57 protein-coding genes (2 of these 57 only partly in view) are annotated in these 56,695 nt (G+C 61.1%); 23 read left to right on the forward strand and 34 right to left on the reverse strand.

The annotated features are described in order from the left end of the window. Positions 1-712 carry the 3' portion of a PucR family transcriptional regulator gene (locus tag AC1DWA_RS12580; protein WP_080908928.1) on the forward strand. 512 nt of this gene lie to the left of the window's left edge, so the window shows 712 of its 1,224 coding nt (coding positions 513-1,224); its start codon lies beyond the left edge, outside the window; it ends in the stop codon at positions 710-712. A 313-nt stretch (positions 713-1,025) separates the two neighbouring features. Here the strand turns inward: AC1DWA_RS12580 and AC1DWA_RS12585 are convergent, their stop codons facing one another. Continuing rightward, the gene (locus tag AC1DWA_RS12585) at positions 1,026-1,382 is read right to left on the reverse strand and encodes a hypothetical protein (RefSeq protein ID WP_024487755.1); all 357 of its coding nucleotides are present in this window, start codon (positions 1,380-1,382) and stop codon (positions 1,026-1,028) included. Between the two features lie 125 nt (positions 1,383-1,507). On the opposite strand from AC1DWA_RS12585, the gene AC1DWA_RS12590 reads away from it, so the two are divergent. After that, entirely contained in the window at positions 1,508-1,942 is a 435-nt protein-coding gene (locus AC1DWA_RS12590; RefSeq protein WP_113682127.1) for a cupin domain-containing protein, read from the forward strand. Here AC1DWA_RS12590 and AC1DWA_RS12595 read toward each other — a convergent pair. Further along, positions 1,931-3,136 carry a cytochrome P450 gene (locus AC1DWA_RS12595; RefSeq protein ID WP_477916682.1) on the reverse strand — a complete coding sequence of 402 codons (1,206 nt, stop codon included), beginning with the start codon at positions 3,134-3,136 and terminating at the stop codon, positions 1,931-1,933. The genes AC1DWA_RS12590 and AC1DWA_RS12595 overlap by 12 nt on opposite strands. Positions 3,137-3,275: 139 nt before the next feature. On the opposite strand from AC1DWA_RS12595, the gene AC1DWA_RS12600 reads away from it, so the two are divergent. The 3 genes from AC1DWA_RS12600 to AC1DWA_RS12610 all read left to right on the forward strand — a co-directional run bounded on the left by AC1DWA_RS12600 (position 3,276) and on the right by AC1DWA_RS12610 (position 7,011). Continuing rightward, entirely contained in the window at positions 3,276-4,136 is an 861-nt protein-coding gene (locus AC1DWA_RS12600; RefSeq protein WP_019746912.1) for an SDR family oxidoreductase, read from the forward strand. After that, positions 4,133-4,861 (forward strand): acetoacetate decarboxylase family protein, encoded by a 729-nt coding sequence (locus AC1DWA_RS12605; RefSeq protein ID WP_029254467.1) that lies wholly within the window; start codon positions 4,133-4,135, stop codon positions 4,859-4,861. Before AC1DWA_RS12600 ends, AC1DWA_RS12605 begins: the two co-directional genes overlap by 4 nt. 95 nt (positions 4,862-4,956) lie before the next feature. Beyond that, positions 4,957-7,011, forward strand: coding sequence for a neutral/alkaline ceramidase (locus AC1DWA_RS12610; protein WP_070796374.1), 2,055 nt, complete (start codon positions 4,957-4,959; stop codon positions 7,009-7,011). 48 nt (positions 7,012-7,059) lie between these two features. On the opposite strand, the gene AC1DWA_RS12615 is transcribed toward AC1DWA_RS12610, so the two are convergent. Continuing rightward, positions 7,060-8,205, reverse strand: a complete 1,146-nt coding sequence (locus tag AC1DWA_RS12615; RefSeq protein ID WP_477916684.1) for an MFS transporter — start codon at positions 8,203-8,205, stop codon at positions 7,060-7,062. 143 nt (positions 8,206-8,348) lie between these two features. On the opposite strand from AC1DWA_RS12615, the gene AC1DWA_RS12620 reads away from it, so the two are divergent. Then, complete coding sequence (locus AC1DWA_RS12620) at positions 8,349-8,795, forward strand: MarR family winged helix-turn-helix transcriptional regulator (protein ID WP_003945852.1); 447 nt, start codon at positions 8,349-8,351, stop codon at positions 8,793-8,795. On the opposite strand, the gene thrS is transcribed toward AC1DWA_RS12620, so the two are convergent. Further along, positions 8,792-10,012 carry a threonine--tRNA ligase gene (gene thrS, locus AC1DWA_RS12625; RefSeq protein ID WP_477846375.1) on the reverse strand — a complete coding sequence of 407 codons (1,221 nt, stop codon included), beginning with the start codon at positions 10,010-10,012 and terminating at the stop codon, positions 8,792-8,794. The two genes, AC1DWA_RS12620 and thrS, sit on opposite strands and share 4 nt — an antisense overlap. 330 nt (positions 10,013-10,342) lie before the next feature. Between thrS and AC1DWA_RS12630 the strand changes: the two genes are divergently transcribed. Together AC1DWA_RS12630 and AC1DWA_RS12635 are read left to right on the forward strand one after the other, a co-directional pair. Beyond that, entirely contained in the window at positions 10,343-11,617 is a 1,275-nt protein-coding gene (locus tag AC1DWA_RS12630) for a DUF445 domain-containing protein (protein WP_019746908.1), read from the forward strand. Positions 11,618-11,631: 14 nt separating this feature from the next. Then, the gene (locus AC1DWA_RS12635; RefSeq protein ID WP_069146975.1) at positions 11,632-12,456 is read left to right on the forward strand and encodes an Abi-alpha family protein; all 825 of its coding nucleotides are present in this window, start codon (positions 11,632-11,634) and stop codon (positions 12,454-12,456) included. Here AC1DWA_RS12635 and hsaB read toward each other — a convergent pair. Genes hsaB through hsaA form a run of 4 tightly spaced genes read right to left on the reverse strand, consistent with a single transcriptional unit; the run spans position 12,362 to position 15,924 of the window. Beyond that, positions 12,362-12,961 (reverse strand): 3-hydroxy-9,10-secoandrosta-1,3,5(10)-triene-9,17-dione monooxygenase reductase subunit, encoded by a 600-nt coding sequence (hsaB, locus tag AC1DWA_RS12640; protein ID WP_477916686.1) that lies wholly within the window; start codon positions 12,959-12,961, stop codon positions 12,362-12,364. The two genes, AC1DWA_RS12635 and hsaB, sit on opposite strands and share 95 nt — an antisense overlap. Next, a complete protein-coding gene (gene hsaC, locus AC1DWA_RS12645) occupies positions 12,958-13,860 on the reverse strand; it encodes an iron-dependent extradiol dioxygenase HsaC (protein WP_477846424.1) in 903 nt (300 codons plus the stop codon). The genes hsaB and hsaC overlap by 4 nt, the downstream gene beginning before the upstream one ends. Then, positions 13,860-14,738 (reverse strand): 4,5:9,10-diseco-3-hydroxy-5,9,17-trioxoandrosta-1(10),2-diene-4-oate hydrolase, encoded by an 879-nt coding sequence (gene hsaD / locus AC1DWA_RS12650; RefSeq protein ID WP_019746906.1) that lies wholly within the window; start codon positions 14,736-14,738, stop codon positions 13,860-13,862. Before hsaD ends, hsaC begins: the two co-directional genes overlap by 1 nt. A 10-nt stretch (positions 14,739-14,748) precedes the next feature. Beyond that, positions 14,749-15,924, reverse strand: coding sequence for a 3-hydroxy-9,10-secoandrosta-1,3,5(10)-triene-9,17-dione monooxygenase oxygenase subunit (hsaA, locus tag AC1DWA_RS12655; RefSeq protein WP_029537542.1), 1,176 nt, complete (start codon positions 15,922-15,924; stop codon positions 14,749-14,751). Between the two features lie 195 nt (positions 15,925-16,119). Here hsaA and AC1DWA_RS12660 point away from each other — a divergent pair, with 195 nt between their 5' ends. Together AC1DWA_RS12660 and AC1DWA_RS12665 are read left to right on the forward strand one after the other, a co-directional pair. Continuing rightward, positions 16,120-17,280 carry a 3-ketosteroid-9-alpha-monooxygenase, oxygenase component gene (locus AC1DWA_RS12660; protein ID WP_003945847.1) on the forward strand — a complete coding sequence of 387 codons (1,161 nt, stop codon included), beginning with the start codon at positions 16,120-16,122 and terminating at the stop codon, positions 17,278-17,280. A 2-nt stretch (positions 17,281-17,282) separates the two neighbouring features. Further along, the gene (locus tag AC1DWA_RS12665) at positions 17,283-17,654 is read left to right on the forward strand and encodes a hypothetical protein (protein WP_477846376.1); all 372 of its coding nucleotides are present in this window, start codon (positions 17,283-17,285) and stop codon (positions 17,652-17,654) included. 70 nt (positions 17,655-17,724) lie between these two features. On the opposite strand, the gene AC1DWA_RS12670 is transcribed toward AC1DWA_RS12665, so the two are convergent. The 6 genes from AC1DWA_RS12670 to AC1DWA_RS12695 all read right to left on the reverse strand — a co-directional run bounded on the left by AC1DWA_RS12670 (position 17,725) and on the right by AC1DWA_RS12695 (position 22,277). Next, the gene (locus AC1DWA_RS12670; protein ID WP_054188050.1) at positions 17,725-18,558 is read right to left on the reverse strand and encodes a hypothetical protein; all 834 of its coding nucleotides are present in this window, start codon (positions 18,556-18,558) and stop codon (positions 17,725-17,727) included. A 197-nt stretch (positions 18,559-18,755) separates the two neighbouring features. Beyond that, positions 18,756-19,382, reverse strand: a complete 627-nt coding sequence (locus AC1DWA_RS12675; RefSeq protein WP_007734097.1) for a TetR/AcrR family transcriptional regulator — start codon at positions 19,380-19,382, stop codon at positions 18,756-18,758. Between the two features lie 74 nt (positions 19,383-19,456). Further along, complete coding sequence (locus AC1DWA_RS12680; RefSeq protein WP_477846377.1) at positions 19,457-20,713, reverse strand: NAD(P)/FAD-dependent oxidoreductase; 1,257 nt, start codon at positions 20,711-20,713, stop codon at positions 19,457-19,459. Then, positions 20,713-20,904: a rubredoxin gene (locus tag AC1DWA_RS12685; RefSeq protein WP_007734094.1), complete on the reverse strand. Its 192-nt coding sequence runs from the start codon at positions 20,902-20,904 to the stop codon at positions 20,713-20,715. Before AC1DWA_RS12685 ends, AC1DWA_RS12680 begins: the two co-directional genes overlap by 1 nt. A 30-nt stretch (positions 20,905-20,934) precedes the next feature. Beyond that, entirely contained in the window at positions 20,935-21,105 is a 171-nt protein-coding gene (locus AC1DWA_RS12690) for a rubredoxin (RefSeq protein ID WP_003945722.1), read from the reverse strand. After that, positions 21,102-22,277, reverse strand: coding sequence for an alkane 1-monooxygenase (locus AC1DWA_RS12695; protein ID WP_003945652.1), 1,176 nt, complete (start codon positions 22,275-22,277; stop codon positions 21,102-21,104). The genes AC1DWA_RS12690 and AC1DWA_RS12695 overlap by 4 nt, the downstream gene beginning before the upstream one ends. Before the next feature lie 359 nt (positions 22,278-22,636). Here AC1DWA_RS12695 and AC1DWA_RS12700 point away from each other — a divergent pair, with 359 nt between their 5' ends. Together AC1DWA_RS12700 and AC1DWA_RS12705 are read left to right on the forward strand one after the other, a co-directional pair. Continuing rightward, the gene (locus tag AC1DWA_RS12700) at positions 22,637-22,951 is read left to right on the forward strand and encodes an HIT family protein (protein ID WP_428689820.1); all 315 of its coding nucleotides are present in this window, start codon (positions 22,637-22,639) and stop codon (positions 22,949-22,951) included. A gap of 139 nt (positions 22,952-23,090) precedes the next feature. Next, positions 23,091-24,698 (forward strand): FAD-dependent monooxygenase, encoded by a 1,608-nt coding sequence (locus AC1DWA_RS12705; RefSeq protein ID WP_477846425.1) that lies wholly within the window; start codon positions 23,091-23,093, stop codon positions 24,696-24,698. Here the strand turns inward: AC1DWA_RS12705 and AC1DWA_RS12710 are convergent. Genes AC1DWA_RS12710 through AC1DWA_RS12735 form a run of 6 tightly spaced genes read right to left on the reverse strand, consistent with a single transcriptional unit; the run spans position 24,685 to position 30,264 of the window. Continuing rightward, on the reverse strand, positions 24,685-25,173 hold the full coding sequence (locus AC1DWA_RS12710; protein WP_020968426.1) for a VOC family protein: 489 nt from the start codon (positions 25,171-25,173) through the stop codon (positions 24,685-24,687). The two genes, AC1DWA_RS12705 and AC1DWA_RS12710, sit on opposite strands and share 14 nt — an antisense overlap. Further along, positions 25,170-25,922 (reverse strand): SDR family NAD(P)-dependent oxidoreductase, encoded by a 753-nt coding sequence (locus AC1DWA_RS12715; RefSeq protein ID WP_020968425.1) that lies wholly within the window; start codon positions 25,920-25,922, stop codon positions 25,170-25,172. Before AC1DWA_RS12715 ends, AC1DWA_RS12710 begins: the two co-directional genes overlap by 4 nt. A 3-nt stretch (positions 25,923-25,925) precedes the next feature. Continuing rightward, a complete protein-coding gene (gene dmpG, locus AC1DWA_RS12720) occupies positions 25,926-26,969 on the reverse strand; it encodes a 4-hydroxy-2-oxovalerate aldolase (RefSeq protein ID WP_020906144.1) in 1,044 nt (347 codons plus the stop codon). After that, positions 26,966-27,868: an acetaldehyde dehydrogenase (acetylating) gene (locus AC1DWA_RS12725; protein ID WP_019746894.1), complete on the reverse strand. Its 903-nt coding sequence runs from the start codon at positions 27,866-27,868 to the stop codon at positions 26,966-26,968. Before AC1DWA_RS12725 ends, dmpG begins: the two co-directional genes overlap by 4 nt. A gap of 8 nt (positions 27,869-27,876) precedes the next feature. Beyond that, positions 27,877-28,662: a 2-keto-4-pentenoate hydratase gene (locus AC1DWA_RS12730; RefSeq protein WP_003945480.1), complete on the reverse strand. Its 786-nt coding sequence runs from the start codon at positions 28,660-28,662 to the stop codon at positions 27,877-27,879. 3 nt (positions 28,663-28,665) lie between these two features. After that, positions 28,666-30,264: an FAD-binding protein gene (locus AC1DWA_RS12735; RefSeq protein WP_477846378.1), complete on the reverse strand. Its 1,599-nt coding sequence runs from the start codon at positions 30,262-30,264 to the stop codon at positions 28,666-28,668. Positions 30,265-30,379: 115 nt separating this feature from the next. Between AC1DWA_RS12735 and kstD the strand changes: the two genes are divergently transcribed. The 3 genes from kstD (at position 30,380) to AC1DWA_RS12750 (ending at position 34,784) form a co-directional block, all read left to right on the forward strand. Then, positions 30,380-32,104 (forward strand): 3-oxosteroid 1-dehydrogenase, encoded by a 1,725-nt coding sequence (gene kstD, locus AC1DWA_RS12740; protein WP_172932259.1) that lies wholly within the window; start codon positions 30,380-30,382, stop codon positions 32,102-32,104. Continuing rightward, positions 32,094-32,951, forward strand: coding sequence for a MaoC/PaaZ C-terminal domain-containing protein (locus AC1DWA_RS12745; protein WP_003945880.1), 858 nt, complete (start codon positions 32,094-32,096; stop codon positions 32,949-32,951). The genes kstD and AC1DWA_RS12745 overlap by 11 nt, the downstream gene beginning before the upstream one ends. Before the next feature lie 69 nt (positions 32,952-33,020). Continuing rightward, on the forward strand, positions 33,021-34,784 hold the full coding sequence (locus AC1DWA_RS12750; RefSeq protein ID WP_205907393.1) for a cholesterol oxidase substrate-binding domain-containing protein: 1,764 nt from the start codon (positions 33,021-33,023) through the stop codon (positions 34,782-34,784). Positions 34,785-34,918: 134 nt separating this feature from the next. Here the strand turns inward: AC1DWA_RS12750 and AC1DWA_RS12755 are convergent, their stop codons facing one another. After that, a complete protein-coding gene (locus AC1DWA_RS12755; RefSeq protein ID WP_127159965.1) occupies positions 34,919-35,155 on the reverse strand; it encodes a hypothetical protein in 237 nt (78 codons plus the stop codon). A gap of 355 nt (positions 35,156-35,510) precedes the next feature. Here AC1DWA_RS12755 and AC1DWA_RS12760 point away from each other — a divergent pair, with 355 nt between their 5' ends. The 3 genes from AC1DWA_RS12760 to AC1DWA_RS12770 all read left to right on the forward strand — a co-directional run bounded on the left by AC1DWA_RS12760 (position 35,511) and on the right by AC1DWA_RS12770 (position 38,092). Then, on the forward strand, positions 35,511-35,762 hold the full coding sequence (locus AC1DWA_RS12760; protein ID WP_477916700.1) for a MerR family transcriptional regulator: 252 nt from the start codon (positions 35,511-35,513) through the stop codon (positions 35,760-35,762). A gap of 144 nt (positions 35,763-35,906) precedes the next feature. After that, positions 35,907-37,094: a serine hydrolase domain-containing protein gene (locus tag AC1DWA_RS12765; protein ID WP_279163063.1), complete on the forward strand. Its 1,188-nt coding sequence runs from the start codon at positions 35,907-35,909 to the stop codon at positions 37,092-37,094. A gap of 188 nt (positions 37,095-37,282) precedes the next feature. Next, on the forward strand, positions 37,283-38,092 hold the full coding sequence (locus AC1DWA_RS12770; RefSeq protein ID WP_020968420.1) for a PE-PPE domain-containing protein: 810 nt from the start codon (positions 37,283-37,285) through the stop codon (positions 38,090-38,092). A 147-nt stretch (positions 38,093-38,239) separates the two neighbouring features. On the opposite strand, the gene AC1DWA_RS12775 is transcribed toward AC1DWA_RS12770, so the two are convergent. Further along, complete coding sequence (locus AC1DWA_RS12775; RefSeq protein ID WP_477846379.1) at positions 38,240-39,193, reverse strand: alpha/beta hydrolase; 954 nt, start codon at positions 39,191-39,193, stop codon at positions 38,240-38,242. 512 nt (positions 39,194-39,705) lie between these two features. Here AC1DWA_RS12775 and AC1DWA_RS12780 point away from each other — a divergent pair. Next, entirely contained in the window at positions 39,706-40,479 is a 774-nt protein-coding gene (locus AC1DWA_RS12780; RefSeq protein WP_477846380.1) for an SDR family oxidoreductase, read from the forward strand. A gap of 378 nt (positions 40,480-40,857) precedes the next feature. Here AC1DWA_RS12780 and AC1DWA_RS12785 read toward each other — a convergent pair whose 3' ends face one another. From AC1DWA_RS12785 to AC1DWA_RS12795, 3 genes are all read right to left on the reverse strand, one after another. Then, a complete protein-coding gene (locus AC1DWA_RS12785) occupies positions 40,858-41,313 on the reverse strand; it encodes a 6,7-dimethyl-8-ribityllumazine synthase (protein WP_477846381.1) in 456 nt (151 codons plus the stop codon). A gap of 124 nt (positions 41,314-41,437) precedes the next feature. Next, positions 41,438-41,863, reverse strand: coding sequence for a riboflavin kinase (locus AC1DWA_RS12790; RefSeq protein ID WP_477916689.1), 426 nt, complete (start codon positions 41,861-41,863; stop codon positions 41,438-41,440). 398 nt (positions 41,864-42,261) lie between these two features. Beyond that, entirely contained in the window at positions 42,262-43,737 is a 1,476-nt protein-coding gene (locus AC1DWA_RS12795; RefSeq protein ID WP_477846383.1) for an MFS transporter, read from the reverse strand. A gap of 67 nt (positions 43,738-43,804) precedes the next feature. Here AC1DWA_RS12795 and AC1DWA_RS12800 point away from each other — a divergent pair, with 67 nt between their 5' ends. Then, complete coding sequence (locus AC1DWA_RS12800) at positions 43,805-43,930, forward strand: hypothetical protein (RefSeq protein WP_477916691.1); 126 nt, start codon at positions 43,805-43,807, stop codon at positions 43,928-43,930. Between the two features lie 84 nt (positions 43,931-44,014). Here AC1DWA_RS12800 and AC1DWA_RS12805 read toward each other — a convergent pair whose 3' ends face one another. The 3 genes from AC1DWA_RS12805 to AC1DWA_RS12815 form a co-directional block, all read right to left on the reverse strand. Then, a complete protein-coding gene (locus tag AC1DWA_RS12805) occupies positions 44,015-44,401 on the reverse strand; it encodes a nuclear transport factor 2 family protein (RefSeq protein WP_477846384.1) in 387 nt (128 codons plus the stop codon). A gap of 198 nt (positions 44,402-44,599) precedes the next feature. After that, entirely contained in the window at positions 44,600-45,862 is a 1,263-nt protein-coding gene (locus AC1DWA_RS12810; RefSeq protein WP_477846385.1) for an acyl-CoA dehydrogenase family protein, read from the reverse strand. A 17-nt stretch (positions 45,863-45,879) separates the two neighbouring features. Beyond that, positions 45,880-47,007: an acyl-CoA dehydrogenase family protein gene (locus AC1DWA_RS12815; protein ID WP_477846386.1), complete on the reverse strand. Its 1,128-nt coding sequence runs from the start codon at positions 47,005-47,007 to the stop codon at positions 45,880-45,882. A gap of 357 nt (positions 47,008-47,364) precedes the next feature. Here AC1DWA_RS12815 and AC1DWA_RS12820 point away from each other — a divergent pair, with 357 nt between their 5' ends. Further along, positions 47,365-48,264, forward strand: coding sequence for an AAA family ATPase (locus AC1DWA_RS12820; protein WP_477846387.1), 900 nt, complete (start codon positions 47,365-47,367; stop codon positions 48,262-48,264). Positions 48,265-48,278: 14 nt separating this feature from the next. Here AC1DWA_RS12820 and AC1DWA_RS12825 read toward each other — a convergent pair whose 3' ends face one another. Further along, on the reverse strand, positions 48,279-48,950 hold the full coding sequence (locus AC1DWA_RS12825) for an alpha/beta fold hydrolase (RefSeq protein ID WP_477846388.1): 672 nt from the start codon (positions 48,948-48,950) through the stop codon (positions 48,279-48,281). A gap of 41 nt (positions 48,951-48,991) precedes the next feature. On the opposite strand from AC1DWA_RS12825, the gene AC1DWA_RS12830 reads away from it, so the two are divergent. Then, positions 48,992-50,353 carry a VWA domain-containing protein gene (locus AC1DWA_RS12830; protein WP_477846389.1) on the forward strand — a complete coding sequence of 454 codons (1,362 nt, stop codon included), beginning with the start codon at positions 48,992-48,994 and terminating at the stop codon, positions 50,351-50,353. Positions 50,354-50,435: 82 nt separating this feature from the next. Next, positions 50,436-50,735 (forward strand): hypothetical protein, encoded by a 300-nt coding sequence (locus AC1DWA_RS12835; RefSeq protein WP_477916693.1) that lies wholly within the window; start codon positions 50,436-50,438, stop codon positions 50,733-50,735. Between the two features lie 86 nt (positions 50,736-50,821). Here AC1DWA_RS12835 and AC1DWA_RS12840 read toward each other — a convergent pair whose 3' ends face one another. From AC1DWA_RS12840 to AC1DWA_RS12860, 5 genes are all read right to left on the reverse strand, one after another. Further along, positions 50,822-51,232 carry a Zn-ribbon domain-containing OB-fold protein gene (locus tag AC1DWA_RS12840; RefSeq protein WP_477846390.1) on the reverse strand — a complete coding sequence of 137 codons (411 nt, stop codon included), beginning with the start codon at positions 51,230-51,232 and terminating at the stop codon, positions 50,822-50,824. A 5-nt stretch (positions 51,233-51,237) separates the two neighbouring features. Further along, positions 51,238-52,365, reverse strand: coding sequence for a thiolase C-terminal domain-containing protein (locus tag AC1DWA_RS12845; protein ID WP_477846391.1), 1,128 nt, complete (start codon positions 52,363-52,365; stop codon positions 51,238-51,240). Between the two features lie 200 nt (positions 52,366-52,565). After that, positions 52,566-54,686, reverse strand: coding sequence for an acetate--CoA ligase family protein (locus AC1DWA_RS12850; RefSeq protein ID WP_477846392.1), 2,121 nt, complete (start codon positions 54,684-54,686; stop codon positions 52,566-52,568). Between the two features lie 72 nt (positions 54,687-54,758). After that, a complete protein-coding gene (locus tag AC1DWA_RS12855; RefSeq protein ID WP_245005845.1) occupies positions 54,759-56,255 on the reverse strand; it encodes an NAD-dependent succinate-semialdehyde dehydrogenase in 1,497 nt (498 codons plus the stop codon). A 414-nt stretch (positions 56,256-56,669) separates the two neighbouring features. After that, on the reverse strand, positions 56,670-56,695 hold the 3' portion of the coding sequence (locus AC1DWA_RS12860; RefSeq protein ID WP_095887217.1) for a carboxyl transferase domain-containing protein. It continues 1,498 nt past the right edge of the window; only the last 26 of its 1,524 coding nucleotides appear in the window; the start codon falls outside the window, past its right edge; it ends in the stop codon at positions 56,670-56,672.

Consider the following 56,695-nt stretch of genomic DNA (forward strand, 5'->3'; position numbering starts at 1 on the left):
CAGCGGATGGACGGGCGCACCCGAGATCCCCATCGCGGAATCGTTCATCGTTGCCGCGGTACGACTCGGTCAACCGGCGCCCGGCACCCTCACCGCCCTCCGCGACCGGCTCGGGCTGCTCCCGGGCACCTTCCTCTACCGCGACAACGGCGGTTGGATCGCGCTCGTCCCCCTGCGCCCGGGCGACGAACGCGATCCGGCGTCGGCGTTAGCCAGCCGAATCGTACTGTCCAACAGTGCCATTCAGTCTGAATTCTGGATTGGGGTCGCGACCGCACTTACGCGGGCGGACATCCCCGGGGCCTATGCCGAAGCACGGACCGTCGCCGAGACCGCCCGCGCCCTCGGCCGGGCTGAAACGGTCTGCACCCGAAATCGCATGATATTCGAGTATTCCGTGGCTGCGGGCGGACCCACGCTGACGGCTCTGGCAGCGTTACTCGATCCCCTTGCCGATCATCCTGCGCTGCTGGAGACGCTCGATGCGTTCATCGACAGCGAGTTCAACCACAACGTCTCCGCCCAGGCACTGTTCATCCATCGCAACACAGTTACCTACCGGCTCTCCCGCATCGCCGAACTCACCGGCTATGACCCGCTACTGCCCAGCGGCGTCTCCACTCTCATGGCCGCACGGGTCGGCCAGCGCATCGTTACTTACTCTGCTCACACCGCGAATCCTCACCGGCGCCGCTCCGATCCTGCGGTCTGAGTTTTCAGAAGCTATTGGAGCCGAAGCAACTACTTTGGCGGGCTTCGGAGACTCGCCCGAAGCCCACCAAAGTGGCGGCGCACGTCCCGCCAATCTTCGCTGCATCTCGACAGGCCATCGGTGCTGAAGTTCTTTGCCCCGGATACCGCCGAAAGAAATGCCGATTCGAGCGGCCACTTGCTGATAGGCGCAAGACGAGCACCGACGCTGTGAAGCCGCTGGACACCTTTTCGGTGCCGGCGGCTTTGTCCATGCCGTATCGCAATTGCAGGTAGGCGGGACGGGCGCCCACAGAGTTCCCGCTTTTGGCGAACTATTGGCCGAAGTTGAACCTGAGATTCGCATTTATCAAGGTGTTGAGCCGCTTTCGCATCCGCACGACCTCCGCCTCGGACGGTATCGGATCTTCGAGGAAAAGCGTCCAACGCAGCATCGTGCCGTTTCCGACCGCCTCGATGTCGAATCGGATGACGGCGTCGGGGCGGTCCGGCCAGATCGACGACCAGATCACCAGCCCCGGTTCTTCAGCCCTGACGATCTCCGGTGCGATCTCGCTCTCGAGAAGTTCCAGCCAGTGCCGGGCGGGCTGGCGGTACGGATCGATCAATGCCTCGAACATGAAGCGCGCAGGCGGCGGCTGGCTCCGGCGCCTCGTCGCGACTTGCTGCATGACACGAGCGTAACCGCCTCTCAAGGGCATACCTCTGCCTTCACCCTGCAAGATCCACGAAAACCGGGATAAATCGGACACTGTCGGAGGACACTCAGGAGCACATCCGTCTGGGAGGGCCGCTCATGCGTAAACGCCATCAGGTTCTGCTTGCAGTGTCCGCAGCGATCGGGCTGTCTCTGACGCCGATCAATGCGTCGGCAACACCGAGCACGGGAGTACACGGTGAAATCCTCGGGCAGGTGACTTTCGACGGCAAGGACTACATCCTGCGTCAGATCACCATCGACCCCGGCGGTTCCACCGGTTGGCACTTCCACGACGGGACGCTCTACGCACTGATCGCGCAGGGCACGTTGAGCCACTACCGATCCGATTGCTCCGTCGACGGGATCTACAGCGCCGGAAATACTTTGATCGAACCGAGCGGTTCAGATCATGTGCACATCGGAAACAACTCGCAGACAACACCATTGGTACTCGAGGTCGTCTACGTCAATCCGGCGGGCAGCGCCCTCTCCGAAGATGCTGCGCCTCCCAACTGCCAACTACCCGGCTGACGGCGCCGAAGCGGTAAACCGCACCGGCATCGATTCGAGACCGGACACGAAGTTGGCGGCACGCCGCTGCAACGGCGCGTCGGTGGCAAGTGCCATTCCCGGCAGCCTGGCGAAGAGTTGCTCGAACATGATCCGTCCCTCGAGCCTGGCCAGCTGATTACCCAGACAGAAATGCGTTCCGAAGCCGAAGGCCACGTGTGGATTCGGTGTGCGGCCGATATCGAACCGTTCGGCGTTCAGGAACACGGACTYGTCGAAATTTGCCGATTCGAAGAGCAGCAGCATCTTCTCACCCGCTTTCAGTTGCGCACCGAAGAAATCGGTATCACGGGTCAGAGTTCGAGCCATGTTCTTGATCGGCGAGGACCACCGCAACATCTCCTCCATTGCCAAGGGAATGGCATCGGGATCGTCGGCCAGCGCTCGATGCTGGTCCGGATGGCGCAGCAGCTGCTCCATGCCGCCGCTCAGGACGTGCCGTGTGGTCTCGTCACCGCCGATGAGTATCAGTAGGGACTCGTTGACGATTTCCTGATCGGAGAGGGCCTCGCCGTCGACCGCACTGTGAATCAATGTGCTCACCAAATCGTCGGCCGGCTCGCTCCTCCGCTCGGCAATGGTTCGCATCATGTACGCGGTGAAGTCGACATACGCAGCCATCATGGCCTGCAGTTGCTCCTGGGAAGCGTTGCTTCCCAATGCCTTCACCAGATCATCCGACCACCGCAGAAACAACGCGCGTTCCTCGGGACGGACACCCAACATGTCGCCGATGACGGCCATGGGAAGTGGTGCGGCCAGGTCTGCGACGAAGTCGGCTTCTCCTTTCTCACAGACGGCGTCGATCAGTTGATCGCAGATCTCCCGGATACGGCCGGCCTTGGCTTCGACCTTCTTACGTGTGAAACCCGCGTTGACCAAGCGTCGACGCGTGAGGTGCTGCGGGTCGTCCATGTCGATCATCTGCGGCAACGGACCCGTTTCGGGGCGGATGCCGCCGGCGTTGGAGAACAGTTCGGGATCCCGCTCGGCTGCGACGACGGCGTCGTAGCTCGCGGCCGCGGTGATTCCGTTGGCGTCGTCTCGGTACACGGGCTCGTGATCACGCATCCAGGCGTATGCGTCGCGCACATTCCCGAGGTCTCCGCTGTAGAAGCGTCCGTCGATCAAATCGAAGGTCGGTCTGGTAGCCATCACTCCACCTCTCGCACAACCCTTGCCACAATAAGTAGAACCTGTTCCTATATAGCGTGGGGCGTTTTCACCGAAGCCGAACCGGAAAACCTCCAGAATCAGCACGCGAGCCCGCCGGAGCAACGACCAGGAGACACACATGGACGACGACACCGCCTCAGCGGGCATACCCACTTTCACCGGCACATCGATACTGGTGACCGGCGGCGGTAGTGGCATCGGTCTGGGCATCGCTCGTTCGCTGGTTGCGTCTGGCGCTCACGTCACGATCTGCGGACGCAACAAGGAGAAACTCGAAGCTGCCGCCGAATCGATCCGGCAGTCGAGTCCGGAAGGATCGGTCAGCGTCTCCCCTACCGACGTCACGATCGAGGCAGACGTCGTCGCCGCTGTTGCCGCGGCGGTCTCCGTCACCGGAAAGCTCGACGGAGTCGTGGCCTGCGCCGGCGGGAACGAAACCATCGCACCGGTCACGCAACTCGACGTCGACGCGTGGCGCCGCACCGTCGACCTCAACGTCACGGGGACCATGCTGACGATCAAGCACGGCGCCCGGGCGCTGGTGGCAGGAGGCGGTGGATCCATCGTCGCGATCTCGTCGATCGCCAGCAGCAACACACATCGCTGGTTCGGCGCGTACGGCGTCTCGAAGTCCGGCGTCGACCACCTGGTGCAATTGGCGGCAGACGAACTGGGCGCCAGCAACATTCGTGTCAATGCGATCCGGCCGGGTCTGACCCGAACGGATCTGGTCGCGCTCATCACCGACGGTGGCCCGATCCTGGACGACTACCTGGCCAACACTCCGCTCGAACGCGTCGGCGAGGTCGAGGACGTCGCCGGACTCGCTTCCTTCCTACTCGGACCGCAATCCACCTGGATCACCGGGCAGATCATCAACGTCGACGGAGGCCAAATGCTGCGCCGCGGACCGGATTTCCGCTCGATGCTCGAACCCGTCTACGGATCCGACGGACTCCGCGGGGTGGTCGCGCCATGAGCTACACGATTCTGGGCAAGAAGGTCGAGATGCCCGTCGAAGTTCGCACCGCGTCGGCCTTCATGGCGTTGTACTCGGTACCCAGCGCAACGGCGCAGTCGATCATCGATTACACCGGCTTGACCGCGCTCCAGTACCGTCCCGGCCGGGCGCTGTGCGGCCTGGTTTTTGTCGACTACATCGATGGGGATCTGGGGCCGTACAACGAATTCGGGGTGACGTACATGGTGCGTAGCCACACTGCGCCTCCCGAAACCTCGGTGCTGGGAGATCTACGTTCGCTCGCTGCCGGAACTGCAGGGGCACTCATTCACGAGTTGCCGGTGGACGGAGAGTTCACCAAGGCCGCCGGCCGGGAAATCTGGGGATTCCCGAAGGTGCTCGCCGAGTTCGACACCGAGCACGTCGGCTCGGTCAAGCGCGGATCCGTCTCGCGCGACGGCAAACTCATCACACAGTTGAGTGTGAAGTCCGGCGTCAGCGTGCCTGGCGGCGGAGCCAACATGTCGTTGGCCGCGTACTCGCATCTCGACGGCGCAACCAGGTGCACGTCGTGGGACATGGCGCCGACCGGCGTCAAATCGCGCCCTGGTGGAGCAGAGGTTCAGCTGGGTAGTCACCCGATGGCGGCGGAGCTTCGGAAACTGGGACTCCCCCGCCGGGCCCTGATGACCACGACCATCAAAAACCTGGCGATGACGTTCGGGGAGGCGACAACGATCTGAGTGTCAGCCGACGGCACCCCTTTCGGTCACGTGTGACTCGGGCTACACTCCTGGACGGTTGACCAACTCGCGTCAGACCGCCCGAAAGGACACTCGTGCAGATCACCCGACGCACCGTACTGGCAGGCGCTGCCGCCGCACCTGCGCTCGCCGCTCTGTCGACGAACCAGGCCGTCGCAGCTTCGCCGGCACGCACCGTTTCACCCGCACGTACCGACAAGTCGTCGTCGTTGCAGGTGGGCGTCGGGATCTCCGATGTGACCGGACCGGTCGCCGAGGTCGGCATGATGGGCTACTCGAGCTTCGACCAACGCGCCGAAGGCCTGCACCAGCGAATGCGCGCACGCGCCTTCATCTTCGAGTCCGGCGGGTCACGGGTCGCCTACGTGTGCGTCGACAACTGCATGATCTTCCAGTCCGTTCACGACGAGGTCCTACGCCGGCTGGCTGGGAAATTCGGCGACATCTACACCGAACGCAACGTCATGTTGACGGCCATCCATTCACACGCGGCATGTGGTGGGGCCTCGCACAACTACGCGTACAACCTCGCAGTTCTCGGCTTCGAACTGCCGGTGTTCGAAGCCGAGGTCAACGGCATGGTCGAGGCGATCAGCGCTGCCCACGAGAACCTGGCGCCGGGCTCCGTCCGTTTCGGGCGGTCCGACCTCACCGATGCCAGCGTCAACCGATCGCGAGTGGCGTTCGACCTCAATCCCGAAGAGGACAAGGCCTACTACCCCGGTGGCAACGATCACCACATGCGTGTCATGCGGATCAGTCGGGGCAGCAAGGACATCGGGGCGATCAACTGGTTCGCTACCCACTGCGCCTCGCTCACGAACGAGAACCATCTCATCTCCGGGGACAACAAGGGCGCCGCGGCGTACTTCTGGGAGCACGACGACCGGGGTGTGCGTTACCTCGACGGCGACACCAGCTTCATTGCCGCTTTTCCGCAGACCAACAGCGGCGACATGTCACCGAACCTCTTCCTCGAGCCCGGACGCGGACCGACCGAGGACGAATTCGAGAATGCACGCATCATCGGGCTGCGCCAGGTTGCGGCGGCTCAAACTGCCTTCGGCTCGGCCTCCGAAACCGTCACTGGTGGTGTCGACAGTCGGATCATGTACCTGGACATGGCAAATCAGGTGGTGAGCGGAAGATTCACCCCGGACGGGCGCGAGCACCGCACTGCACCGGCAGCGATCGGTGCGGCAATGAGCGCCGGAAGCGTCGAGGACGGGCCTGCAATTCCGATCTTCCCCGAGGGCACCCGAAACCCCATGATCGACGCCTTGGGCGGCATGGATGCTCCTGTGCCTCAATGGCTTCAGGATGCACAGGCCCCCAAGCTCGTAGTCGTTCCGGTCGGCCTGTTGCCACCGGGCGGATGGGTGCCGAACGTACTGAAGATCCAGATCCTGCGGATCGGCCAGTTCTACATCGTCGGTGGCCCTGCGGAATTCACCATCGTCTCCGGATTACGAGTGCGTCGAACCGTCGCCGAGGAGCTTGGAGTTCCCCTCGAGAACGTCATCTTCCAGGGCTACGCGAACTCGTACTCGAGCTACTGCACCACGCCACAGGAATACGATTCGCAGCAGTACGAGGGCGGCTCGACGATGTTCGGCCGTTACACACTGCCGGCCTATCAACAGGGGTACGCCGCTCTCGCAGCCGCGATGCGCGACGGCACCGAACCTCCTCGCGGCCCCGCGCCGGCCGACCTGTCCGGGTTCCAACCCAGCTTCGGACCTGGCGTCGACTTCGACGAGCCCTTGCCGGGAACACAATTCGGCGATGCGACCGTCCAGCCCGGCGACGGCTCACCGGGTGCGCAGGTTGCCGTCGAGTTCGTCACCGGCCACCCCAAGAACGACACTCACCGAAACGGGACCTTCTACGAGATCCAGCGAAATACCGGCGGATCCTGGACACGGGTCGCCGACGACAACGACTGGTCCACCAAACTGCACTGGCGCCGGGTCGGGAGCAACGGTTCCGTCGTTCGCATCACGTGGGATGTTCCGGCCGATACTCCGGCGGGTACGTATCGAGTCCAACACTTCGGTGCGTCGAAGGCTCGGGGTAGCGGCGCGATTTCGCCGTTCTCCGGGGTGACCGCCGAATTCCGCCTCACCTGACCCGCGTGAACGTATCGCTCCCCTTGTTGGACAAGGGGAGCGATACGTTCACGGGCGGTCGATCTTCGCCGCGACGATCAGGACCAGCAGACCGGCGACGGTGACCGCCGCCCCCATCCAGATCGGGGAGGTGAAGCCGAGTCCCGCGGCGATGGTGATTCCGCCCAGCCATGCACCGAGCGCGTTGCCGACGTTGAAGGCGGCAATATTTGCCCCCGACGCCATGGTCGGTGCGGCCGACGCGTAGTTCATGATCCGCATCTGCAGACCTGGAACCGTCGCAAAACCGAAGGCGCCCATGAAGAACAGCGAGATCACGGTCATGACCTTGCTCTCGGCGGTGGCGGCGAACACGATCAGAACGACGGTCAGGATCGCGAGAATCCAGACCAGCGCCTTCGTCAGCGAGCGGTCGGCCGCCTTGGCGCCCAGGAAGTTACCGACGAACAGGCCCGAGCCGAAGAGGATGAGCAGCCACGGAACGCTGGACGTCGCGAAGCCGGTGACCTCGGTGAGGGTGAAGGCGATGTAGGTGAAGGCTCCGAACATTCCGCCGTAGCCGAGGATGGTGATGGCGATCGAGAGCCATACCTGCTTGTTGCGGAATGCCCCCAACTCTCCGCGCAATCCGCCACCGGTCGTGCTGGCGGGCGTCGTCGGGACGAGTGCTGCAATTCCGATCAGGGCGATGACGCCGATGACGGTGATGGCCCAGAAGGTCGAGCGCCATCCGAGTTGCTGGCCCAGCAGAGTGCCGAACGGAACGCCGAGAACGTTGGCGATGGTCAGGCCCGCGAACATCATCGCGATGGCGCCGGCGCGCTTGTTGGGCGCCACCATGTCGGCGGCAACCACCGAACCGATCCCGAAGAACGCACCGTGGCACAGTGCCGCGACGATGCGTCCGCCCATCATGACCTCGTAGGAGGGCGCGAGCGCGGACATCAGGTTGCCGATGATGAACAGCACCATGAGCGAGAGAAGGACCTTCTTGCGCTCGAAGCGGGTGACGGCAGCGGTCAGGAGGATCGCGCCGATCGCCACCGACAGTGCGTAGCCCGAGATCAGGTAGCCCGCGACGGACTCGGTGACCTCGAAATCAGCCGAGACCTCGGGCAGGAGGCCCATGATGACAAATTCGGTGAGGCCGATCCCGAACCCGCCCATAGCGAGGGCAATGAGACCCAATGGCATCTCGATGTTCCTTTCACAGATTTACGCGTAAGCCGTTAGCGGGCGTGTGCAGTAGTTGCAGGCGCGCTATAAATAGTTGCACGCGCGCGCTACATGCGCAAGCTGGTAACCTGGAGTCGCAGGAAACGGACAAGGAGAATCACATGGGGATCGCCGACGACGCCGTCGAAATCCGTTCGCAAGGGTGGCGCACGCTCGCAGCACTGCACGGCGCCCTCGACACCGAACTGGAACGCGCGCTCCAGCGTGAGCACAAACTGTCCGTCGTCGAATACACCGTGCTCGACGCACTGAGCCGCCAGGACGGCTGGCACATGCGGATGGCCCAGCTGGCTCGCGCTGCCGCACTGAGCAGCAGCGCCACGACGCGCTTGGTCAATCGACTCGAAGATCGAGGACTACTGACGCGCATCCTGTGCGCCGACGACCGCCGAGGCATCTACACCGAACTGACGCCGGCCGGCCGCGAGCTTCTCGAAAGCGCACGGCCGACGCACGACGCCACCCTCGAGGCCGCACTCGACGAGGCATGCAAAACACCCGAACTCGCGCCACTGGTGCGCGCGCTCCACGAACTACCCGTCGGCTAGAAGTCTGCCGGAAGCAGGGCACGCTCCTCGATTCCCGAGACCACCTGAGCGACAAACACACTCGCATCGACGACCGCCCGCCCACCACGCGCGGGGACCAGAACGTCGACGGTGCCGCCGTGCACCTCGTTGTCCCCGATCACCGCGATGTACGGGTCACGGTGAGTGCGTGCCTCGCGGATGCGACGTCCCAACGATCCGTCAGGCGCGATCGCCACTCGAACATCGCGAGCCTCGAGATCGGCCCGCAAACGCTCGGCCTCAACCTGGTGCCGGTCGCCGACGGGCAGAATCGAGACTTGGTTGGGTGCCAGCCACGGCGGCATCCGCCCTTCGAACCTTTCGATCAAAAGCGCAGTCATGCGTTCCATCGACCCGAGCAAGCCCCGATGGATCATGACGGGGCGAGCCTTGGATCCGTCCTCAGCGGTGTACTCGAGGTCGAACCGCTCCGGTTGATTGAAGTCGAGTTGCACGGTCGAGAGTGTTTCCTCGCGGCCGTGCGCGTCTCGCACCTGGACGTCGATCTTGGGACCGTAGAACGCTGCCTCCCCCTTCGCTTCCACGTACTCGATCGAGCGTGCATTCAGCGCCTCGCGAAGGTGATCCTCGGCGTCCGCCCACTGCTCGTCGGTGCCGAGGTACTGCTGCTCTCCCCCTCTGATCGAGAGGCGGTACTCCCGTTCGGCAATCCCCAGAGTCGAGTAGCAGCGCTCGATCGCGACGAGCGCGACGATCACTTCCGCTTGCACTTGTTCACGACTACAGAAGACATGTGCGTCGTCGAGATTGATCTGTCGGACTCGACTCAATCCGCTGAGAACTCCGGAGAGTTCGCTACGGAACATCGAGCCGAGTTCACGAACGCGGAAAGGTAGCTCGCGATAACTACGACCGCGAGCGGCGAATACCTGAGCGTGATGAGGACAGTTAGCCGGACGAAGGAGAAATGACTCTCCGCCTATCTTCATTTCGGGGAACATGTCTTCCGAGAACTTGGACCAATGACCAGATCTCTCGTACAACTCTTTCTTCGCCATAACCGGGGTATAGACACCCTGACAACCGGAGCGCGCTGCTTGTTCGGCGGCGAACTTTTCGAGTTCGTTCCTGATGACGGCGCCGTCCGGTAACCAGAGCGGAAGGCCGGCTCCGACTATGGGGGTGGTGGCGAAAAACTCCAGGTCGCGCCCGAGTTCGCGGTGGTCAACGCTCATGAGAGCTCTCCAAATCGTTCAAGGGGAGACGCACGCGGAGCGACGAAACAGGAAAGCCCCGGGGCGATAACTCCCGGGGCTGAAAGGGTTCGGTCAGCAGTTGCTAAACGATGCGCCGGAAGAGAACCGGCGTCGTCGTGTTGTGCGCAATACTGACCATGTACGTGAGGTTACATCAACTTCCTACCCACCTACAGCCCGAATTGTCGGGCCTCTATGCTGACGCAACTGGGAAGGCGCAGCAGTAGCCAACGAAACACCCACGAAGAGCGAAGTTTCGGCAATCATGTCCGAACGTGAGGTTCTCGGATATGAGGAGGATGTGCGACGGTGCCGGACCACTTGCTCGAACAGTTGATCACCATTCCTTTGTTCACCGGAATCATCGGGTACATCACCAATTGGTCGGGCGTCCTGATGCTGTTTGCGCCGATCAACTTCCACGGGATCAAAGTGCCCGGCCTCAAACTGCTCTTCCCGTTCCTCCCCCGGCGCGTCCAGGTGATCCCCGCGATCACCAGCGACGGCAGATTCGGTTGGCAAGGCATCGTCCCCTCGCGGGCGGAGAAGATGGCGTCGATCGCCGTCGACAAATCCCTCGCGAAAGTCGGAAGCATCGCCGATTTCTATCGCGTCCTGGACCCGGACAGCATCGCCGAGCACTTGGTGAACATCTCCCGCAGTGAAGTGCGCGGCGTGGTCACCAGAATCATGACGGCCGAGAATCCTCAGCTGTGGCACAACCTTCCGACGTCGGTGAAGGAAGCCGTCTTCCGCAAGGTGGAGGACGATCTGCCGGCCAGCGTGCGCATGATCACCGACCGCATCGAAGAGGACATCGACGAGTTCATCGACGCGAAGCTGATGGTGATCCGCTACCTCTCCTCGCATCCCAAACTGCTCAACGACATCTTCCGCACGATGGGCAACAAAGAGCTCAGGTTCATGCAGAACTTCGGCTTCTACTTCGGGTTCCCGATGGGCTTCGTGCTCGTCGGAATCCTCCATCTGGTTCCGCAGTGGTGGGTGCTTCCCATCGGTGGCGTGATCATCGGGTACATCGTGAACTACCTGGGAATCACGATGATCTTCGAACCGATCACCCCCAGCCGTTGGGTGCCGTGGCGGCAGGGACTTTTCCTCAAACGCCGCACCGAGATCATCGCCGGGTACGCAAAAACCCTGGCCGATCACGTCGTGACGCTCGAGAACATCGGCACCGAACTCCTCGAAGGTCCCCGCTCGGACCGAACGCGGCGGATGCTCGATCAGGTACTGCGCGAATCCGTCGACGACGCCGCCGGCTGGGCAAAGTCGGTGGTCAAGATGACCGTCGGTTCGCAGAGCTACAAGCGTCTGCCCGGCCTGGCCACCACCGAAGTGCTCGATCTGTACCCAAGGGTCTTCGAGGACGCGGAGTTCGCCGAGAGCCAGTCGGAGAAGATTCGTGTCTTCGTCACCGAACGCATGAGCATCCTTTCACCGGAAGATTTCAGTGAACTACTACGCTCAGCCGTCAAACAGGACGAGTGGCTGTTGTTCGTACACGGGGCCGTGCTGGGCTCGTTTGCCGGTTTCCTGCACCTCGCAATATTCGGAGTATGAGTCGGAGTATGAGTATGAGTGAGCACGACCATCGCCTGATCGTCGAAGCGGAATCGTACGACTGGGCTGCGGACATCGCGCCGGTCGAATCCGTGGAAAAGCGTCTGATCCGCAGCCTTGTCGGGCTGACTGCCACGACGACGCTCACGTCGATCAAGCTGACGGGTTGGGCTTTCGGGACGGCGAAGGAAGCGACGCGGCAGATCGTTCAGGCTGCCGCCGAAGCCGCGGCAGAGGCCGCTGAATCGGCCAATGTTCAATCCGAACGTCGGGCCGAGAACTCCAACGGAGACGGCTCGCGGACCGACAACCTACGGGCAGCAATGGCAACTCGAACCAATCGCAAACAGAGTGTCGAAGCCACTCTCGCGGCGCTGCGGGCACGCGGCGACAGGTTGCTGGACCGTTCCGCGGACGTGACCGATCGCGACGATCTGCACCCGGCCTACGACCGGATCCTTGACGAGATCGCGCCGGACGAAGCTCGAATTCTTCGGTTGCTGGCCACTTCAGGTGCGCAACCGAGCGTGGACGTACGTACGGCGCGGCCGTTCGGCGTCGGCTCGGAGATGATCGACGAGGGGCTGTCGATGATCGGAGAACTGGCGGGATGTCGCCATCTGGACCGCATCAGCGCGTACCTGAACAACCTGCATCGGCTCGGTTTGGTGGCGTTCTCACGAGAGCCCGTCGAGGCCGACCGGTACCAGGTGGTCGAGGTCCAGCCGTCGGTGATCGAGGCGGTCAAGCGAGCCGGACGATCCAACAAGATAGTGCGTCGTAGCATCCTGCTGACGCCGTTCGGTGACGACTTCTGTCATACCTGTTTTTCTCTTTAGGGCCTCCGGCCCCGTGAGTGGTTAAGGAGCCCCTGGACTCCTTAACCATCTTGATCTCACTCATCGACGACACACGTCCGAAGACGACGTAGTGATCACCGCCGTCGTGGACGGTTTCCACCGTGCAGTCGATGTGGGCGAGCGACTTGTCGATGATCGGTGACCCCAACGGTGATGGCGTCCAATCGATACCCGCGAACTTGTCCGGCTCACGCGACCCGAAACGAGCACACACCGCCTGCTGTTCCTCCGCCAACACGTTGACGGCGAACTTCCCGGTCCGCTCGATTGCCGCCCACGACCGAGAACCCTTGGTGGGGCAGAACAACACCAAAGGTGGGTCGAGTGACAGGGCAGCGAAAGACTGACACGCGAACCCGACCGGCTCACCGTCGTCGACTGTCGTGATGATGGTGATACCCGTGCAGAATTGCCCGAGAACCGTGCGGAACTGGCGTGGATCGATGGCCTGTTCCGCACTCACCGACGCGTCGGGCGAACTCACGGCTTCATTCCCACCGTGAAGTCGTGACCCCACAGGCTCACGGCCGTGCTTTCCCTCGCGATCCAGTTTTCGTCCTCGACCTCTAGCCCCTCACAACCGAATTCGATGTCGAACCCGCCCGGAGTCTTCATGTAGAACGAGAGCATCTCGTCGTTGACGTGGCGACCGAGAGTCGCCGACATCTTGACCTTCTTGCGCAGTGCCCGGTCGAGGCACAGTCCGACGTCGTCGGAGTTCTTCACCTCGAGCATCAGGTGCACGATGCCCGTCGGGTTGGGCAACGGCAGGAACGCCAAGCTGTGGTGACGCGGGTTGCAGCCGAGGAACCTCAGCCACGCCGGGTCGCCGTCCGCGGGCCGGCCGACCATCTGCGGAGGCAAACGCATCGAGTCGCGAAGCTTGAATCCGAGTACGTCGCGGTAGAACCGCAGCGAAGCATCGTCGTCGTCGGTGGTGAGCACGACGTGGCCGAGGCCCTGCTCGCCCGTCACGAACCTGTGCCCGTACGGGCTCACGATCCGGCGGTGTTCGAGAGCAGCTCCGTGGAACACCTCGAGGGAGTTGCCCGAGGTGTCCTCGAACGCGATCATCTCGACGACGCGACGGTCCTTGAGCTGCTCCGCCGTGCCTTCCTTGAACGGAACACCGGCTGCCGACAACCTGTCACGGATATCCTGCAGCTCAGCCGCATTCGCGGTTTCCCAGCCCGAGACGAGCAGACGGTCCGTGTCGTTCGGAACGATGACAAGACGCGCCGGGAAGTCGTCCATACGCAGATACAGTGAATCCGCGTCGACGCCCTTGCCCTCGATCATTCCGAGGATCTTGAGTCCGTATTCGCGCCACGCAGCCATGTCGGTGGCCCCGATGCGCATGTACGCCAGAGATCGAATACCCATCATTTACCTCCGTCGAGCAGGAAGTCGGTTGCGAGCCGGTTGAATTCGTCGAACTTCTCGAGCTGCGCCCAGTGACCGCAACCGCCGAAGACGTGGAGTTGCGCGCGCGGGATCATCTTGAGCGCAACCAGTGCGCCGTCGAGGGGGTTGACCCGATCCTCACGGCCCCAGATCAGCAACACACGCTGACGGAGCTTGTACGCCTCGCGCCAGAGCATGCCAAGCTCGAAGTCACCGCTGGAGAAGGACTTACCCATCGCCTTGGCCGCAGCCAGCGACTCGGGAGTGCTGGCGGCAGCAAAGCGTTCGTCGACGAGTTCCGGCGTGATCAGCTTCTGATCGAAGACCATGATCCGCAAGAATGCTTCGAGGTTCTCACGTGTGGGCTGGTAGCTGAACTTCCCGAGGTTCTTGACGCCCTCGGTGGGGTCCGGCGCAAACAGGTTGACACTGAGACCGCCGGGGCCCATCAGAACGAGGCGACCCGCACGGTCCGGGTAGTCGAGCGCAAAGCGAACAGCAGCGCCACCACCGAGCGAATTGCCCAGCAGGTCAACGCGACCGGTGATCTCGAGCGTGTCCAGAAGATCATTGAGCGCCGACGCACTGTGCACGAAGTACTGCGGATGCTCCGTCGGCTTGTCGGACTGCCCGTAACCGGGCTGATCGACGGCGATGACGTGAAAGTTCTTCGCCAACACCGGAATGTTGCGGGCGAAGTTCGACCACGACGACGCGCCTGGGCCACCGCCGTGCAGCAGCACGATGGTCTTGTCGTTTCCGACGCCTGCCTCGTGGAAGTGCAGTTTCAGATCGGGGCGCACTTGCGCGAACCGCGAAGTGGACTCGTAGGTGAGAGCTTCTTCGGTGGTTGTCACTGAGCCTCCTCTAGACCATCGTGTCGGTGATCGGCAGACCGAATTCGCCGGTTCCGAACATGACGTATGCGCGTTCGGGATCGTTCGCGGCGTGGACGCGACCAGCGTGAGCGTCGCGCCAGAAACGCTGAATCGGAGTGCCGTTCTGCAGTGCCGTGGCACCGGAGTTCTCGAAGAGCTTGTCGATCGAGGCGATCGCACGGCCAGTGGCGCGCACCTGGTCGCGTCGAGCGCGCAGTCGCAGTTCCATCGGAACCTCTTCGCCCGCAAGGATCAACGCGTACTCGTCGGCGACGTTGCCGGAGAGCTGACGCCACGCGGCGTCGATGTCACTGGATGCCTCGGCGATACGCACCTTGGCGAACGGATCGTCCTTCGACTTCTCGCCGGCGAACGCAGCGCGAACACGCTTGCCCTGGTGCTCGACGTGCGCTTCGTAGGCGCCGTAAGCCATTCCGACGATCGGTGCCGAGATCGTGGTGGGGTGAATGGTTCCCCACGGCATCTTGTAGACCGGCGCGGTGTTGTTTTCGAGGCCGGGGGCGGTCAGTTCGCTCATCGCCCGGAAGCTCAGCACGCGATGTGTGGGAACAAAAACATCCTTGACCACAACGGTATTGGAGCCGGTTCCACGCAGGCCGACCACATTCCACACGTCGTCGATCTGGTAGTCCTCGCGAGGAATCAGGTAGCTCACGAAATCGACTGCGCGGCCGTCCTTGAACACCGGACCACCGAGAACGGCCCAGCTGGCATGGTCACAACCCGAGGACCACGCCCACGCACCGTTGACCTTGTATCCGCCCTCGACTACTTCACCCATACCCATCGGAGCGTAAGAGGACGAGATGCGCACGTCAGTGTCGTTGCCCCACACGTCTTCCTGCGCCTGCTGAGAGAAGAGGGCGAGGTGCCAGTTGTGTACGCCGATGATCGAGGAGACCCACCCGGTGGAACCGCACGCGCTGGCGATCTTCTTGACTGCGGAGTAGAACAGCACCGGATCGGCTTCGTACCCGCCCCACTGCTTCGGCTGCAGCAAGCGGAAGAAGCCTGTTTCCTGGAGTCCCTTGATGGACTCGTCGGGGATACGACGCAGATCCTCGGTCTCCTGTGCGCGCTCGCGCAGTGCCGGCAGTAGTGCGTCGAGCCTCTGCATCACCTCGTGGCTGTCATGGTTACCCACTTCGACGCTCCCGTCTTCCTCGATCGGTTGGTTCACTTACACTTGAGACTAGAACACGTTCTCTTTTCTGTCGAGACGCTGACAAAGGTCCCGTTTGTGGCCGCAATGCTGTAACAAGTGCCCCCAAAATCTGGCGGAACCGGATCGAGTTCTATAACGTGTTCTACTAACAGCTAGAAGGGATGTGAGGTCACAATGGCGCAGATTCGCGAGATCGACGTCGGAACGGTGCAAACTCGTTTCGCCCGCGGTTGGCACTGCCTGGGTCTACTGAAGACCTTCAAGGACGGCAAACCGCACGCGATCGAGGCTTTCGGTACGAAGCTCGTGGTGTTCGCCGACAGCAAGGGCGACATCAAAGTTCTCGACGGATACTGCCGTCATATGGGTGGTGACCTCACACAAGGCGAGGTCAAGGGCGATTCCATCGCCTGCCCCTTCCACGACTGGCGCTGGGGCGGCAACGGCAAGTGCACCGGCATTCCTTATGCCCGCCGCGTGCCTCCGCTCGCACGCACCCGCGCGTGGACGACCCTCGAGCAGAACGGTCAGCTCTTCGTCTGGAACGACCCCGAGGGCAATCCGCCGCCCGAAGAGATCGTGATTCCTCGTATCGAGGGTGCGTACAGCGACGAATGGACCGACTGGACCTGGAACTCCATGGTCATCGAGGGGTCCAACTGCCGCGAGATCATCGACAACGTGGTCGACATGGCGCACTTCTACTACATCCACTACGCCTTCCCGACGTACTTCAAGAACGTCTTCGAAGGTGAGATCGCCACTCAGTACCTCAACACCACGGGCCGTCCCGACATCGGAATGGCCTCCCAGTACGGCGGCGACACGCTGCTTCGCTCCGAAGCTGCGTATTACGGACCGTCGTACATGGTCAATCCCCTGTGGAACAGCTACAGCGGATACGAGGTCGAGAGTGTTCTGATCAACTGCCACTACCCGATCAGCCCGGACTCGTTCGTGCTGCAGTGGGGCGTGACGGTGAAGAAGCCGACGGGTGTCTCCGACGAGATGGCCGACAAGTTGGCCGGCAAGTTCACCGAGGGCATCAGCGAGGGATTCCTGCAGGACGTCGCGATCTGGAAGAACAAGACCAAGATCGAGAATCCCCTTCTCTGCGAAGAAGACGGCCCCGTCTACCAGCTACGACGCTGGTACGAGCAGTTCTACGTGGACAAGGCCGACGTCACCGAGAAGATGACGCAGCGCTTCGAGTTCGAGGTGGACACCACCAAGGCAAACGAAGCCTGGCACGCCGAGGTCGAGGAAAACCTCGCACGCCAGAAGGCCGAGAAGGAAGCTGCAGCAGAAGCGGCAAAGAAGGAAGCAGAGGTCTAGTCGTGAGCGCCTCGATCGGAACCGACGCACAGTGGGCTCGTTGGGCCAAGGCACCGGACTTTGCCGGGCAAACGGAACGGCTCGAGGCGATCGCGGCCCAGACGATCGAGGACAAGCACGAATACCTCGACTCGGGTCTGCAGGAAGTCGACTGCAAGGCATGCGGCGCGTGCGTACTGGTTCGCAAGAACACGTACAAACACACCAGCGTTCAGTGGACTTCCGACCCGGCGCTGCGTTGCCACACCTTCAAAGAGGCAATTGCTTCCGGGCAGTCGTCGGCATTGAAAGACGGATGCCCGAAACTGCACGACAGCATCGCCGACGCGGTTAGGGACGGCACCATCACGGTGCGTGATCCCGAGGTCAGCTGACCTGATTGTGTAGAACGAGGGCCGACCCACGGGTCGGCCCTCGTTTTACGTTCCAGCGCCCGCGTGTCCGTCAGGCAGGCGGTCGCACCTTTCGTGCAGCCACCGCGTAGACGTCGCTCGACGTGGTGAGAGAGTTCTTTCCGCTGGCCGCCGGCACTCCCCCGCGTAGATTCACGGCCCAGTTGAGCGCACCCAGCGGTCCACACCCGCTGGCTCCCGGCGCCGCAAACACCGCATCCGAATGTGGGACTGCCGGGAACACTGCACCGGGGAACTCACCGATAGGTTCCGACGGAGGGTTTCCGGTTGTGGTCAGGTGAAGGTTGATCGGATTCGAAACCGAACCGATGTAGCAATCGTCACCGAGCAAGGGATTAGACAGCTTCAATCGAACAGGCATGGTGAGTTCCTGCTCGAGAACCTTCAGATCCGGGACTCCCACCGATTCCACCGTCGCGCTGATCTGAGTCAGTCCCAGCGGAGTATCGATCCCGAGAGCACCTCCGGGTACCGAAATCGGATTGGAATAGACCCCGTTGGACCCGTCCTGCTTGGCGACGAACGTCTCGATGAAACTGTTGTCCGGCTGGGTCGCGTATTTCACTCCGCCCGCAACCTTGAGGCTTCCGTCCGGGATCGGCACCGAAAGTGCGCCCAATTTCATGGTCCCTCCGCGAACTACGACGCTGGCGCACGTCGTCACCTCGAGATCCTCGATCGGGCACGTGCCCCAACCGTCGAAGGTCAACGGATCAACCGCTGCCGCACCGGAGGAACCGAGCGATCCGCTGCCGGAAGACCCTGACGATGATTCGTCGGCAAGTGCCACACCTGCACCGGCCATTACAAATGTTGCAACTAGCGCGACTGTCGACATCACTCGAGATTTGTTGCGGCTCTTCATCTTCGAGTTCCTCCACCGTTGACGGAAATTCACGAGAGCCACCCCCTGCGGATCGCACCTCGATCTACGCCCGGCACGCTACCGAGAAGTGAGACGCGGATTCACACATAACGACGATATTTCCCACCAAAGAACTACGGCGATCACGCTCGATCGAACTTCCGTCCTAGCCCGGAAACCGTATCGATCCTGTCGGCTCAGTTCGGTTCGACTGTGCCCGAACCGATGACCTGATCGAGGAACGGCCCGAACATCTCCCCCAGGTTCTCGGCGATCTGATCGGGGGTACCGAAAGACAACGTCACGTGACTGATCGCCAGACGCACTATCGTGCTGCCGAACATCTCGGCATGGATGCGGTCGACGTTCGCCCAACTGGTCATGAAGATCTCGGCCAACCTCGCGCTCGCATGTTCGAGCAGCGGAGTCCCGTCAGTGGTGACCAAGCTCAGCAGGTCGTGCTGCGGCCGGGGACCGACAATGCTGACCACCATCGGATCCCGGGCACCGGCGTCGAAGAAGGCACGGAAGGCTGCCGAGACCGCGCCCCGCGGATCCGAATGATGGAGCGTTACTTCGCGTTCCACCTCTTCGAGGAACTCGTCAACGAAACGGATGAGGTATCCGGACGCCAATCCCTGGCGGGACGTGAACTCCTTGTACAACGTCTGCCGGCTCATGCCCGCAGCTTCCGCGATATGCGCCATCGTGATGTCGTTCCACGATTTCTCGGTCAAGAGTTCGCGTGTGGCGTCGAGCGCTGACGCACGGAGGAGTTGACGAGCTGCCTCGTGGTACGGGACACGGGCACGAGCGGTGGACATATCGGGAAGATTTCCATCGCCCGTGCTCGGTGTCAAAACGGGGGACACGCAAGCCACAGAAGTCACGAGTGCACTCAGAGCACCGGTGAGGCGACAAGACCCGCCGCAAGTTCGGTCAGATCCCTGTTTGTATCGGCGAGTACGTCGGCGCTGATGTCCGGGGAGCGTTCGATAAGGGTTCGGACGGCACGAATGTCCTTCGGCCGGCCCACGCTCACAGCACCGACGATATTTCCGTCGCGCATGCAGATCGCAGTGAAGTCATAGGAGTCCAGGTCTCCTCGAACTATTACGGTGTCGTCCGCGCCTGGCCAACCAGCTACTTGAATGTTGCGGCCGAATTGGTTCGACCAACTCCAAGGGACGGATTCGAAGGGTTCTTCCTTCCCGACGATGGTCTTGGCAACTGCAACTGCGTGGTCCTGCGCGGTGTTCCAGTGCTCACCACGGTGCATGCCGCCGAGAAAACCGTTGGGCACGTTGGCCACATCGCCGATCGCGTACAAATCAACGACGGAGGTCCGGAGGTATCGGTCTACCGAAATCCCGTTGTCCACCGCAATACCCGCAGCAGCAGCCACATCGGTATCGGGCAAGGATCCGATTGCGACGACGGCCAAGTCCGCTGTCCACTCGCGTCCGTCACGCGCGCGTGCGGTGACACCGTCGGCACCTGTCGTCAGCGTCTCGAGGTCGACTCCCGTCTGCAAGGCGACGCCCGCCGAGACGTGCAGCGCGGCGATCTTCTCCGCTATCGACGGTGGAAGCAGCCTGGACAGGGGCACCGGTTGCGCTTCGAGAACCTGCACACTGCAACCCAAGTCGCGTGCCGTTGACGCCACCTCCGATCCGATCAAGCCACCGCCGACCACCAATAGCGAGGATCCTTCGATCAGCTGGGATTGCAAGCGTCGCATGTCTGCGATATCCCGAAGATAGTGAACGCGCTCGGAATCTTCGTTCTCCAACCGTCGGGACCGTCCACCCGTGGCAAGAATCAGAACGTCGTAGTCGATGCTGTCACCGTCGGCTAAAAGTACTGTGCGGGAATCTGTGTCGATACTCGTGACAGTTGCGCCGATCCGAAGATCGATACCCTGCTCGTTCCAGAAAGTCGACGGCCGCAACCGAACCCGATCGAACGACGCTTTCCCGGACAGTAGCTCCTTCGACAGCGCCGGGCGGCGGTACGGCTCCTCAGGTTCGCTGCCGATCAGGATGATGCTGCCGCCGAACCCTTCCTTGCGCAGGGCCTGCGCGGCACCGGAACCGGCGATGCCCGTGCCCACGATCACGACGGTGCGTGTGTCGGGCTCGCTGACCGCTGTCATCAGCGGTCCACCTCCACCATTTCGAAATCGACTTTGGCGGCACCACAATCAGGGCAGGACCAGTCTTCGGGAATCTCGTCCCAGCGAGTACCCGGCTCGATACCGTCGTCGGGCCAGCCGATCGCTTCGTCGTATTCGAACCCGCACTGGAGGCAGCGGAACAATTTGTAAGCAGTGGCAGTCTCGGACATCGGTTTTCCTTTCACCGGTGGGTATTTCGATCAGGATTGCGTGACGAGGGTGAAGTCGACCTTCTCGCGGACGCCGCAGTCGGGGCAGCACCAGTCGTCCGGAATGCTCGACCACAGTGTGCCGGGCGGAAAGCCTTCTCGCGCAGCACCTGTCGATTCAGTGTACGTGTAGTCGCAGATCGGGCAGATGTAGGCGTTCATGCGTTCACCCCGTAGGCTGCGAGGATCTTGGCCCGCTTCTTCGGCGCGATGTTGACCTGGGTGATGTCGCCTCGGTAGTGCTCGAGAACGCGGTGGTCCATCACCTTGCGCCACAGGGGCGGAACTGTGGCGAGCATGATCATGCTGGCGTAGCCGCTCGGGAGCTGAGGGGCCTCTTCCATACTGCGAAGCGCTTGGTAGCGCCGTGTCGGATTCGCATGATGATCGCTGTGCCGCTGCAAGTGATAAAGGAAGACGTTAGTGCAGATGCGATCACTGTTCCAGCTGTGCGCCGGCGTGCATCGCTCGTACCGTCCGCTTGCGGTTTTCTGACGTAGGAGTCCGTAGTGCTCGAGGTAGTTGATCGCTTCGAGCAGCGAAAACCCGATGAACGCCTGGATCACGAGGTACGGCGCGATGCCGATCCCGAACACTGCAAGCGCGACACCGAACAGAACAACCGACATGAGCCAGGCGTTGAGCACGTCGTTCTTGATGCTCCAGTGCGTGGTGCCCAAACGCTCGAAGCGGGTCTTCTCGAGATGCCACGCCGACTTCAATCCCCCGCCGACGCTGCGCGGCCAGAAACCGTAGAGGGTCTCACCGAAGCGCGAGGTCGCCGGATCTTCCGGAGTCGACACTCGCACATGGTGGCCACGGTTGTGCTCGAGGTAGAAGTGACCGTAAGCACTCTGAGCGAGAACGATTTTGGACAACCAGCGCTCGACGCTCTCCTTCTTGTGCCCGAGTTCGTGGGCTGTGTTGATGCCGATTCCGGCCGTCACACCGATCGTCACTGCGAGTCCGATATTGGAGAGAACGCTCAAATCCCAACGCGCCCAGATGTAGCAGGACAGGAAGAAGGCCGTGTACTGCAGCGGCAGATAGGCGTAGGTGCACCACCGGTAGAAGCGGTCGTTCTCGAGTTCGTCGATCACCTCGTCGGGCGGATTCTTCCCGTCCTCACCCGCCAGAATGTCGATGACGGGAATGAGAGCAAACGCAATCAGTGGGCCGGTCCACCAGAAGACATTCCATCCGGTGGCGGTAACAAGCCCCACGGCGATGAAAGTTGCCGATGACGGAATCAGCGCCAACAGCCATAAGTAGCGTTTCCGGTCTCTCCAAGTTGCGAGCCGACCATCTGGCTCCGTGTACACCAACGCCGCCATCGAATTCTCCAGTTCTCGTTCGGATCAGTGAGTGCGTCCTGCGCGGCAACCCGCGACACGAACAACATCTATGTATAGAGAGTGGACAAATTGCAGTGCTTTGTCAACAATTTTGGAGATAAAAGTTTTACAAACATGCTGATTTGTACACTTTGGTAAACCCTCCGGTCGGGCTGATCGCAAATCTTCCATCACCGCGCCACACTCGGTACAAAAGTGAAGTGGGGACGTCAACGTGCGCAATATGCGCCAAACACCGAGGAACAGGTCCGCTCGTCAGCCCTCGAATTTTCGAGGACGACTTCGTCGTTGTCACCCATCGGCCCCCTCCACCACACGGACGTTCGGTTCCTGGATATGTGTTCGTCGAGACCCGTCGACACGTGTCCGGGTTGCCCTCACTATCCGAACCTGAAGCACTCGCCATCGCGCGCGCAGTCTGGCGCGTCTCACGTGTCCTCGACTCGGAGTTGACTCCCGAATTCGTGTTCTCCGCGATCGCCGGGCGAAGCGTCCCCCACTTTCATCAGCACGTTTTCGTCAGGCCCTTCGGTGCTCCGAGTTCAGTGAGCTGGAACGACGTCGATTCATGGGACGAGGCGCCACGCCTCGACGAGGCAGAACTCGCGCTCCTATGCAGGCGAATCTCGCTCGGCTTCGAACCCGGGCAATAGGGCAAAAAGTCGGTGCGCGTTCGGACAGTCCAGCGCGAAACACAATCACTCAATGTCCGATTTGGGTCAATTTCCCCAAAACGAAAGTTCGCTTACCCATACTGAAATGACCGACTGTCCCCGACGTGAGTGGGTCCTCATGGATACCGACGTATTGGTAGCGGGCGCCGGCCCGATCGGTTTGACCACCGCGATCGAGCTGCGCAGACGCGGCATCTCATGCCGAATAGTCGACCCCCTCGACGAACCGCGGCAATACGCGAAAGCCGTCGGGATTCAGCCACGCACTCTCGAACTCTTCGAGAACATGGGGGTGCTCCGCCAGGCACTCGACGCCTCGACACTGATGCGCGGTCAGATCATGTACACGAACGGCGTCGAGGTCGCCCGCGTCGACCTCACGCTCCCCGAGGATGTTCCTTACTGGTTTCTCTGCCTCCCCCAATACTCGACGGAGCGCATCCTCACCGAGCGCCTCGCCGAGCTGGGGACAACCGTCGAACGCGGAGTCGGTCTCACCGCATTCGAACAATCCGACGGCGCCGTCACCTGCACACTCAGCGACGGCAGCACCGTGAATGTCCAGTATCTGGTGGGTTCCGACGGCGCTCACAGCGTGGTCCGCAAAGGGCTTGGCCTGAGCTTCGAGGGCGGCGCGTTTGCCGAAAGCTACATGCTCGGTGACGTCGAAGTCGACTGGTCGATCCCCAGCGGCTACTCCGTCCGCGCCAACCACACCACCGACGACGGAACCACCGACGACCTACTCGTCTGCATCCCACTTCCCGGACACAAGCGGTACCGCATGTCGATGCTCGTTCCGGACGATTTGATGCCGGACGAATCGTCGAACAAAGCCTCTGTACAACACGGTTTTTCAACCGGCAAGACACCTGAACTCCATCACATCCAGGCCGTACTCGACAGACTGTCCCCAGAACCGACAACCGCCTCGATGCTGCGATGGTCCTCGGTCTTCCGCATCAGCCGCCGCATCGTCGACGCTTACGGTCGCGGACGGGTTTTTGTCGCCGGCGACGCCGCGCACATCCATCCCCCGACTGGAGCGCAGGGCATGAACACCGGCATCCAGGACGCCCACAACCTCGCATGGAAGGTAGCGCTCGCCGTCAAAGGCGTTGCAACAGCAGATCTTCTCGAGACCTACGACGCCGAAAGACGGCCGGTCGGTGAAGAAGTCGTCGGGATGACCGTCCGAAATGCTCGAGAAGGAATCGGTTCGGGAGAGTCCTCCATCGACACGGCAATGCGGCGCCAGGCTCAATTGTTGATCGACTACTCGGAGAGTCCGCTGAACACCGGGCGTGATTCTTCGAGTCCACACGTTCAACCGGGCGAGCGTGCACCCGATGCCCGCGGAATGCGCCGAGACGGTGTGCAGTATCCAATTCGGTTGTTCGACTTGCTGTCCGGAGTCGACCACACGTTACTGCTGACTTCGGACGGATCCGCAGAGAGCACCAACAGCCTCGAGAAGGTCGCCGACGCCGCCATTCGATCAGCGCACGGCATGTTGGACGTCTACGCGATAGTGCCACCGGGAACCGTGACCGTCGATTCGCTGGTGCCGATCGTCGAGGACAGCGACTCGCAGCTGTGCGCTGCATACGGGGTCGAAGGCACGGCGGCGCTGGTGATCCGTCCCGACGGCTACCTCGGATTCCGCGGTCACCCGGAGAACGTTTCCGACTACTTCGCGAAAGTGTTTGCCGTCAATCAGGAATGAGCGAAGCGAACATCAACCGGATTTCGGGTGAGAGCTTCATCAACTCGACATAGCCACCCAGCGGCCCGGCGTCGAGGTAGGAGAACTCCATGCCGGCGCCCTCTACCCGACCCTGTTGCACCACCGGCATTTCGCGACGCTCGGCCTCGAGCAACGTCGCCTCGTAATCGTCTGGAACCCAGGCCAGGTGATGAACTCCGACGCCGTGAGTCTCCAGGAATTCCGTGTACAGGTTGCGTCCGGATACTGGTTGGATCAGCTCGAGCTGTTGGCTGCCCGCATATCCGATCGATACGTGCACGACATAGTCCGCGGGCTCCCCGCGATACGTTGTGGTCTCGGGGCCAAAGACGATGCCTGGCATACGCAGCCACCGCTCCACTCCCCACTGCCGAGTGAACTCCTGTTCGGCAGCCTCGATGTCCTCGACCACCCAGCAGATCTGGAAGATCGGTCCCGAGACCAACGGGGTCATGCCATTTTTCCGTTGTCGACCGAGTAGACGGCCCCGTGTATCGCCGAGGCGTCGTCGGAGGCCACGAAAGCCACCATCTTCGCAACGTCCTCGGCTTCCATCAAGCCACGCGGCGACGCAACCTTCATGACGAGATCGAAGTCGACTCCGTCGGGGAAAGTGAATCCGGTGACTTGAGGAGTCATCATGCCGCCGGGGCAGATTGCGTTGACACGCAGAGACTTTCCGGTGAACTCCATCGCCATCGCACGGGTCAGTCCGATGAGTCCGTGCTTGGCAGCACAGTATCCAGCCGAGTACGCCTGCCCTTCCAGCCCCGCGATCGAGGAGACGTTGACGATGTTGCCGCCCCGTTCCAGCAAGTGCGGCAGTGCTGCTCGGGAAAGGAAGAACGGTCCGTTCAGATTGACCGCAAGGTCATGTGCCCATTCGGAATCCGCAATATCCGCCGTATGACGAAGCGAGTGCGATCCCGCCACGTTGACGAGGATGTCGATACCACCGAGCGCGTCGACACACGCTTGCACGGCCACATCACACTGAGCAGAATCCGAGACGTCCGTCGCTGCGTAACGACGCTCACCGTCCGTGCCGACCACCTCGACCATCGACTGCCGCAGCTTTTCCTTGTCACGGGCGATACCGAAAACCTGTGCGCCCCTGCGGTGGAGGATCTCGGTCACCGCGCGCCCCAATCCTGAGGACGCGCCGGTCACCAAGGCCACTTTTCCGGCCAGTACGTCTGCCATGGCCTAGGAAGCCGCTGCTTCGCGCTGGAGTTCCAGCGCGATGTCGATCAACTGATCTTCCTGGCCGCCGACCAACTTGCGCTTGCCTGCGCGCACCAGAAGCTCGGCAGACGACACTCCGTACCGTTCTGCCTGACGCTCGGCATGCTTGAGGAAGCTCGAGTACACGCCGGCGTAGCCCATCATCAGCGCTTGACGATCGAGCAGGCATTCCTGCGGCATTGCCGGGCGCACAACATCTTCGGCTGCATCGGCGATGGCGAAGAAGTCGATACCGGTCTTGACGCCGATCTTGTCGCAAACACCGACGAAGGCCTCGACCGGGGCGTTGCCGGCGCCGGCACCGAATCGACGGGTACTACCGTCGATCTGCTTGGCTCCCGCACGAACTGCCGCAATGGAATTGGCGACGCCCAGGCCCAGGTTCTCGTGGCCGTGGAAGCCGACCTGAGCGTCGTTGCCGAGTTCCTGAACCAGCGCCTCGACGCGATCGGATACCTGCTCGAGCACAAGTGCGCCGGCGGAGTCGACCACGTACACACACTGGCAACCCGCGTCGGCCATGATGCGAGCCTGCTTGGCCAGCTTCTCCGGCGGAATCGAGTGAGCCATCATGAGGAATCCGACTGTTTCGAGTCCACGCTCACGCGCGAGGCCGAAGTGCTGGATGGATACGTCTGCCTCGGTGCAGTGAGTTGCGATGCGGCAGATGGACGCACCGTTGTCCTGTGCGATGACGATGTCGTCCTTGATGCCCAATCCGGGCAGCATCAGGAAGGCGATCTTCGCGTTGGTCGCCGTCTCGACTGCAGCTTTGATCAGTTCCTGCTCGGGAGTCTTCGAGAAGCCGTAGTTGAAGGAGGACCCGCCGAGGCCGTCGCCGTGAGTGACCTCGATGACCGGCACTCCGGCTCCGTCGAGGGCACCGACGATGGCTCGTACTTCTTCGACGGTGAACTGATGACGCTTGTGGTGGGAGCCGTCGCGCAGTGACGTGTCGGTGACGCGGATGTCCCAGCTCGAATCGAAATGAATCATGTCGCTCATGCCTTCACACTCAGAAGCTTCTGGGCGATTTCCTCGCCCACCTTGGTGGCTGCTGCCGTCATGATGTCGAGGTTGCCCGCGTACGGCGGCAGGAAATCGCCTGCGCCTTCGACCTCGACGAACGTGGTGACCGTTGCATAGCCACCGGAAACGACGCTCGGTTTGTCGAACTGCGGTTCGTTGAGCAACCGGTAGCCGGGCACGTACTGCTGGATGTCCTTGACGACGCGGTGAATGGAGTCGGTGATCGCGGCCTGATCGGCGTCTTCGGGGATAGCGCAGAAGATGGTGTCGCGCATGATCATCGGCGGGTCCGCGGGGTTGAGGATGATGATCGCCTTGCCGCGCTGTGCGCCGCCGATGGTCTCGATACCGCGGCTGGTGGTCTTGGTGAACTCGTCGATGTTCGCGCGAGTTCCCGGGCCGGCGGACAACGATGCAACGGAGGCGACGATCTCGGCGTACGCCACGTCGACGACACGCGATACCGCGTAGACGATCGGAATGGTTGCCTGCCCACCGCAGGTGATCATGTTGACGTTGGGTGCGTCCAGGTGTTCACGCAGGTTCGCGGGCGGAACCACAGCCGGGCCGACCGCGGCCGGAGTCAGGTCGATGGCACGGATACCGGCGGCCTCGTAGCGTGGTGCTGCCTCGCGGTGCACGTATGCCGACGTCGCCTCGAAGACCAGGTCCGGTTTCTCCGCCTGGTTCAGCAACCAGTCGACGCCCTCGGCGGAGGTCTCGAGTCCCATCTTGCGGGCGCGCGCCAATCCTTCACTCTCGGGATCGATTCCGATCATCCATCGCGGTTCGAGCCACTCGGAACGCTGCAGTTTGTACAACAGATCGGTACTGATGTTTCCCGATCCGACGATCGCCACACTTGCCTTGGTCATGACTACTCCTACGTGAACTGAAGAGAGACGGAACCGAGGCCGCTGAACTCGGCTCGGAAGTTGTCGCCTGGATGAGCGTCGATCGCTCGCGTGCACGAACCCGGCAGAACGATGTCGCCGGCCTTGAGCCGAACTCCGAACGTGTCGACCTTCTGCGCCAACCACGCGACAGCGGTGACCGGGTTACCGAGAACCGCATCGCTGCGCCCCTCCGCAATCCGCTCGCCGTTGCAGGTCAGCACCGCATCGATCGCCTTGATGTCGATGTCCGACGGGCGAACTCGTTCCTTGCCGAGAATGAACCCGGCGGAGGACGCGTTGTCCGCGATGGTGTCCGAGAGGCCGATCTTCCAGTCCTTGATCCGGCTGTCGATCAACTCGATGGACGGCGCATAGGCGACAGTGGCGTCGATGACGTCTTGTTCGGTGCACCCGGCGCCCGGCAGATCTGCTCCCAGAATGAAGGCGACCTCCACCTCGACGCGTGGGAAGCAGAAGCGCGACGTGTCGACCGGACGGTCCTCGAACTCTTCCATCTCGGCGAGCAGGTGACCGTAATCTGGCTCGTCGACGCCCATCATCTGCTGCATCGCCAGTGACGAGAGCCCGACCTTGTGTCCGACCACCTTTGCGCCACCGGCAACACGACGCCTGATGTTGATGAGCTGGATCTCGTAGGCGTCGACGACGTCGATGTCCGGATACGTGGCGATCAGCGGGCTGATCGGAGCGCGATCCCGTTCCGCCGAATCAAGATGGTCGGCAAGTTCGCCGCGGATCTGCGTCGAGAGCATCGTTCAGGCCTTTCCGACTGTGGAGAATGCGGCTGCATGCTGACCGGCTCGTCGTCCGGAGAACACGCAGTCGGCGAGCGACAAGCCGCTCACATACGAGTTGGAACAGATACCGACGGCGGTACGGCCGGCGGCATACAGGCCAGGGATACCCTCCCCGGCCTCGTTTTTCACCATGCCGGACGATTCGTCGACCACCAATCCACCGAGCGTGAGCATCGGGCACGGATTCATCATGTTGGGCTTGATCGAGACGTCGTACATCGTGAACGGCGCAGACAGTATCGGCCTGACGAAGTCCGACGGTTTGCCCATCGGATCAGGTTGTCCGGCAGCGGCAGCGGAGTTGTGCGCGTCGACGGCGGCTTGAAGGCCGGCGACGTCTATCCCCGCTCTACGGGCGACCTCGGCAATGGTGTTGCCACGCACTGCGGTACGCATCATGCCAGTGGTCTGTACCCGCTGGAACCACATCGACTGGTCACTGATCTGCGATTTCGCTTCGCGAACGAGTTCGGAATCTGCCAGCAGCCAACCGATTCCGTTGCTCTTCTCTGCCATCGCCTGACCGAGAGCGGCACCGTAACGTGACTCGTCGACGATTCGCGCACCGGATTCACCCACCAGGATGGAACCGAGAAAAGCACTCGGCGGGACGATGAATCGCCAGGCGGAAACATTGCCGAGCTTGTCGGTGGCTCCCCCGGCTTCGATACCGAGGTTGATGCCTTTGCCGTCGTCCCCGGAGGTGCCGAGCGGGATACCGCCCTTGTAGGCGGGGGCATGGGTGCGCATCATCTCGCGATTGGACACGAAGCCGCCGGCGCTGAGGATCACGCCGCCGCGTGCCTGGATGCGAATCCGCTTGGCGTGCTTCTTCTCGATCTTCGCGATGAGTGCGTCGAGAATCGTGCGCAACTGCGGTGCGTAGACGCCGGGCTTGGAGGACAGGGACCCGAGCGTCGCGTGACGCCGACGAACTCCGGCAGGTGCGTCACGAAGAGTCAGTACTTCGACGCCGATCACCCGGCCGTCCTCGATGATCAGCCGGTCCGCTCTCGTCTGGCCGAGCAACTGGACGCCCTTGGCCTCCGCGGACTTCGCGAGCGGGCCGTAGAGCATCTTTCCCGACGTGCCACGCCCCTTGGCGCGATGGCCGCGAGGAGCAGGTTTTGCGATGTCACGGAACCCGCCGGCAGATTCGCTACCCGAGAAGTAGAGGTAGTGCTTGTTGCTCGGGTACGACGTCTTGTACGGACAGAGTGAGGCTTCGAACGGCACGCCGTGACTGCGCAGCCAGTCGATCGACGCCGGGCTCTCGTCGACGAACCGGCGCAGAGTCTGCGGCGTCACCGCGTCACCGACCTCGCGGTTCAGGTAGGCGAGCATGGCTTCGGGACTGTCCTCGACACCGGCTTCCTTTTGAATCACGGTGCCGCCGCCGGCGTAGTAGATTCCTCCGGAAATCGTGCTGGCCCCACCACCGAGTGCTCGGTCGATCGCCAAAACCGACGAACCGGCCGCTACCGCTTCGAGCGCCGCACTGGCGCCCGCCACACCGAACCCGACCACAAGGACGTCAACCGAAGTATCCCAGGTCACACCGCACCATCCTCAATTTCACTGCAACGTGTTTCGTTATCAATGACAACGTCCGGAAATACTTCCTGGCAGAAAGCATGGACTGACACCCCCATCATTCTATAACGTGTTCTACATGAGCAAGCAGGAATACGACATCGTCGTCGTCGGCAGTGGTGCCGCAGGTATGACAGCGGCCTTGACCGCAGCCCACCAGGGCTTGAGCGTGGTCATCGTGGAGAAAGCCGCCCACTACGGCGGATCGACCGCCCGTTCCGGTGGTGGGGTCTGGATCCCCAACAACGAGGCACTTCAGGCGGACGGTGTCACCGATACCCCGGAGGCCGCACGTTCCTACCTGCACAGCATCATCGGCGACGTCGTCGCTCCCGAACGCATCGACACCTATCTCGAGCGCGGTCCCGAGATGCTCTCGTTCGTGTTGAAGAACAGCCCCCTCGAACTGCAGTGGGTGCCCGGCTACTCCGACTACTACCCGGAAGCTCCCGGCGGACGCCTCGGTGGCCGCAGTGTCGAGCCCACCCCGTTCGACGGCAACAAGTTGGGCGCCGACCGCAAGAACCTCGAGCCCGACTACGTCAAGGCCCCCAAGAACTTCGTCATCACCCAGGCCGACTACAAGTGGCTCAACCTGCTGATGCGCAATCCTCGCGGACCCCTGCGCGCCATGAAGGTCGGCATGCGATTCCTCGCAGCCAAGGCCACAAAGAAGGATCTGCTGGTTCGCGGCCAGGCACTGGTCGCCGGGATTCGACTCGGACTTCAGTCCGCCGGAGTACCCATCCTGCTGAACACCCCGCTGACCTCCCTGTACACCGAAGACGGCGCAGTTCGCGGCGTCAACGTCCTAATCGACGGCGAGGAGCAGGTCATCCGCGCTCGCCACGGAGTTGTGTTGGGTTCCGGCGGATTCGAGCACAATAAGGAAATGCGTGAGAAGTACCAGCGCGCACCCATCGGCACCGAATGGACCGTCGGCGCGAAGGCAAACACCGGCGACGGCATCCGCGCAGGCCAAGAAGTCGGCGCTGCAGTCGATTTCATGGACGACGCCTGGTGGGGCCCGTCCATTCCGCTGACCGGCGGACCGTGGTTCGCTCTCTCCGAGCGCACCCTCCCGGGCTGCATGATGGTCAACATGTCGGGCAAGCGCTTCGGCAACGAGGCGGCTCCGTACGTCGAGGCAACCCATGCGATGTACGGCGGTGAGTACGGTCAGGGCGAAGGCGCCGGCGAGAACATCCCGACGTGGATGATTCTCGATCAGCGCTACCGCAACCGCTACACGTTTGCCGGTATCACTCCCCGCTCCCCCTTCCCCGGCCGCTGGCTCAAGGCCGGCATCGTGGTCAAGGCGGGAACCATCGCCGAATTGGCCGAGAAGACAGGGCTTCCCGTCGCATCGCTGACCGAAACCGTCGACCGGTTCAACGGCTTCGCACGCAACGGCAAGGACGAGGACTTCGGACGCGGTGACAGTGGTTACGACGCGTACTACGGCGATCCCCGACTGAAGAACCCCAGCCTCGCCGAAATCAGCAAGGCTCCGTTCTACGCCATCAAGATGGTTCCGGGTGACCTCGGCACCAAGGGTGGTATCTGCACCGACGTCAACGGCCGAGCACTACGCGAAGACGGAAGCGTCATCGACGGTCTCTACGCCGCTGGCAACGCGAGCGCTCCGGTCATGGGCCACACCTACGCCGGACCAGGCGCGACCATCGGTCCCGCAATGACTTTCGGTTACCTGGCAGTACTCGACATCGTCGAGCGTGCGAAGAAGGCTGAGAGCACCGAGGCACCGGCAGCTGAAAAGACGGCGGTCGACCATGCCAATTGATCCGAAGATCGCACTCGGCGCCGAGCTTGCGCCACAAGAGTTCTCATGGACACCGTCGGACGTGCAGCACTACCACCTGGCACTAGGGGCAGGTGCTCGGCCGCTCGATCCGAACGAGCTTCGATACCTCGACGACGAAAAGCCTCAGGTACTACCCACCTTTGCCACCGTCGCCGCCAACTTCCACGCCACCGAAGCGCCGAAGGTCTCGTTCCCCGGCGTCGAAATCGATCTGGCGAAGGTAGTCCACGGGAGCCAGGAAGTCACTGTCCATCAGCCGATCCCGGCAAGTGGAAGTGGCCGCACCACAACTCGAATCGCCGAGGTCTGGGACAAGGGCAAGGCCGCGGTGATCGTGCAGGAATCCGTCACGGTCGACGCCGAGGGCAACCCGCTGTGGACAGCTCGCTCGTCCATTTTCGCCCGCGGCGAGGGTGGTTTCGGGGGTGAACGTGGTCCGTCGGAGTCGATTACGCTTCCGGATCGCGAAGCAGATGAGACAGTGGTGACGCCTGTGCTTCCACAGCAGGCTTTGCTGTACCGGATGTGTGGTGATCGGAATCCGTTGCACTCGGATCCGCAATTCGCCTCCGCGGCAGGCTTTCCAGCGCCTATCCTGCATGGACTGTGTACTTACGGAATGGTCTGCAAGACCGCAGTGGATACCATGCTCGACGGCGACAGCAGTCGGGTAGCCGGATTTCGGGCCCGCTTTGCCGGGGTCGTATTTCCCGGCGAGAACTTGAGTATCCAGATCTGGAAAGACAATGGGCGACTCCTGATCTCAGCTTCCGTACTGGAGCGCGAAGCTCCTGCCCTGGCTGACGTAGTTCTCACTCTTGTCTGATACCAACCTGTCTGATACCCACCTGTTAGAACTCACCGTAGTTCTCGAACCCGATGGAGTAGCCCGAAGATGACGGCACAAGACGAAAAGTTCCGACTGTCCCGACGAGGTTTCATGGCCGCTGGAGCCGGCGCCGTGGCAGCGACCGCATTCGCCGGCTGGACGCCGGCCTATGCCGTCCCCGCCGGCTCTTCCGGCTCCGCGGGTGGTCCCGTGTCCACCCTCACGCCGCCGCCTGCCTTCCCCGAAGGCATCGCGCTGTACCAGCAGGCATATCAGAACTGGTCCAAGGAGATCATGCTCGACGCGATCTGGACCTGTTCACCCAAGACGCCCGAAGACGTAGTCCGCCTCGCTAACTGGGGTCATGCCAACGGCTACACCATTCGTCCCCGCGGTGCCATGCACGGCTGGACGCCGCTGACCATAGTCAACGGTGCGCCGGTCGACAAGGTCATCCTCGCCGACACCACGGTCCACCTCACCGGAGTCTCCGTCAACGCCGGTGGCAGCCCAGCCACCGTCACCGCAGGACCCGGCGCGACCCTCGACGCCATCACCACCGCACTGCAGGCACAGGGCCTCGGGTTCGCGAACCTGCCGGCGCCGGGTGTGTTGACCATCGCCGGCTGCCTCGCCGTCGACGCTCACGGTGCAGCGCTCCCCGCCGAAGGCGAAGCACACGTTCCCGGACAGACTTTCGGCTCACTCTCCAACCTCGTCACCTCCCTGACCGCAGTGGTCTGGAACGGCAGTGAGTACGCGCTGAAGACGTATGCACGCAGCGACGCGGCGATCAAGCCGCTGCTGACTCACCTCGGACGCACCTTCCTCACCTCCGTGACCTTGCAGGCCGCTCCCAACTACCGCATGCGCTGCGTCAGCCACACCGACATCGGTTGGCAGGAACTCTTCGGTGCCCGCGGAGCGTCCGGACGTACCTTCGAGAAGTTCGTCCGCGAAAACGGTCGCGCAGAAGCAATCTGGTACCCCTTCACCGAGCGCCCGTGGATGAAGGTGTGGTCACTTGCCCCCACCAAGCCGCCGTTCTCGCGTGAGGTGACCGGGCCCTACAACTACATCTTCTCCGACAACCTCCCGGAGCCGGTCACCGACATGATCGGGCAGATCAACGCCGGAAACCCGGGCATCGCACCGGCATTCGGGCAGATCATGTACGCCACCACCGTTGCCGGACTCGCCGCGACCTTCTCCAACGACCTGTGGGGATGGTCCAAGGACGTCCAGTTCTACATCCGGGCCACCACCCTTCGTCTGACCGAGGGCGGCGGAGCCGTCATCACCTCCCGCGCCAACATCGGCCAGGTCATCCACGACTTCACCCAGTGGTTCAACGGCCGCATGGAGTACTACCGCTCTATCGGACAGTTCCCCCTCAACGGCCCCGTCGAAATCCGTTGCTGCGGCCTCGATCAACCCTCGGACGTCGAGGTCGACTCGGCAGGCGCCCCCACCATCTCGGCCATGCGCCCGCGCCCCGACCATCCGGAATGGGACACCGCCATCTGGCTCAACGTCCTCGGCGTCCCCGGAACCCCCGGCATGTTCGCGTTCTACCGCGAAATGGAACAGTGGATGCGTAATCACTACAACAACAACGACGCCACCTTCCGCCCCGAGTGGTCCAAGGGCTGGGCGTTCGGCCCCGACAAGCCGTACACCGACGCCCCGATCATCACCCAGGGCCTCCCCCAGACCTACCGCGACGGCGTCCCATCGAGCGACAACTGGGACACCGCCAACGCCGCATACAACGCGTTGGATCCGCACAAGGTCTTCAGCAACACCTTCCTGGACCAGTTGCTGCCCTGAGGTCCAAGCACCGGGCACGCACTCTGCCAACTCGACGGTCGTCGCCACTCCCCTACTTTCGGGAGTGCGGCGGCCGTCGTGCGTTGCAGTGAGCGGGATGAAGGAGTCCCCCGCATCCCGACCAGGTAACTGACTCAATCGCGATCAGGATGGATCGCCTCGTGCATACTTTCCACTGCCCTGGCATGAGTTGAGAGCTCGGATCTAGCCGACCGAATCGTGGCGCTGTCGCTGCGTGCCCCCGGCTCGGACGACGACGAGTCCTCTCCGGGGTTCGACGCGCCACCTCCGGGCTGCTCGGAGGAGCCGGTGCGCTCTTCCCTCTCCGCGCGGGCACGCAACAACGACTCGGACTTCGGGGTATTTCGCATCGGAGCATTGTCCCAGATTCATCTCCCATGACTCACATGGAGCGCTCTCACCCCCGGTGACCAGGCCGTTCCTGAACTCCGATACCTAGAAAGTTCGCAACAAAATATCTACAGCGGTCAGGGTAGACATTCTCGCGAGGCTGTTGTATCTTTTTTCTCGTAGCAAGGAACGAGTCAAGAGATGCGGGAGAGATGAACTACCCGCAAGCAGTACCGCAGGGCAGGGACGTGCCGGGGCCGAATTCGTGTGTGAGTGTGTAGTCGGACCCGGCACCCCCCTTCAAAGCGGCTACCGGATGTCTTGTGCGAGTCCGGAAGTTCGAAAGAATGCAGTTATGTAAGTAAGTTCAACCCCATCCGGCCCCCGGCGCACCTCGCGCCGGGACTGCTTACCCCACAACGCTCTGAGGGCGGACATCGCCGCTACTCCCGGTACCAGCTGCGCATCGCGGCCCGCGCGCACGAACTCGTAGCCAACGGCACGGCGCTCGACGCGGCTTGCCGCATCATCATCCTCGAAGACCAACTCACCGAGGCTCGTCGCATCAACGCCGAGCTCCAGCAAGCACAGGACCGACGAGCGGAATCGGACGCAACGCCGGACTGAGGACTGACGTGATCAGGCACTGGGAGTAGCAGTCACCCCTAACCGTCAATCTGTTCCCTCCCCCTTCGAACTGCGCTAAATTCAGTCAATTGGGACATTGCTAGGCGTCGGTTGCTCGATTTCCACATCGAAGGGATCGCAGGCATGAATTCCTCCCACCACCGCACTCGGGTGCGGCTAGCTGCTCTGTCGATCGCCTTGACCGTTGCCATTGCAACCGCTGCGTGCAGTTCCGACGAGGACTCGGCAACAAACACGAGCAGCGCATCTCCCAGCACCGCGAGCAGTCAGGAATCCACCGAGATCGCGGACCTCGTCCGCCGTCAGGTGGCCGACTTGGGCCTCAGTGCCGCCGTGTTCGGAGTGTGGCGGGGCGACGACGAGATTGCTCTCGGTGCCGTCGGAGAGTCCCCTATCGGAGTTCCGGCGACAACCGACATGCAGTTGCGCGTCGGTCAGCCGATGGAACCGATGCTCTCGACAGTCCTGCTGCAACTCGACGAAGAGGGAACGCTTCCCCTCGATCAACCGATCGCGAAGTGGGAACCGAACTTTCCACGCGCAGACACCATCACTCCACGAATGCTGGCAAACAGCACGTCGGGCATCTCCGACTACGTGACCGATCCACAGTTCCTCAAACTCTTCACGGACAACCCGATGAAGGGCTGGACTTCTCAGGAGATCCTGAATCTTGCCAACTCCCGCCCACCGCTGTTCGAACCCGGCACCAGTTGGGCGTACGCGCACAGCGACCTGACGCTGCTCGGCGACGTCATGGAGAAAGCGACTGGAAAACCGCTGGGCGACCTACTTCAGCAGCGCGTCTTCGATCCACTCGGGATGGATCACAGCAGCGTTGTGCTCACGTCGCAGATGGACGAGCCGATTTTGCACGGCTACACCAATGAACGCGGAGTATTCGAAGACTCCACTTTCTGGAATCCGACGGCTTTCCTGCACAGCGGAAACATGAACGCGCCTGTCGCCGACGTCGGAAAGTGGGTGCGCGCACTCGGAACGGGAGAGTTGCTCTCCGACAAAGCTTTCGAGCAGCAGATGGCACCGACGACTGCGGGCTTGGGAAGTATGACGGCGGACAAGTTCTTTTCCTTCGGGACCGGGCACCTCGACGGTTGGCTTGTGATGAACCCGTCGTACGGCGGCTACAATGGGCTTGCGCTCTATTACCCCGACTCGAAGACGACGATCGTCGTCTACGCCACGCTCGGGCCGACAACCAACGCGGACCTCAACAACGCCGTGCCGATGGGCAAGGCGATCGGAACCCTCCTCGAACCGGATCACCCACCGCAGGTCCCGACGCCGTGACGCGCCACACACGCTGGTAGCAAACAGCGTCGGTCGGCAACTTCCTGTTTACGCACGGATTACCTCCAGGACTTATCGCCCCATCACCATTCTCTTCAGTACCGAACGAAACGCGTCGGACCGCGGGTTGTCTCGCCAGTGAACGAGAACGTAGATAGATGGGGACAGGCCCGATGAGGAAATACGCGATGTCAGTGGCATGCACGGTTGCAGTCACAGCGGGGGTGACTCTTGTGATGTCGGTGCCTGCCGGAGCGGACCCGAATGACAGTGGGTCGTGCCCTGCCGGTGCGGTATTCGCGGTCGGCGGAACGTGGGATCCGACGGGACAAACGACGCAACCCGTCACCGACCGCTACGTGGCCCAGGGTTACGCCTCCAAGCCGGTGACCTACCCCGCCAGCTTCTGGCCGCTCGGCGATCAGACGTACGACCAGAGCGTTGCCGCCGGCGCCCAGACGCTTCGCACTGAAGTCAACGCTTTCCACGCTCAGTGCCCGGGCAGCGAGATCGTCGTCACCGGATACTCACAGGGAGCGCGTATTGCCGGCGACGTTCTCGGTGACATCGCACGCGACGGATCCATTCCGCAGTCGCAAGTCGAAGGCGTCCTCTACGCCGACCCTCGCAACTCGGCCGGGGGCATCGAAACCGTAGTGCCCAATGTCGTTCCGGGAGCGACGATGTCCGGAGCACGCGGCGGATTCGGAGACATTGCAGTGCAGGAAGTCTGCATCGAGGGTGACGGCATCTGCAACATGCCCAAGCCGCGTGATGCGCCCGAGGTGTTCGTGGATTCGGTCTTCGGCTACTTCACGAAGCACAACACCTATACGCCGATGATGTCCGAGCCCGCTCCGCCTGCTCCCCCGGCACTGCCGCAGACGCCGTCTGTGCCACTGCAACCCGCTGACGTTGCCACTGCGATCGTGACGCGGGTCGTCGAGAACATCACTCCGTATCTGAGCGCTGCACTCGCCACCGTACTGACGAAGTGAGGACAATCGCCTTTCCGGGAGCTGCAAGTCGACCGACGCGCACAGGCGCAGTCACAGCAGCAATCTCCAGCCTGGCAGGTCAAGGCGTGCCGTCCACCGACAGTGAGACACGCCGAACACGTCTCTCCCGAGATCTCCGTCTCGACCTCACAAGCTGGCGATAACTCTGCATCGATCTGCGAGAGTTCGCGAAGACACCCCGATGGCGAAACTCATACGGTCGTAGCCGTGTAGAACTCCAGGTATAACGTGCAGTTCGCAAGAGACACCTGCCTTGTGAAGACTTTGAGCGTAGGCGATGCCCTCGTCCCTGAGGATGTCGATTTCGGCGACTTCGATGTAGGCCGAAGGAAGCCCGGTTAAATCCTCCAGCCGCGCCGGCACTACAACCGGCGAGACCGTATCGCCTCCGAAAGCGTCGCCCAACACTGCTTTCCAGCAGGTCCAATTGTTGTCATATGTCCACGCGACCATATCTTCCAATCTTGGATCCGGATCGGTCGTGCGGTCGTCGAGCATCGGGTAGATGAGGATCTGTTTCGCCAGTGACACTCCTCGATCACGCGCGAGGATCGCAGTTCCAGCGGCGATGCCACCACCACCACTGTCACCCATGACGGCCACGCGAGTACAGTCCACCCCTAAGTCATCTGCATGCGCGAGAAGCCAACGCAGACCAGCAAACCCGTCCTCTGCCAATCCGGTTCCTGTTTGTTCAGGAGCGACCCGGTAGTCCACAAGCAGCATTGGGACTGTCGATACCTGTACGTAATGGCGTACAAGCCCGTCGTAATAGTCGACTTTGCCGCCGATCATCCCGCCGCCGTGCAGGTATACGACCGCAGGACCCGTGGCCGGTATGCCAGAATCAGTTGAGTACCAGCGTAATTCAATCTGCTTCCCATCCGAGACTGAGACGAAATACGAACGTGCGACCACACCGGCCGACGGAGGCGAAGGAACCTCTGCCATGCCGAGATCAAGCAACGCTCGAAGGGCGAGTGCATCGCCTCGCGCAGGAAGCGCCGGGATGCCATGGGCCATCATTTCCTCTGCCATGGCCGCGACTACCGCAGCAAGCTCCGGATCGATCATGTCCATCGGTGCCATCTTCCGCCCTCTTCAGGATTCAACTGGCCTCCGAGTCGCGCGGGAGGAACTAACGAACAACTGTACGATTGTTTTCGCTAACGGACAACTGTAGGTTTGACGTCGTGCCGCCGAGAGCCGAGGAGGCAGTAGTGGGCAAAACCGGAATAACGCCCGTACCGGTTATACGTGAAAGAGAATCGATCGCTACCCGACCGTCGCCGGTGGTGCACGGCCTTGCCGATCACACGCAGGCGGACGAGTGAACATCAAGACCGCCGCTGGCCCCACGGACCGGATGCAACACATCTCGTCGGCATTCTTCTCACCAAATTGACAGCGACGAGGGACAGCAGTCCTCTGGATTGTCGTTCAACTTCACATACCCTGACCTGGCCCGGCACAAAACGCATCTAAACCGTTTACGCCCCACCGAGTTATCGCCTATCTCCAAAGGGAAAACACACAGCCCGACAATTACCACCTACCGCCCATCACTCAGTCCATAGAACGGAGCAACACACATGCCCAGCAGGACCTACGCGATCACCGGTGCAGGATCCGGGATCGGGAAAGCAACCGCTGATCTTCTCGCTGATTCAGGACACCGGATCATCGGCATCGACCTTCGTGACGCCGACATAAACGTCGACTTGTCGGTCGCCGACGACCGCAGCGCACTGCCGGGTTTGGTAGCCGATCTCGCCCCAGATGGCCTGGACGCCATCCTTGCGATCGCCGGTGGACCTCCCGACGTCAACTACTTCGGCGCAGTGGCTACTCTGAACGGACTACAGCCACTTCTCGCCGACTCGCGCGCACCGCGAGCGGTGGCTGTGACTTCATTCGCGGCCCTCAACGAAGTCGACGACCGACTTCTCGCCGCCTACCTCGAAGGAGACGAGCACAAAGCGGCGGTTGAAACCGAACGAATCACCGCAGCAGGACGGACTGATCTACTCTACCCCTCCTCGAAACGCGCTCTTTCCCAATGGCTTCGGCGCGAGTCGATCACAGCTCGATGGGCAGGGAACGGCATTCCCCTCAATGGTGTTGCGCCCGGTATCATTCGAACACCGATGACGTTCTCGATTTTGGAGAATGCCGACAGTCGTCAATCACTTCTCGACATGGTTCCAATGCCCCTGAACGGTCCTGCCGATGCTCACGTCCCAGCAAGTCTGGTGGCTTGGCTTGCCAGCGAAGAAAACTCACATGTCACCGGACAAGTCATCTTCCTCGACGGCGGTGCCGATGCCACCGTCCGGGGAGATGCAATCTTCTCCGGCAAACAGTGACTACGCACCCCGCCTTCGACGGCGAACCACACACGGCCCCTACTTTGTGGAATCGCTCGAACAGTCCGAGCCGATGCAGTATTGCCCCCGACCCTTGTATCTCTCGCAATTCTCTGTGAACCCCACCGCCGGCAACGGATACTTCGAACGTCGAGTAACTATTGCTATATGACGACGCGTTCTGTGGAGTTTGCTCCGACGGCCGGATTCATCACTGCGCCCCGACGCTCGGCTGGGTACTCCCAGTCGAGCGTCCTTCGTCAACGGCCGTGACCCCGGAACGTCGAAACGACCGACAGAGAAACGGAAACTCAGCCGATCGACGGTCTGTTCACGAACGCCCACCGCCCGTTCGCCAGCGGCGTTTCTCGCAGTTCTTCAGTCCGGAAGAGTACACAAGGTCGCCAACGTGGCAGTGCAGGCTTTGGCTGCCTCTGCGCCCTTCCTCTCGAAATGCTTTGTGAAGTAAGTGATATGGTCCGCGTGCTCATGAAAATGGTGTGGCGTCAATACGATTGAAAACACTGGTACACCAGTATCGAGTTGAACCCTCATGAGCCCATCGATGACCGCAGCCGAAACGAATTCGTGCCGGTAAATGCCACCGTCGACCACCAAGGCGGCAGCCACCACTGCGTCGTATCGACCGCTACCGGCCAACCTCTGGGCATGCAAAGGGATCTCGAACGCTCCAGGCACCTCGAAGCACTCCACATTCTCCTCGCTGTAACCCAATGTCGTCACCTCGTCCAGAAAACCTTTGCGCGCACGGTCGACGATGTTGTGGTGCCATGCGGCCTGAATAAGGGCGATCCGACCTTGACTGCTTTTCATGATGACTCTCTCTCGTATTCATGGCATGGCACTACGGCAGGGTGGAATTCACGTAGCCTTCCGGACATTTCGAATCCTTGACTGCGGTTTCATCTTCGGTGTATCGACGATCCTCCAGTTGTGATCACGCGTCTTGGCCGACATCGTCGGCATCGACCAGAATCTTGCGTATCATCTCGACATCGCAGCCCATTTGCACTATCAGGTCWTCTATCGAGTCGAAAGACTTCACATCACGCACATGTGCAACAAAGGCAACCTCGACCGGAACGCCGTACAGTTCGAGATCGGTGCGGTCCAGCACGTAGCTCTCGATACGCCGATCACGTATGCCCTCGAATGTCGGATTGGTTCCCACGCTGATTGCAGCAGGGTAGATGTCCCGTGTATCCATCCGACGCAGCCAACCAGCGTAAACGCCATCCGCGGGTACATCTTGCTGATCGTCCACCGGTACGTTGGCAGTAGGAAACCCCAGTTGACGGCCTCGCTGGTCACCACGGATCACAACGCCGTGCGCAGAGCACGACGTGACCAAATCCTTGGTCACGTAAAAGATGTCACTTCGGCGAGGGAGGTCACGTACGAGCGATGTTACGGGTGACTCGGCATTTCGGTGGGCGCGAGACTTCGAACGCGTCGCAGATTCGGTTGCCATTTCGATTCCTCCGGAACTAGTGAATATGGATAGACGAGTGGGGCGGCCACGACTGGTGGCCATACTGTGCACGAAGTAGGGCGAAGGATCTTCGTTTTTCCGGCACAGAGGCGCCACTTTCTTATAACCGTCGACCTTTGAACTTTTGGCGACTGCCACGCACGCGCGTGATATCTCGGGCTGCACACTTGATTCTCAGCGTAAGTGGAAGAGCCGAGGCAGAGGTCCCTGGTGACCACTCAACTGATTCACACGTTTCTGATAACCGCTGCTGAGCAACGAGATTCGGATTATTCGTGCGTCAGGACAGTGGCCCCGACGCCGTCCTTTGCACCGTCATTGCATTGGACGGGTGTTCGGCGAGGTATCAGGAAGGTGAGGATCATTGCGACGACGATTCCAGTGACCGCAAGACCGATCGCAATGCCGTAGGCGCTGAGTTGTGGAAATTGCGTGCCTGGCACGACAGAGCTTGACAACACGACTGCAAACGCCGAGATACCCACACTCTTGCAAATCGCCCCGATGACAACGATGACGCCCATTCCTTCGCCCATGTTTTCCTGGGGGAGAAATTCTGCGAGTAAGTTGGGAATCGCCGACAAGATGAAAGTGATTCCGATGCCGCCGAGTATCAACAGCACGACCATCACAGGCAGGGCTTCTCGCAGGAAATAGAAGCCCGGCAGTGTCACGAGTTGGATCCCAATTCCAATTCCGATGGGCGACTTTGCTCCCGATGTCCTGGCGAGCCGGCCGGAAAGCGGGGTGAACAGGAACCCCACGATGGAAAGCACCAGCGCTATTTGGCCGAACTGAGAAGGCGTGAGCCCGAGTCCCACAGGCGCGGCTGTGGGGCCCTGAAACAAAATCGGTTGCAGCAATTGCATTCCACCCAACGCTCCGAATGTCACGAACGCGAAGATACCTAGCGCCAGTGCGTACTGCGGCTTGGCAAGGAGACGAAGGTTCAGCAGAGGGTTCTTCACTCGCAATTCCCATAGGACCCAAATGATTCCGACGACAACTCCAAGTCCGATGCTGCCGAGCACAGTCAAGTCCCCCCACCCTTTTGTCTGTGAAGACGTAGCGCCATAGAGAATCAGGGCAAGAGCAGGAACAAAGAGCGCACCGCCGACGAAGTCGATTCTTTCTCCAACTACTCGGGTGACGGGAGATCGTTCGATACCGACGGCGCACATCAGGGCAGCGAAAGCAGCGAGGGCCGCCGCCACGATGAAGATCGCTTGCCAACCGACGTGCTCGATCAGTAGACCAGAGACGTAGAAGCCAGCTGCGCCGGCCAAAGTCTGAACACCTGCAACGACCGAAAGAGTCACTGGGACACGCCTAGTCAGCACAGCCTCGCGTGCTATACCGAGGACAAGTGGAAGCACCGCGCCAGATACTCCTTGAAGTGTGCGCCCGACAACGACCGCACCGAATGTTCCCACGACCACGCTGACGACCGAGCCGATGATCGACAGCAGCAAGACGATAATCAGCACCTTCTTACGGCCGAAGAGATCACCGAGCCTGCCTCCAATCGCGGCGGACGCTCCGACCATCAAATAGAATCCCGTAAAAGCCCATCCGATGTCGGCCGTAGTGACATCGAAGTCTGCGATCAGTTTCGGTACGACCGCGATGAGCATGCCTGCCTCGAAGGCTCCGGTCGACTCCGCGGCGACCATAGCCGTCAGAACCAGCGAGTAAGGTTTCCGACGAGACCCCACCGGCGTAGTCCGCGCTGTTGATCCATCCATTTTTCGCTTTTTCCTTTTCCTGTTCGGGCCACGAAAAGCCCCGAGCATCTGCCATCAGGGAAAGACTGTGAATGAGCCTGGTGAAGCGCCGGTCCAGGCGGGTAATCGCGTGATCCCGACGATTGAAATGTTCAACGTCGCCTCCACGAAAGATTACCTCGATGCACCGCTGACAATTTCTGTGCAGCAATAGAATTCGTGTACTGAGCACCGCTCTTTTCGAAGGAGTGCGGTGCAGTTCCCGGGGCGCCGCACCCCGGGTCCTGCACTGGACCGATTATCCGAAGTCGTGGTACTCGACGACCACACCATCACGGAAGGTCAGAAATGTGGCAAGATCGAGGCTGATTTTTTCGCCCGCAGCAGCCATACCTGGAACGTCCACAGTCGGGGTGACTGTCCAGGTGTGGCGGACAACGACTCGGTCGGGACCGAGGATGTCCAGTGATTGGCGGTCAACGAAGGTCTTGCCCGGCATCATCTGCCCCGACGCTTCGAACATCGCCATGATCGCCGACCGTCCCGCCAACGTCCCCCCGCGATTGTGGTGAGTCAGCGCGGCATCCTCACCGAACACTGCTTCGAGGCGGCTGAGATCTCCACTGTTGTAGGCATCGATGAACTTCTCGGCGTCTGCTTTCAGGTCGATGGTTTGATTGCTCATGTTCACTCCTCATGGTCAAAAGATGTGCCGACTATGTCCGTCTGAACAGAGTCGCTCTGGGAAACTACTGCCCAATGTCGATGGAAAGTTGTCAGATCCACTGGGGACTAACGCTTTACAGAAGTTTGCCGACAAGTACGGGCGATGATCATGCCGATTCCTCGACCGAGCTCCTGAAATACTCGAGCTGTCGACGCCTCAGCGACCGCGACGGACATCCTTGTACGGAAGGTCCCGGTCGGCCGAGTACTCACGCGGCATCCCGAGTACTCGCTCCGCGATGATATTGCGGGCGATCTCGGTGGTGCCGCCACCCATACAGGCTGCCTGTCGCGTGATGAACGTTTCGCCGATCGCGCGGTCACCGATTGTGCCCACCGGGGAAACGATCCCGTGCGAGCCACCGATCTCGAGTGCGATCTCGGTTTCGCGAAGGTGCCCCATACCGTGGAACAAACGAATGATCGAAGCGGACGACCCCGGCAGGTTCTCTGTTCGCATGCCTCCAACAACACGTTCGACCAGATGCTGCTGCACCTTGCCCAGCGCATGTGATTCTGCGATCAGCTCCCGCACGTGACGGTCCTCCGACCGACCAGTTCTGCGAGCGATATCGATCATTCCCTCGGTTGGCGAGCGCCGCTTCGGCCCCATCAGCTTTCCGCTGACGTACTGAGAGCCACCGCCTACGGAGTTGCGCTCATGGAACATCTGACGCGATGCCACTTCCCAACCGCCGTTGATCTCGCCGACAACGTTCTCGACAGGAACCTCGACGTTGTCGAAGAATTCCTGACAGAACTCCTCATTTCCGTTCACCTGCCTGATGCGACGAATCTCGACACCAGGTTGCTTCACCTTGAGGAGGAACATCGTCAAGCCTCGATGCTTAGGTGCATCCCAGTCGGTACGCGCGAGGCAAAGTGCGTAATCCGCGGAATAGGCCCACGAACTCCAGATCTTCGAGCCGTTGAGAATAAAGACATCACCATCGCGAGTGGCGCGGGTGACCACCCCGGCGAGGTCGGATCCACAACTGGGTTCGGAGAGAAACTGCACCAGCGCTTCCTCTCCGCGGATCATCGCCGACAAGTGCGTCTTCTTCTGCTCTTCCGTACCCATATCGAGGATGGTCGGTCCACAAATGCTAAACGTCGGCGAGTTGAGCAACTGCGGCATCTCGTAGCCGACAACCTCTTCGTTGAAGGCATTCTGGTGCGCAGGCGTCAGACCTTGACCGTCATATTCCTTCGGATAGCACAAACCTGCAAACCCGCCGCTGTACAACAACTTCTGCAGTTCACTGGCGCGTTCCCACGCAGCTTCGTCGTAGTCTTCGCTCTCAGGTTCTTCGCCGGTCACCGGCTTTGCCGGAGGTAGGTTAGCTGCAATCCACTTCTTGGCTCGCGCCCGGAAGGACTCGACGTCCTCGATAGCGTCAATCTCTGTCGGTGATCCCATAATGACTCCCCTTTGTGTCATACGCCGATGATCGTGGCGAGACGCTCACGATGCTCGGATGGTGTGCCCCAGCTGACCCGATTCACCGTCGCGCGGCGCAGGTATAGGTGGATGTCGTGTTCCCAGGTGATTCCGATTCCGCCATGCAGTTGGACGCAATCCTGAATGATGTCGGTTGCGACCTGTCCGATGTAGGACTTCGCGATGCTCACCAATTCAGCGGCCTCAGGTGATCGGTTCTGTACCGCGCGCGCTGCGGCGGTAGTAGTACCCTGCGAAGCTTCGAGCCACATCTTCATATCGGCGACACGATGCTTGAGCGCCTGGTATGAGGCGAGCGGGCGACCGAACGAATATCGATCGAACATCCACTGGAGGGTGTCCTCGAGCACGCGGCCGATGACCCCAACGAGTTCAGCACACTGAAGCACAATCGCGATTTGCAACTGTCGCTCGATCGCCTGCTCGGTCTCGCCACCCGAAAAGACCAGTGCCGAACTGGGGATCCGCACACCATCGAAGCTAACCTGCGAGTACCGGCGAACAAGATCGATACCCATCAAAGGGGTGATCGTCAATCCCGGCAGGTCAGCAGGCACGAGATATTGGGCAAGCCCGTCGTCGCGGCGCGCAGTCACGAGCATGTACTCCGATTGCTCGGCAGACTCGACCCGATCTTTGACGCCGGTCAACACGACTTCGTCGCCGTCCGAGCTGGCTACCAGCTGAGTACCAGCGGGATCCCAGCCTCGGTCGATCTCACACATGGCATACGTAGCGACCGCGTCCCCCGCCATAAGTTGTTCAATTGTTTTCATGTGCGCGGGCGCGTTGCTTGATTCCGACAGAGCGGCGGCCACCACGTTCGCCACAACAAGCGGTCCGGGTGATACCAGTCGACCCATCTCTTCCGCGACGATCGCCATGTCCAGCAACCCAGCCCCCGAAATGCTGTCGCCGCCGGACTTCTCGCTCACCAACATCGACATCCAGCCGAGGTTGGCACCTCGCTGCCACCAGTCACGATCGAAGCCTTTGCCGTTTTCGGCCAGCTCACGAACCTTCTCCAGCGATGATTCCTTTTCCAGAAAGTCCTTGGTCGTCCCGCGGAACAGTTCCTGATCCGGGGTTAGTTCGAACTCCACCGAGTCTCCTCCTAAATGCCTACCCGTCCGGGCTTCGCCGGTACGGCCATCGAGCGCCTGTCACTTGCCGCCGCTAAAGCCCCTGAAAACTGTTGCGACAGAATTCTCTTCGTCTCCGCTGTGGGACCTAGGCCAGTAGCTCAGCCGCACTGTCAGGGGTTTATCGAGCGCGGCGTGTGAAGTGACACCGATTCGAGCACTCTCGACACGATGCATCGAATGTTCGAATATCATCAATATATGGAGGGCGCCTACTGCCGTCAAGACCCAAAAACTGCCACTTGACCCGAGATCGTGAGCCCCATAGTTTGATACTTCCTGAATTATTGGAGAAAGCTGCGGACTGAAAGGTCAGTAATGAAGGCACCCGAGGTTGATACCGACAACGCGTTCGACAGCGCCGAACAGGTGAGCGATGCTCTGCGCACTGTCGGATACCTCGCCGATCCTCGGATTGCACAAGCCGTTCATCTCGGCTACCGGCTGCAAAAACCGGTTCTCGTCGAAGGACCAGCCGGAACCGGCAAAACAGAACTAGCCAAATCTATTGCCCTGGCAACTAATTCACGACTGATTCGACTCCAGTGCTATGAAGGTCTTGACGAGTCCAAGGCTCTCTACGAGTGGGACTATCGCAAACAGCTACTGCACCTCCAATCCCACGGTCAGCAGGAATCGGAGTCGATCCCCATCGAATCCGAGCGAAACCTGTTCGACGAACGATTCCTACTGACGCGACCACTACTCGAAGCCATCAGAAGCACCGATTCAGTCGTCTTGCTTATCGACGAGGTCGATCGCATCGACGTTCAGACAGAGGCACTTCTACTCGAGCTGCTATCCGATTACCAGGTATCGATACCCGAACTGGGCACGGTCACTGCAACACGGATCCCCGCGGTCTTTCTGACGTCCAACAACAGTCGCGATCTGTCCGACGCCCTCAAACGACGCTGTCTGTACTTGAACATCGACTACCCGAGTGCTGAGCGAGAAAGAGATATCATCGCCGCTCGGGTACCGGGGATCTCGCTAGAGCTCGCTGACGCCGTCTCCGAGGTGGTCCGTTCATTGCGCTCAATGAATCTCTCGAAGAAACCATCAATTTCCGAGACGCTCGACTGGGCCCGCACTTTGACGATACTCAACGTCGACCAGGTCAACGCGGATATCCTCGTCGACACTCTGCCTGTGCTACTGAAGAATCAGGCCGACATCGTGCTGGCGGCGAAAGAACTCGCCGAGACACCTCGATGAACCGCCCGCACAGCTCACTCTGCAAGAAAACGCACCACCGTTTCGATGGCGTGAAAATTCGTCGGTGTAGCGAAATGATCAGTTCTAGGCAGCGTCACCAATGTTGCGGCCGGCAGAGCACCAACCAGACCTGCAGCAGTCCCCGCAAAGTCATTCTCGCCCAGTACAACAAGCGCCGGCAATCTAATCTCGGCCAACTCTTCGACACTCAGTGGCGGACGTTCCGCGCGCAGAAAGCGCGCCACGGCGAAGCGGTCATTGCCCACGCCCACAGCAAGTCGGCGAATAGTCCGGGCGGTCCCCGACGAGGGCTCCTCGTCTGCCTCGAGGCCATCTACGATGTCCCCGAGTTGCGCGCCGTTGTCGCCTTCAGTCGGACCGCCGACGCCCAGAACAGCGATTCTCCGGAACGCGGCAGGACACCGCGCAGCAGCTCTGAGCAGTGCATGTCCGCCGGCCGAGAAGCCCACCGCGTCAACCTGTTTGCCACCGGATGGACAGCCTCGCAGTACAGCATCCGCCGGATCTTCCGACGGCGAAACAGAGTCAACTCCGTGCCCGGGCAGCGTGACACCAATGACGTCGCGGCCCTCCCCTTCCAAGATGTCGACCCAGCCAGTGGCCCGCCAGTTGTGATCGAAGGACGATCCGACACCGTGGACCATCAAAACCGGTTCATGAGGCATAGAATCAGCGTAGCCGAAACCTATGCGGTAGTGAGCATCTCATGATTACGGCAGTCGAAGGACTGGTCTGGGAGTTGCGCAACATTGGCCTACCCGTTTCTGTGTCCGAACACATCGACGCGGTGCGCGTACTACGGCACATCGATTTAGCGAACCGGACAGCTGTAAAGTTCGCGCTCGCAAGCGTTCTCGTCAAGAACAACGCGCACGAGTCCGCGTTTTCGGCGGTCTTCGATATTTACTTCGGCGTGCGCCACGCGGGAGTCTCCAACGAATCTGCCACTAAAAGTACACCGCTCGAGGACGTCGAGGAAGCGGAACTCCGACAACTTCTACTCGGCGCACTCGAGCGTGAGGCACAGCCGACACTGCTCCTACGGTTGATTGCTGCAGAGATGATCAGTCGGCATGCGGGCATCCAACCCGGACGTGCAGTTGCCGGTACATACTACGTGTTCCGAACCCTTCGGGCGGTCGACCCGAATCGCCTGCTGGCCGAGTTGATCGCGCGCGACTGCGCAAACATCGATGATCGGTTGCTGAATCGGCTACGCCGCGACACATTCCAACAAAGAGTGACAACCTTCGAGCAGGAAATCGAGGCGGAGATTCGCAACTTCCTCGTTGCCGACCGAGGTGCCGACGCCATCGCCAAGACTCTGCGTCGGCCACTGCCTGAGGACGTCGAGTTCCTCACCGCATCGAGCAAGCTCATCGAAGAGCTACAACCGGTGATCACTCCGATGAGTAGAAAACTCACCGATCGGCTAGCGCGCCACGGTCGCCGCAGCGGCGCGCTGGACATCCGGCGAACCGTCCGGCGGTCGATGTCGGTTGGCGGGACACCGATCGAACCCGTATTTCGCTGCCCCCGACTCGCCAAGCCCGAGTTGTACGTGCTCGCTGATATTTCCGGCTCAGTCGCTACGTTCGCGGCCTTCGCACTTCAACTGACCTACGCCCTCCGCTCCGAGTTCAGTCGGGTGCGAAGCTTCGTCTTCACGGACGGACTCGATGAAGTAACCTCGATCCTCGCGGAGTCGGACACGATCTCGAGTGCGACCCAGCGAATAAACGAAGAAGGACTGGGCGTTTGGCTCAACGGTCACAGTGACTACGGCAACGCACTCGACACGTTCTGGCAACGGTTCGGGGATCAGATCAATTCGCGCTCTATCGTGCTGATACTGGGCGACGCGCGGACTAACTATCACGCTGCCCGTACGGGCATCGTCGGTGACATACGTCGCCGGGCGGCCGATGTATTCTGGCTCAACCCGGAATCAAAGACCATGTGGGATACCGGTGATTCAATCATCGGCCAATACCGTGAGCATTGCAGCGGAGTCTTCGAGTGCCGAAACATCAAACAACTGGGCGCCTTTGTCGACCAGCTCGCTTGAACTTCTTACTACACAACAATTCCGGCAATTTACAGATCGGCGCCCGACGACAACACAGGGCGCCATTACAAAGGAGTTCAACATGATCATTCGTATCTCAGACCTAGAGGTCACAGTTCACGAGAGCGACGACCTCAACCGCATGCACGTAGAATCCGACTCCGACCGCACCGCTGTCGACACCGCACTACGCAACTCAGGGCTTGGTCGCATGGGCGAAGAGAACAACGTGGTTCTCGATGCCGAAGCACTACGATCACGCTGCACCGACTCGACGCCGGATTGGGAACGACGTTGGGCTGCAATGATGGACTACGCAACCAAGAAGGGGTGGACTCGCGACGACRGACGAGGCATCGTCGCGCACATCGAGTCTCCGTAGCGTCCCAGCCCTATCCGAAACGACTTGCCATGTCCTCTTCCTCCCCATGTGAGGGGGGAAGAGAACATGGCAAGGGTAAGACCGAATCAGGCAGGTTCGAACGCCAGCAGCGTCCAATCATCGGTAGCGTGGACGTAGCGCACCCGGACCGAGGCGCCGATCTTGACTTCCTCTGGGTCGACACCGAGCAAGCCGCCCACCATGCGGAATCCTTCAGCCATCTCGACGTGAACGATCACATATGGCACATCGGCTTGAAACGCTTCGGTGGGCCCACGACGGATCACCGAGTACGTATAGATGGTGCCTTCGCCAACTACCGGCGCCCAGACCGCCGCGACGGACTGGCATGACGGGCATAGCTCTTTGGGCACGTAGCGGTAGGTACCGCACGCCTCACACCGTTGCACCGCAACCTTGTTCGACCTGAGTGACTGCCAGAAGGGTGTCTGCCAGGCCGGGATATCGTCGGGTAGGAACTTGTCATAAGTGTTCATCGCCGCTACGCCCTTCCTAAGATTGCGGAGAAATTGTTCTGCATTGCGCCGCCGACTCCGCTGAGATACGCCAGCTCGGCACTCTGCACTTGGCGCCCTCCCGCGTCGCCGCGGAGCTGTTCGACGAGCTCGATCAAGGTAAACAGACTGCAGGAGCCCGCATGGCTGAACGACAGGAAGCCACCCGCGGTGTTGGTAGGCAATGAGCCGTCCAAGCGCAGTGCTCCAGATTCCGCGAACGTGCCGCCCTCACCGACAGCGCAAAACCCTGCCGACTCCAGGCCGAACACAACGTTGATCGTGAAGTGATCGGCAATCCCGGCAACATCGATATCGGTACGCGCAACGCCCGCCATTTCGAATGCCGTGTCGGCAGCCAACTTCGCCGCGGGAAAGGTGGCCAAATCCGGACTGGCATTGGGATCGATGTGACTGTGACCTTCTCCGTAGCCCATCAACTGCACTGGACGATGCTTCAAGTCGCGAGCACGGTCCAGACTCGTCACCACGATCGCACCACCACCCTGGTTGATCGCACAGCAATCCAATAGGTGCAGCGGATCCGCGATCATCCGCGAGTTGAGGACATCATCGGCTGTCAGATCACCTCGCGACCCGTACACGGAAAGCGGATGCAAGACGGCGCCTTGGCGCTGTGCGACGGCGATCTCTGCGAGTTGCTCAGGCGTCGTGCCGAATTCATGCATATGTCGCATCGCCAACACCGAATAATCGGACACGCGCGTCGTTCCGTAAACGTACTCGTATGGGCCGCTGAGCTTCGCCATGGTCTTGACTGCTTCGTCACGGTTCACACTTGTCAAGCCGGGAGCCTTCCCGGCCGCGGCCGTCGCGATCACCACTACATCCGCCAAACCAGCTGACACGGCGTAAACAGCCAGGTGCACGTTGGCGGCAGCGGATGCCGCGCCAATTGCTGCGGTTGCATGAAATCGCAACGGTTTTCCGAGCGTGTCGTATCCGAGCGTAGCGCCGGGAAGTGCGGCACGGATGCCGGTACCCTGTGGGGCCTCCCCCACCAAACCATCAATATCGCCTACCTCGAGGCCTGCGTCCGCGCAGGCTCCCGCTACCGCTTCCCACCACACTTCCGACTGGACTCGGTCGGACAAGTCACCTTGTTCTGTGAGGTGAATGCCAGCTATCACCGCTGGCCGATTCCGCTGAATCACTTGTTGTTTCCTCTCATGACAAATCAAAGGTCGGCCGCGTGCCTACTCGCCAGGTGCCAGTGCTAGGTCTGCTGAAGTAGTGGGCACGCGACCGCGAGTTTTGTATCCGTGAGCAGATGGAACCCGGTTTCCAGAAGCGATTATTGCGGCCGCTGCAACAGGCATAGGCCGTCGACGGCGACTGGGCCGTCGGCCGTGATGATCAGTGGATTGATATCGAGCGATTCGATCGATTCGCGACCTCGTGCGGCTAGATCGCCTGCAGCGCAGAGAATTTCTGCCAGACGATCGCGGTCCCAGGCCGGCGCACCTCGGAATCCGTCCATAATTCCGGTGTCGTCAACTTCACCGACAAGCTCGTGAGCAACCCTGCGATCGAAGGGCGCCAGGCGCCCCCCGACCTTCTTCATTATCTCCACGAACACTCCACCGAGACCGAATACGGTCAATGGTCCAAGCTCCGACGCCCCTTGCAGGCCGATGAAGATCTCGCCGTGACCGGAGACCATTTCCTGCACCGCAACGGTTGTCGGCAGATCGTCGCGGCGCGCGATCTCCCGCAATTCGGTTGTCACAGCCTGCAGATCCTTCTCTGCCACGTTCACCCGCACCGCATTGTGTTCTGTGCGGTGCGCAACATCAGCCAACTTCACGACGTAGGGGCCGGCAAAGGGAACAGGTTCGACGGCTCCGTCGAAAACGGCCCAGCGCGCAACCGGGATGCCGGCGTCGGTAAGCAGTCGCATGGTGGCACCGAAGGACAACATGCGCCCTTCCGCGACCTCCAGTACTTCTTCATCTCGTATCTGCAGTACAGGAACATCAGTGGCCGATACCGCACGTGGCCCCTGGTTGCGGGACCTGACAAAATTGCCCATGGTCTGCAACCCGCGCAGGCATCCCAACAGCCCGTTTCCGACCGCGACACCGTCTCTCCGCAGGTCCCCCAACCACTGGCCCCCGATTCCCGCAAGAGGAGCGAGTAGGAACGGTTTGCCCGGCTGACGCTGCGCGCGCTCGGCGAATTCCTCGGCCCGCTGTCGACCATTCGTATCCCAATCCGCATGCTGGCTCGTATAGAGCAGCGCGTCGACATCCGGATCGGCGGCATATCGATCGACAATGGACTCCCACAACCCTGGAACTGAACCGACGAACCCGGTAGCGTCCAGCGGATTCGCCAACGGCTTTCCGGGAATGTTCTCGTCGATGAAGGGCTGAAGTTGCTCGAGCGCCGGGATATCGACGCCTGTGTCTTCTGCCAAATCACTTGCGAGCTGGGCAAACCCGCCGGTGGCCGTAAGTACAGCCAGACCACGGACCTCAGTCCAACGCTGCGGGTTCAGTTGTTCGAGAAACTGGACTCGATCCACGAGCTCGTCGATCTCGTGAGCAAGCTCGATTCCAGCCTGGCGTAGGCCCACTTCGTAGACCCAGGCGTCACCGACAAGACTGCCGGTGTGCGACGCTGCCATCCGCTGCCCGCGCTCCGACCTACCCATCTTGATCGCAACGATCGGTTTGCCCGCTTCCTGTGCGCGAGCGGCTGCGGCGAAGAATGCATCTGGTCGGCGGATCTTTTCCAGAGCAAGCGCGATCACCGTGGTTTGCTCGTCGTCGACCAAGAAATCCAGGTAGTCAGCCAAATCCGTGACGGCCTCATTGCCCGCCGAGATGAGGAGATTCAGGCCGGCGCCGCCCGGGCGGCATGCCGACGCTGCGATCGCCTCGATCATGGCGCCGCTGTGTGTAACAGCGGAAAGTCCACCCGGCCGACGCCCGAAAGCTTCGAGCACGGTCAAGTCGACTTGGTCCGGCACGTTGATCATGCCAATTCCGTTGGGGCCCACCAGATGCATCCCCGCACCGTTCGCGATGGTCGTTATTTGCTGTTGAAGCTTGGCACCGGTCTTACCTGCCTCGGCGAACCCTCCGGCAACAAGCACCACTCCTCCAGCGCCGATAGTTGCGGCCTGCTCAACGATGCCTACCGAGTGAGCCGCCGCCACTGCGCTGAAGACTGCGTCAACAGGGCGCCCGAGGTCTGCAACCGAGGGGACGCACGGCTGCCCGAACAGTGTGTCGTGTTTTGGATGAACAAATAGGACTTCTGCCTCGCCCTGCATCGTCCGGTGCACGCTGTGGGCGAACGGCGAGGTCTCGGAGACCCCGACGAAGGCAACGGAGCGCGGCTTCAGGACCCTGTGAAGCGTCTTGTCCGCCGAGGTAGTGGCCGTAAGGTAATTATCGGTCTGCGTCACCGCTGTGCCTTTCTGATCTGCTGCAAATCGCCTAATTGCATTCTGTTGCATCTAATTTCACAAAACGTTTGGTTACACGCTTATCCCGAGCAGTCGTGTCTCCAGGTACTCGAGAAGTCCCTCTTGCGCACCTTCGCGACCGAGTCCGCTGTCGCCGACCCCGCCGAAGGGAGCTGCCGCCGAAGTGGGATTGATGTCGTTGACTCCGACCATGCCGAACTTCAGACGCTCTGCCGTCCGCATCGCCCGACTGATGTCACGGGAATAGATGTACGACGCGAGTCCGTAGCTGGTGTCGTTAGCCATAGCGATCACGTCGTCGTCATCGTCAAAGGCGATCACCGGAGCAATCGGTCCGAAGGTTTCCTCGCGGTAGATCAGCATGTCGGGTGTCACCCCGGACAGCACTGTCGGCGCGTAGAAATTGCCGGCGGCCAACTCGCCCTCTGTCAAACGGTGGCCGCCGAGTCGCACCTTCGCGCCGTGGTTCACCGCGTCCGACACGTGCCGTTCCATTCGCTCCACCGCAGCCTCGTTGATGAGGGGGCCGACCGAAACACCCTCTTGGAGACCGTGACCGACACTCATCCGGCCAAGCCGGGACGTCAGCACTTCGCAGAACTCGTCGACGATGGACGAATGCACGAAGTACCGGTTGGGAACGATGCAGGCTTGGCCGGTGTTGAGCATCTTGATTGCTGCTGCGCCCTTTGCTGCGTGCACCGGATCGGCATCGCTGAACACGATGAACGGTGCATGCCCGCCAAGCTCGAGCGAAATGCGCTTCAGCGAACGACCGGCGCCCTCAGCCAATTTCCGGCCGACCGCCGTCGAACCCGTGAATGTCACCTTCGCAACTTTCTCGTTGCTCGTGAACTCCTCGCCGACCATCCGAGGGTCGGATGTCGTCACAAGATTCATCACGCCCGGGGGAACACCGGCTTCTTCGAGGATCCGAAATACCTCCACCGCGCAGAGCGGCGTAGCCTCGGCCGGCTTGAGTACGACCGTGCATCCCGCTGCGAGAGCGGGCGCGACTTTGCGCGTGATCATGGAGATCGGATAGTTCCACGGGGTTACCGCGCCAACCACGCCTACGGGCTGGTGCTGCACCACGAAACGCTGATCGGGTCGCGCCGACGGGATCGTTCGACCGTAGATTCGCTTGGCTTCCTCGGCGAACCAGATGAGAAAGTCTGCGGCATACTGGACTTCGGTCCTCGCAGCACGAAGCGGTTTACCCTGTTCCGTCGTCATCAGCGTCGCCAATTCGTCCGCGCGCTCCAACATCAGCTTGTGCGCACGATAGAGAATGGCGGAGCGTTCGTAAGCTGTCCGCGCGCTCCACGAGTCCAGGGCATCATGAGCCGCGTCGATCGCTGAGCGAACCTCCTCGACACCCGCGTCGCCGACATTAGCGATCGACCGTCCACTAGAGGGATCGGTCACCGTGAAAGTTCGCTCCGTCCGAGCGGGACTCCAATTTCCGTTGATGAAGATCGACGTGACCACAGGTACTTCGGTCGCCATGGGAGTTATTGCGGATTCGACGGCATGTACTTCGGTCAAAGTGGACCCCTAGGAGAGTTGATGGATGGATTTTCGTGGTCGTGAAAGATCAACTCGCCCACTGCGGGCGCCAACTGCGGCTTCAATTCGGCTGGGCCGCAAAGTGAGCGTCAGCCACGGTGAACCGATGCAGTTGTGCATCCTCGCAGCGGCCGTTGGTAACGCGAAACTCTGAGCGTTACGGATTCGTCGAGGTGCAGAACCAGCGAAATTAATTTGATGATTTTATAATAATCGAAGACAGTGCGGTTCTGTCAAGGTGAGAAACGGGAATTCCCTGCCAATAGATTCATGATCGTCGAATTGATTTCGCCCAGACGGCGGCGCCGTACTGTGCACGCCACCCGATTCCTCCAGGTGGCGCCAGGCAGGTCAGATCGAATGTTCCGGCGCCCCAGAGCCTTCAGATGAGGGTCAGGTGAGTGTTGCGTTCTCGCTGG

It is taken from the genome of Rhodococcus sp. P4_F3_2 (genome assembly GCF_056401335.1).

Excerpts from the sequence above, each read along its gene's own strand:
- AC1DWA_RS12685 (WP_007734094.1), bottom strand. The coding sequence starts at position 20,904 with ATGTCCGAGACTGCCACTGCTTACAAATTGTTCCGCTGCCTCCAGTGC.
- AC1DWA_RS12830 (WP_477846389.1), top strand. The coding sequence starts at position 48,992 with ATGATTACGGCAGTCGAAGGACTGGTCTGGGAGTTGCGCAACATTGGC.
- AC1DWA_RS12660 (WP_003945847.1), top strand. The coding sequence starts at position 16,120 with ATGGCGCAGATTCGCGAGATCGACGTCGGAACGGTGCAAACTCGTTTC.
- AC1DWA_RS12755 (WP_127159965.1), bottom strand. The coding sequence starts at position 35,155 with ATGCGAAATACCCCGAAGTCCGAGTCGTTGTTGCGTGCCCGCGCGGAG.
- AC1DWA_RS12805 (WP_477846384.1), bottom strand. The coding sequence starts at position 44,401 with ATGAGCAATCAAACCATCGACCTGAAAGCAGACGCCGAGAAGTTCATC.
- AC1DWA_RS12775 (WP_477846379.1), bottom strand. The coding sequence starts at position 39,193 with ATGGACATGATCGATCCGGAGCTTGCTGCGGTAGTCGCGGCCATGGCA.
- AC1DWA_RS12770 (WP_020968420.1), top strand. The coding sequence starts at position 37,283 with ATGTCAGTGGCATGCACGGTTGCAGTCACAGCGGGGGTGACTCTTGTG.
- kstD (WP_172932259.1), top strand. The coding sequence starts at position 30,380 with ATGAGCAAGCAGGAATACGACATCGTCGTCGTCGGCAGTGGTGCCGCA.
- AC1DWA_RS12725 (WP_019746894.1), bottom strand. The coding sequence starts at position 27,868 with ATGACCAAGGCAAGTGTGGCGATCGTCGGATCGGGAAACATCAGTACC.
- AC1DWA_RS12670 (WP_054188050.1), bottom strand. The coding sequence starts at position 18,558 with ATGAAGAGCCGCAACAAATCTCGAGTGATGTCGACAGTCGCGCTAGTT.
- AC1DWA_RS12780 (WP_477846380.1), top strand. The coding sequence starts at position 39,706 with ATGCCCAGCAGGACCTACGCGATCACCGGTGCAGGATCCGGGATCGGG.
- AC1DWA_RS12680 (WP_477846377.1), bottom strand. The coding sequence starts at position 20,713 with ATGACAGCGGTCAGCGAGCCCGACACACGCACCGTCGTGATCGTGGGC.
- AC1DWA_RS12695 (WP_003945652.1), bottom strand. The coding sequence starts at position 22,277 with ATGGCGGCGTTGGTGTACACGGAGCCAGATGGTCGGCTCGCAACTTGG.
- AC1DWA_RS12635 (WP_069146975.1), top strand. The coding sequence starts at position 11,632 with ATGAGTGAGCACGACCATCGCCTGATCGTCGAAGCGGAATCGTACGAC.
- AC1DWA_RS12825 (WP_477846388.1), bottom strand. The coding sequence starts at position 48,950 with ATGCCTCATGAACCGGTTTTGATGGTCCACGGTGTCGGATCGTCCTTC.
- AC1DWA_RS12620 (WP_003945852.1), top strand. The coding sequence starts at position 8,349 with ATGGGGATCGCCGACGACGCCGTCGAAATCCGTTCGCAAGGGTGGCGC.
- AC1DWA_RS12605 (WP_029254467.1), top strand. The coding sequence starts at position 4,133 with ATGAGCTACACGATTCTGGGCAAGAAGGTCGAGATGCCCGTCGAAGTT.
- AC1DWA_RS12600 (WP_019746912.1), top strand. The coding sequence starts at position 3,276 with ATGGACGACGACACCGCCTCAGCGGGCATACCCACTTTCACCGGCACA.
- AC1DWA_RS12710 (WP_020968426.1), bottom strand. The coding sequence starts at position 25,173 with ATGACCCCGTTGGTCTCGGGACCGATCTTCCAGATCTGCTGGGTGGTC.
- AC1DWA_RS12765 (WP_279163063.1), top strand. The coding sequence starts at position 35,907 with ATGAATTCCTCCCACCACCGCACTCGGGTGCGGCTAGCTGCTCTGTCG.
- AC1DWA_RS12795 (WP_477846383.1), bottom strand. The coding sequence starts at position 43,737 with ATGGATGGATCAACAGCGCGGACTACGCCGGTGGGGTCTCGTCGGAAA.
- AC1DWA_RS12715 (WP_020968425.1), bottom strand. The coding sequence starts at position 25,922 with ATGGCAGACGTACTGGCCGGAAAAGTGGCCTTGGTGACCGGCGCGTCC.
- AC1DWA_RS12675 (WP_007734097.1), bottom strand. The coding sequence starts at position 19,382 with ATGTCCACCGCTCGTGCCCGTGTCCCGTACCACGAGGCAGCTCGTCAA.
- AC1DWA_RS12750 (WP_205907393.1), top strand. The coding sequence starts at position 33,021 with ATGACGGCACAAGACGAAAAGTTCCGACTGTCCCGACGAGGTTTCATG.
- AC1DWA_RS12810 (WP_477846385.1), bottom strand. The coding sequence starts at position 45,862 with ATGGGATCACCGACAGAGATTGACGCTATCGAGGACGTCGAGTCCTTC.
- hsaC (WP_477846424.1), bottom strand. The coding sequence starts at position 13,860 with ATGGGTATTCGATCTCTGGCGTACATGCGCATCGGGGCCACCGACATG.
- AC1DWA_RS12785 (WP_477846381.1), bottom strand. The coding sequence starts at position 41,313 with ATGAAAAGCAGTCAAGGTCGGATCGCCCTTATTCAGGCCGCATGGCAC.
- dmpG (WP_020906144.1), bottom strand. The coding sequence starts at position 26,969 with ATGAGCGACATGATTCATTTCGATTCGAGCTGGGACATCCGCGTCACC.
- AC1DWA_RS12615 (WP_477916684.1), bottom strand. The coding sequence starts at position 8,205 with ATGCCATTGGGTCTCATTGCCCTCGCTATGGGCGGGTTCGGGATCGGC.
- AC1DWA_RS12690 (WP_003945722.1), bottom strand. The coding sequence starts at position 21,105 with ATGAACGCCTACATCTGCCCGATCTGCGACTACACGTACACTGAATCG.
- AC1DWA_RS12590 (WP_113682127.1), top strand. The coding sequence starts at position 1,508 with ATGCGTAAACGCCATCAGGTTCTGCTTGCAGTGTCCGCAGCGATCGGG.
- AC1DWA_RS12585 (WP_024487755.1), bottom strand. The coding sequence starts at position 1,382 with ATGCAGCAAGTCGCGACGAGGCGCCGGAGCCAGCCGCCGCCTGCGCGC.
- AC1DWA_RS12840 (WP_477846390.1), bottom strand. The coding sequence starts at position 51,232 with ATGAACACTTATGACAAGTTCCTACCCGACGATATCCCGGCCTGGCAG.
- thrS (WP_477846375.1), bottom strand. The coding sequence starts at position 10,012 with ATGAGCGTTGACCACCGCGAACTCGGGCGCGACCTGGAGTTTTTCGCC.
- AC1DWA_RS12820 (WP_477846387.1), top strand. The coding sequence starts at position 47,365 with ATGAAGGCACCCGAGGTTGATACCGACAACGCGTTCGACAGCGCCGAA.
- AC1DWA_RS12745 (WP_003945880.1), top strand. The coding sequence starts at position 32,094 with ATGCCAATTGATCCGAAGATCGCACTCGGCGCCGAGCTTGCGCCACAA.
- AC1DWA_RS12705 (WP_477846425.1), top strand. The coding sequence starts at position 23,091 with ATGGATACCGACGTATTGGTAGCGGGCGCCGGCCCGATCGGTTTGACC.
- AC1DWA_RS12730 (WP_003945480.1), bottom strand. The coding sequence starts at position 28,662 with ATGCTCTCGACGCAGATCCGCGGCGAACTTGCCGACCATCTTGATTCG.